At 35.5% G+C, this 57,671-nt stretch carries 57 protein-coding genes, 3 pseudogenes and 1 riboswitch (2 of these 61 cut by a window edge); of the genes and pseudogenes, 41 read left to right on the top strand and 19 right to left on the bottom strand.

Annotated elements, in window-relative coordinates; translation table 11 throughout:
• Positions 1-211: the 3' portion of an RDD family protein gene (locus SPD48_RS04815; protein ID WP_336256927.1), read on the top strand. 191 nt of this gene lie to the left of the window's left edge; the window shows 211 of its 402 coding nt (coding positions 192-402); the start codon falls outside the window, past its left edge; the stop codon is at positions 209-211.
• 81 nt (positions 212-292) lie between these two features.
• A complete protein-coding gene (locus tag SPD48_RS04810; protein ID WP_336256926.1) occupies positions 293-604 on the top strand; it encodes a hypothetical protein in 312 nt (103 codons plus the stop codon).
• Between the two features lie 196 nt (positions 605-800).
• On the opposite strand, the gene SPD48_RS04805 is transcribed toward SPD48_RS04810, so the two are convergent.
• The gene (locus SPD48_RS04805) at positions 801-1,322 is read right to left on the bottom strand and encodes a TetR/AcrR family transcriptional regulator (RefSeq protein ID WP_336256925.1); all 522 of its coding nucleotides are present in this window, start codon (positions 1,320-1,322) and stop codon (positions 801-803) included.
• Positions 1,323-1,648: 326 nt separating this feature from the next.
• On the opposite strand from SPD48_RS04805, the gene SPD48_RS04800 reads away from it, so the two are divergent.
• The 3 genes from SPD48_RS04800 to SPD48_RS04790 all read left to right on the top strand — a co-directional run bounded on the left by SPD48_RS04800 (position 1,649) and on the right by SPD48_RS04790 (position 6,095).
• Complete coding sequence (locus SPD48_RS04800) at positions 1,649-3,706, top strand: efflux RND transporter permease subunit (protein WP_336256924.1); 2,058 nt, start codon at positions 1,649-1,651, stop codon at positions 3,704-3,706.
• Between the two features lie 66 nt (positions 3,707-3,772).
• Positions 3,773-5,581, top strand: coding sequence for a YhgE/Pip domain-containing protein (locus SPD48_RS04795; RefSeq protein ID WP_336256923.1), 1,809 nt, complete (start codon positions 3,773-3,775; stop codon positions 5,579-5,581).
• 271 nt (positions 5,582-5,852) lie between these two features.
• Positions 5,853-6,095, top strand: coding sequence for a hexameric tyrosine-coordinated heme protein (locus SPD48_RS04790; protein WP_336256922.1), 243 nt, complete (start codon positions 5,853-5,855; stop codon positions 6,093-6,095).
• A 70-nt stretch (positions 6,096-6,165) separates the two neighbouring features.
• Here SPD48_RS04790 and SPD48_RS04785 read toward each other — a convergent pair whose 3' ends face one another.
• The gene (locus SPD48_RS04785; RefSeq protein WP_336256921.1) at positions 6,166-6,591 is read right to left on the bottom strand and encodes a MaoC family dehydratase; all 426 of its coding nucleotides are present in this window, start codon (positions 6,589-6,591) and stop codon (positions 6,166-6,168) included.
• Positions 6,592-6,851: 260 nt separating this feature from the next.
• Between SPD48_RS04785 and SPD48_RS04780 the strand changes: the two genes are divergently transcribed.
• Entirely contained in the window at positions 6,852-7,547 is a 696-nt protein-coding gene (locus SPD48_RS04780) for an AIM24 family protein (protein WP_336256920.1), read from the top strand.
• A gap of 229 nt (positions 7,548-7,776) precedes the next feature.
• Here the strand turns inward: SPD48_RS04780 and SPD48_RS04775 are convergent.
• Positions 7,777-8,235, bottom strand: a pseudogene (locus SPD48_RS04775) (DUF2262 domain-containing protein).
• Positions 8,236-8,452: 217 nt separating this feature from the next.
• Here SPD48_RS04775 and SPD48_RS04770 point away from each other — a divergent pair.
• The gene (locus SPD48_RS04770) at positions 8,453-9,637 is read left to right on the top strand and encodes a DUF4317 domain-containing protein (protein ID WP_336256919.1); all 1,185 of its coding nucleotides are present in this window, start codon (positions 8,453-8,455) and stop codon (positions 9,635-9,637) included.
• A 559-nt stretch (positions 9,638-10,196) separates the two neighbouring features.
• Here the strand turns inward: SPD48_RS04770 and SPD48_RS04765 are convergent.
• Entirely contained in the window at positions 10,197-10,607 is a 411-nt protein-coding gene (locus SPD48_RS04765; protein WP_336256918.1) for a hypothetical protein, read from the bottom strand.
• A 611-nt stretch (positions 10,608-11,218) separates the two neighbouring features.
• On the opposite strand from SPD48_RS04765, the gene SPD48_RS04760 reads away from it, so the two are divergent.
• From SPD48_RS04760 to SPD48_RS04675, 18 genes and pseudogenes are all read left to right on the top strand, one after another.
• Positions 11,219-13,516: a 5'-nucleotidase C-terminal domain-containing protein gene (locus SPD48_RS04760; protein WP_336256917.1), complete on the top strand. Its 2,298-nt coding sequence runs from the start codon at positions 11,219-11,221 to the stop codon at positions 13,514-13,516.
• Between the two features lie 250 nt (positions 13,517-13,766).
• Positions 13,767-14,456, top strand: a complete 690-nt coding sequence (locus SPD48_RS04755; RefSeq protein WP_336256916.1) for a DUF4176 domain-containing protein — start codon at positions 13,767-13,769, stop codon at positions 14,454-14,456.
• Entirely contained in the window at positions 14,456-14,683 is a 228-nt protein-coding gene (locus SPD48_RS04750; protein WP_336256915.1) for a hypothetical protein, read from the top strand. Before SPD48_RS04755 ends, SPD48_RS04750 begins: the two co-directional genes overlap by 1 nt.
• Before the next feature lie 23 nt (positions 14,684-14,706).
• On the top strand, positions 14,707-15,012 hold the full coding sequence (locus SPD48_RS04745; RefSeq protein ID WP_336256914.1) for a hypothetical protein: 306 nt from the start codon (positions 14,707-14,709) through the stop codon (positions 15,010-15,012).
• On the top strand, positions 15,012-16,709 hold the full coding sequence (locus SPD48_RS04740) for a hypothetical protein (RefSeq protein ID WP_336256913.1): 1,698 nt from the start codon (positions 15,012-15,014) through the stop codon (positions 16,707-16,709). The genes SPD48_RS04745 and SPD48_RS04740 overlap by 1 nt, the downstream gene beginning before the upstream one ends.
• Positions 16,710-16,724: 15 nt before the next feature.
• Positions 16,725-17,015, top strand: a complete 291-nt coding sequence (locus SPD48_RS04735; RefSeq protein ID WP_336256912.1) for a hypothetical protein — start codon at positions 16,725-16,727, stop codon at positions 17,013-17,015.
• Between the two features lie 319 nt (positions 17,016-17,334).
• Positions 17,335-18,027, top strand: a complete 693-nt coding sequence (locus tag SPD48_RS04730; RefSeq protein ID WP_336256911.1) for a hypothetical protein — start codon at positions 17,335-17,337, stop codon at positions 18,025-18,027.
• Positions 18,017-18,358, top strand: coding sequence for a hypothetical protein (locus SPD48_RS04725; protein WP_336256910.1), 342 nt, complete (start codon positions 18,017-18,019; stop codon positions 18,356-18,358). Before SPD48_RS04730 ends, SPD48_RS04725 begins: the two co-directional genes overlap by 11 nt.
• A 308-nt stretch (positions 18,359-18,666) precedes the next feature.
• Positions 18,667-19,008, top strand: a complete 342-nt coding sequence (locus tag SPD48_RS04720; protein ID WP_336256909.1) for a hypothetical protein — start codon at positions 18,667-18,669, stop codon at positions 19,006-19,008.
• A gap of 28 nt (positions 19,009-19,036) precedes the next feature.
• Positions 19,037-19,207 (top strand): annotated as a pseudogene (locus SPD48_RS04715) (HNH/ENDO VII family nuclease); the annotation flags it as partial.
• A 19-nt stretch (positions 19,208-19,226) separates the two neighbouring features.
• On the top strand, positions 19,227-19,649 hold the full coding sequence (locus tag SPD48_RS04710; RefSeq protein WP_336256908.1) for an SMI1/KNR4 family protein: 423 nt from the start codon (positions 19,227-19,229) through the stop codon (positions 19,647-19,649).
• Positions 19,650-20,143: 494 nt separating this feature from the next.
• A pseudogene (locus SPD48_RS04705) lies at positions 20,144-20,224 on the top strand (recombinase family protein); the annotation flags it as partial.
• Between the two features lie 11 nt (positions 20,225-20,235).
• Positions 20,236-20,682 (top strand): hypothetical protein, encoded by a 447-nt coding sequence (locus SPD48_RS04700; RefSeq protein WP_336256907.1) that lies wholly within the window; start codon positions 20,236-20,238, stop codon positions 20,680-20,682.
• A 99-nt stretch (positions 20,683-20,781) separates the two neighbouring features.
• A complete protein-coding gene (locus tag SPD48_RS04695; protein WP_336256906.1) occupies positions 20,782-21,231 on the top strand; it encodes a TNT domain-containing protein in 450 nt (149 codons plus the stop codon).
• A 3-nt stretch (positions 21,232-21,234) separates the two neighbouring features.
• A complete protein-coding gene (locus SPD48_RS04690; RefSeq protein ID WP_336256904.1) occupies positions 21,235-21,873 on the top strand; it encodes a hypothetical protein in 639 nt (212 codons plus the stop codon).
• A 462-nt stretch (positions 21,874-22,335) separates the two neighbouring features.
• On the top strand, positions 22,336-22,515 hold the full coding sequence (locus SPD48_RS04685) for a hypothetical protein (protein WP_336256903.1): 180 nt from the start codon (positions 22,336-22,338) through the stop codon (positions 22,513-22,515).
• Positions 22,516-22,535: 20 nt separating this feature from the next.
• Entirely contained in the window at positions 22,536-22,886 is a 351-nt protein-coding gene (locus SPD48_RS04680) for a hypothetical protein (protein ID WP_336256902.1), read from the top strand.
• A complete protein-coding gene (locus tag SPD48_RS04675) occupies positions 22,876-23,217 on the top strand; it encodes a hypothetical protein (protein WP_336256901.1) in 342 nt (113 codons plus the stop codon). Before SPD48_RS04680 ends, SPD48_RS04675 begins: the two co-directional genes overlap by 11 nt.
• Before the next feature lie 79 nt (positions 23,218-23,296).
• Here SPD48_RS04675 and SPD48_RS04670 read toward each other — a convergent pair whose 3' ends face one another.
• A complete protein-coding gene (locus tag SPD48_RS04670) occupies positions 23,297-23,740 on the bottom strand; it encodes a YrvL family regulatory protein (RefSeq protein WP_336256900.1) in 444 nt (147 codons plus the stop codon).
• A 321-nt stretch (positions 23,741-24,061) separates the two neighbouring features.
• On the opposite strand from SPD48_RS04670, the gene cax reads away from it, so the two are divergent.
• A complete protein-coding gene (cax, locus tag SPD48_RS04665; RefSeq protein ID WP_336256899.1) occupies positions 24,062-25,123 on the top strand; it encodes a calcium/proton exchanger in 1,062 nt (353 codons plus the stop codon).
• A gap of 170 nt (positions 25,124-25,293) precedes the next feature.
• Entirely contained in the window at positions 25,294-26,001 is a 708-nt protein-coding gene (locus tag SPD48_RS04660; RefSeq protein ID WP_336256898.1) for an EcsC family protein, read from the top strand.
• Between the two features lie 393 nt (positions 26,002-26,394).
• On the opposite strand, the gene SPD48_RS04655 is transcribed toward SPD48_RS04660, so the two are convergent.
• Positions 26,395-26,595 carry a cold-shock protein gene (locus SPD48_RS04655; RefSeq protein WP_336256897.1) on the bottom strand — a complete coding sequence of 67 codons (201 nt, stop codon included), beginning with the start codon at positions 26,593-26,595 and terminating at the stop codon, positions 26,395-26,397.
• Positions 26,596-26,975: 380 nt separating this feature from the next.
• On the opposite strand from SPD48_RS04655, the gene SPD48_RS04650 reads away from it, so the two are divergent.
• Positions 26,976-27,476, top strand: coding sequence for a sigma-70 family RNA polymerase sigma factor (locus tag SPD48_RS04650; RefSeq protein ID WP_336256896.1), 501 nt, complete (start codon positions 26,976-26,978; stop codon positions 27,474-27,476).
• A complete protein-coding gene (locus tag SPD48_RS04645) occupies positions 27,469-28,623 on the top strand; it encodes an anti-sigma factor (protein ID WP_336256895.1) in 1,155 nt (384 codons plus the stop codon). The genes SPD48_RS04650 and SPD48_RS04645 overlap by 8 nt, the downstream gene beginning before the upstream one ends.
• Before the next feature lie 84 nt (positions 28,624-28,707).
• On the opposite strand, the gene ahpF is transcribed toward SPD48_RS04645, so the two are convergent.
• Together ahpF and ahpC are read right to left on the bottom strand one after the other, a co-directional pair.
• Entirely contained in the window at positions 28,708-30,264 is a 1,557-nt protein-coding gene (ahpF, locus tag SPD48_RS04640; protein ID WP_336256894.1) for an alkyl hydroperoxide reductase subunit F, read from the bottom strand.
• Positions 30,265-30,277: 13 nt separating this feature from the next.
• The gene (gene ahpC, locus SPD48_RS04635) at positions 30,278-30,847 is read right to left on the bottom strand and encodes an alkyl hydroperoxide reductase subunit C (protein ID WP_336256892.1); all 570 of its coding nucleotides are present in this window, start codon (positions 30,845-30,847) and stop codon (positions 30,278-30,280) included.
• 571 nt (positions 30,848-31,418) lie between these two features.
• Here ahpC and SPD48_RS04630 point away from each other — a divergent pair.
• Positions 31,419-33,476 carry a catalase gene (locus tag SPD48_RS04630; protein ID WP_336256891.1) on the top strand — a complete coding sequence of 686 codons (2,058 nt, stop codon included), beginning with the start codon at positions 31,419-31,421 and terminating at the stop codon, positions 33,474-33,476.
• A 764-nt stretch (positions 33,477-34,240) separates the two neighbouring features.
• On the opposite strand, the gene SPD48_RS04625 is transcribed toward SPD48_RS04630, so the two are convergent.
• Positions 34,241-35,506, bottom strand: coding sequence for an erythromycin esterase family protein (locus SPD48_RS04625; protein WP_336256890.1), 1,266 nt, complete (start codon positions 35,504-35,506; stop codon positions 34,241-34,243).
• A gap of 387 nt (positions 35,507-35,893) precedes the next feature.
• Between SPD48_RS04625 and SPD48_RS04620 the strand changes: the two genes are divergently transcribed.
• Both SPD48_RS04620 and SPD48_RS04615 read left to right on the top strand, forming a co-directional pair.
• A complete protein-coding gene (locus tag SPD48_RS04620; protein WP_336257015.1) occupies positions 35,894-37,339 on the top strand; it encodes a protein adenylyltransferase SelO in 1,446 nt (481 codons plus the stop codon).
• Positions 37,340-37,534: 195 nt separating this feature from the next.
• Entirely contained in the window at positions 37,535-38,110 is a 576-nt protein-coding gene (locus SPD48_RS04615) for a histidine phosphatase family protein (protein ID WP_336256889.1), read from the top strand.
• Between the two features lie 74 nt (positions 38,111-38,184).
• Here SPD48_RS04615 and qoxD read toward each other — a convergent pair whose 3' ends face one another.
• The 4 genes from qoxD to qoxA form a co-directional block, all read right to left on the bottom strand.
• The gene (gene qoxD, locus SPD48_RS04610) at positions 38,185-38,466 is read right to left on the bottom strand and encodes a cytochrome aa3 quinol oxidase subunit IV (RefSeq protein ID WP_336256888.1); all 282 of its coding nucleotides are present in this window, start codon (positions 38,464-38,466) and stop codon (positions 38,185-38,187) included.
• Position 38,467: 1 nt separating this feature from the next.
• Positions 38,468-39,064: a cytochrome aa3 quinol oxidase subunit III gene (gene qoxC / locus SPD48_RS04605; protein ID WP_336256887.1), complete on the bottom strand. Its 597-nt coding sequence runs from the start codon at positions 39,062-39,064 to the stop codon at positions 38,468-38,470.
• Entirely contained in the window at positions 39,061-41,004 is a 1,944-nt protein-coding gene (gene qoxB, locus SPD48_RS04600) for a cytochrome aa3 quinol oxidase subunit I (RefSeq protein ID WP_336256886.1), read from the bottom strand. Before qoxB ends, qoxC begins: the two co-directional genes overlap by 4 nt.
• Before the next feature lie 72 nt (positions 41,005-41,076).
• Positions 41,077-42,027 (bottom strand): cytochrome aa3 quinol oxidase subunit II, encoded by a 951-nt coding sequence (gene qoxA, locus SPD48_RS04595; protein ID WP_336256885.1) that lies wholly within the window; start codon positions 42,025-42,027, stop codon positions 41,077-41,079.
• A gap of 428 nt (positions 42,028-42,455) precedes the next feature.
• On the opposite strand from qoxA, the gene SPD48_RS04590 reads away from it, so the two are divergent.
• Complete coding sequence (locus SPD48_RS04590) at positions 42,456-43,091, top strand: ABC transporter ATP-binding protein (protein WP_336256884.1); 636 nt, start codon at positions 42,456-42,458, stop codon at positions 43,089-43,091.
• A gap of 2 nt (positions 43,092-43,093) precedes the next feature.
• The gene (locus SPD48_RS04585; RefSeq protein WP_336256883.1) at positions 43,094-43,921 is read left to right on the top strand and encodes an ABC transporter permease; all 828 of its coding nucleotides are present in this window, start codon (positions 43,094-43,096) and stop codon (positions 43,919-43,921) included.
• Positions 43,922-44,106: 185 nt separating this feature from the next.
• On the opposite strand, the gene SPD48_RS04580 is transcribed toward SPD48_RS04585, so the two are convergent.
• Entirely contained in the window at positions 44,107-45,579 is a 1,473-nt protein-coding gene (locus SPD48_RS04580; RefSeq protein WP_336256882.1) for a BCCT family transporter, read from the bottom strand.
• Between the two features lie 198 nt (positions 45,580-45,777).
• Positions 45,778-47,217: a sodium/proline symporter gene (locus SPD48_RS04575; RefSeq protein ID WP_336256881.1), complete on the bottom strand. Its 1,440-nt coding sequence runs from the start codon at positions 47,215-47,217 to the stop codon at positions 45,778-45,780.
• A gap of 608 nt (positions 47,218-47,825) precedes the next feature.
• Between SPD48_RS04575 and SPD48_RS04570 the strand changes: the two genes are divergently transcribed.
• Positions 47,826-48,956: a membrane lipoprotein lipid attachment site-containing protein gene (locus tag SPD48_RS04570; protein WP_336256880.1), complete on the top strand. Its 1,131-nt coding sequence runs from the start codon at positions 47,826-47,828 to the stop codon at positions 48,954-48,956.
• Positions 48,957-49,139: 183 nt separating this feature from the next.
• Entirely contained in the window at positions 49,140-49,295 is a 156-nt protein-coding gene (locus SPD48_RS04565) for a hypothetical protein (RefSeq protein WP_336256879.1), read from the top strand.
• Positions 49,296-49,320: 25 nt separating this feature from the next.
• Here the strand turns inward: SPD48_RS04565 and SPD48_RS04560 are convergent, their stop codons facing one another.
• The 4 genes from SPD48_RS04560 to tenA all read right to left on the bottom strand — a co-directional run bounded on the left by SPD48_RS04560 (position 49,321) and on the right by tenA (position 52,660).
• Positions 49,321-50,070, bottom strand: coding sequence for an ABC transporter ATP-binding protein (locus SPD48_RS04560; protein WP_336256878.1), 750 nt, complete (start codon positions 50,068-50,070; stop codon positions 49,321-49,323).
• The gene (locus SPD48_RS04555) at positions 50,070-50,834 is read right to left on the bottom strand and encodes an ABC transporter permease (protein ID WP_336256877.1); all 765 of its coding nucleotides are present in this window, start codon (positions 50,832-50,834) and stop codon (positions 50,070-50,072) included. Before SPD48_RS04555 ends, SPD48_RS04560 begins: the two co-directional genes overlap by 1 nt.
• A gap of 50 nt (positions 50,835-50,884) precedes the next feature.
• Positions 50,885-51,892: an ABC transporter substrate-binding protein gene (locus tag SPD48_RS04550; RefSeq protein WP_336256876.1), complete on the bottom strand. Its 1,008-nt coding sequence runs from the start codon at positions 51,890-51,892 to the stop codon at positions 50,885-50,887.
• A gap of 84 nt (positions 51,893-51,976) precedes the next feature.
• Entirely contained in the window at positions 51,977-52,660 is a 684-nt protein-coding gene (gene tenA, locus SPD48_RS04545) for a thiaminase II (RefSeq protein WP_336256875.1), read from the bottom strand.
• An 84-nt stretch (positions 52,661-52,744) separates the two neighbouring features.
• A riboswitch (TPP riboswitch) is annotated at positions 52,745-52,847 on the bottom strand.
• Positions 52,848-53,199: 352 nt separating this feature from the next.
• Between tenA and SPD48_RS04540 the strand changes: the two genes are divergently transcribed.
• The 5 genes from SPD48_RS04540 to SPD48_RS04520 form a co-directional block, all read left to right on the top strand.
• Complete coding sequence (locus tag SPD48_RS04540) at positions 53,200-53,616, top strand: YwqH-like family protein (RefSeq protein WP_336256874.1); 417 nt, start codon at positions 53,200-53,202, stop codon at positions 53,614-53,616.
• 6 nt (positions 53,617-53,622) lie between these two features.
• On the top strand, positions 53,623-53,934 hold the full coding sequence (locus tag SPD48_RS04535) for a TIGR04197 family type VII secretion effector (RefSeq protein WP_336256873.1): 312 nt from the start codon (positions 53,623-53,625) through the stop codon (positions 53,932-53,934).
• 18 nt (positions 53,935-53,952) lie between these two features.
• The gene (locus tag SPD48_RS04530; protein WP_336256872.1) at positions 53,953-55,506 is read left to right on the top strand and encodes a T7SS effector LXG polymorphic toxin; all 1,554 of its coding nucleotides are present in this window, start codon (positions 53,953-53,955) and stop codon (positions 55,504-55,506) included.
• A gap of 17 nt (positions 55,507-55,523) precedes the next feature.
• Entirely contained in the window at positions 55,524-56,258 is a 735-nt protein-coding gene (locus SPD48_RS04525; protein WP_336256871.1) for a hypothetical protein, read from the top strand.
• A gap of 829 nt (positions 56,259-57,087) precedes the next feature.
• Positions 57,088-57,671: the 5' portion of a hypothetical protein gene (locus SPD48_RS04520; protein WP_336256870.1), read on the top strand. The gene runs 4 nt beyond the window's last position; 584 of the gene's 588 nt are visible here — the first part of the coding sequence; it begins with the start codon at positions 57,088-57,090; its stop codon lies off the right edge, out of view.

Genomic DNA, 57,671 nt, shown 5'->3' with positions numbered 1-57,671 from the left:
TGGATACAAAAATCAGAACTTAGTGCTAGAAAGTCAAAATGAACATGAATCTCTCCGCTCCGAACAAATTTTGAAGCGGATGGCTTACCGTGATTACGTTAGTACGTTTTCTTATCTCAAAAGTCCGAAGCGGTTTGAGGAAGGGGAAGGAGAAGTGTTAGCCCAAGATCGTTATGCTAACACCATAGTAAGAGAAATAGAAAAGGAATAATTTCTTTATTAAGTGTGTGAACTGGGAAGAACTTTCGCATCATAGATACCCTCATCCTCTTTTAAGAAAGGTGGTGGTTTTATGGCAAAAGAGTCTACTACCATAAAGAAGCACGGGATCCTTAGCTATATTTCATTGTTCATTGGAATTATTTGCTTCTTTATTGTTTTTATTACGCCGACAAGAATAGCAAATATAGGGAGTTCAGCAGGGGATAATATCACCTTTTTCCTAACGGGTGTAGGAATAATTTTATCGATTATCGGGTTAGGAAAGAAAACAGAAAAAAATATAATCCCAATTATTTCTTTAATTCTTTCGTCGTCTTTTTTCATCTATTGGATAATTATAATTATTTTATTATTTAATGGTCTAATTGATTTCGCACCTTAGTGAAAAATATAATTCCGATACAAATGAAGGTGAGTCTATTCTCTAAAAATCGGCTCATCTTCATCTTCCGCATGGCTTTAAGGTAGCCTAGAATCAATCCATCCATAAAAAGAGCATATACAACCTCATTTATTTTATGCTTCTTTCCTCTAATTTTAACTTCATTATGTAAACGAACTTCGATTTAATTGTCATTTTATCCGAAAATTCCTTTATTAATGATAGTGGTAATAATTTCAGCTATTTCTTGAGGTGACTTATCCATTCCGTTGTTCAACCAGACTTTCATTACTTGAATGCTGCCGCTAACGATAAATGCACTCAAGTATTCGGAGTTTTCATGATCAACAGGCTTAATTTCCATCCAATTTTTTATCATAAAACGCCGGGCGACTTGGCTTACTTTTTTTTCAAAAGAGGAGTCGCTATTTTCATTCAGTAAAGTCTGACATTCTTCTTGTTTTGAAGCGAAATATTCTATTAGTTTCACTGTCTTTTCTAATGTGTTGTCTTTTTTATCAAAGTTAAACGAGCTTAGATACATGCTCATATCCTCGATCAATTCCTCCTCGATTTGTTGAAGTAGGTCAAATTGATCAGTGTAATGAGAATAAAAAGTTGAGCGATTAATATCGGCAAATTCGCATATTTCTTTGACGGTAATCGCGGATATTTGTTTTTCTTTCAATAATTTCATTAGGCTATCTTTTAATACCATTCGAGTGTACTTTTTTCTTCTATCTAATTTCTCTGTAGTAATTGGAATTCCCCCTTAAAGTTTTACGTAATCCAACAGAATAAATGTCTTTGTTGGGAATTGTACGTTTTTCATAAAACTGTATGTTGTAAAAGCAACACGGTGTTTATATAATAGTAAAGTGAGATTTTAAATTTGTCTAGCTTTTTCTGAAACTGAATTGTTTGGAGAAGCTACTATCAATTTTCATAGAGACGGAAATTCGCGCTAAATCCGTCTTTCTGCCTTTGTGTTGAGCTTGGAGTTATAGTCTTACAGGGCGCTTTTTATTTTTGCAAGTGAGGTGAATGATAATAGATATTGCAGCACGAATTATTAAACATAAAAAATCAGTTACCATTATATTTCTTGTTATTGCATTACTTAGTTCCATCATTCAGTTTGGTGTATCTGTAAATTATAATATGGTAGATTACTTGCCAAAGGACGCTCCATCAACAATAGCAATGGATGTGATGGAAGAGGAGTTTAATGGATCAGTTCCAAATGTACGGGTGATGATTCATGATGTGTCCATTCAGGAAGCACTCGTTTTTAAAGAAAAGCTAACTGCAATCGATGGAGTAGAAGATGTAATGTGGTTAGACGATGCCATCGACATGAAAACACCAATTGAGATGGCTGATGAAGATATCGTGAAAGAATATTATAAAGATAAGAATGCCCTTTTTTCCTTCAGTGTCCGCTCTGGTGATGAAGTCGAAGTGACAGATGCTGTTTATGATTTGATCGGTGAGGAGAATGCAATGTCTGGAGAGGCACTTAATACTGCCATTCAGCAAAAGATGGCTTTCTCTGAGACGATGTTTGCAGCAGCATTGCTTGTGCCAATTATCATAATAATCCTCGTTATTTCGACGAGTTCGTGGATCGAGCCGGTATTTTTCCTGACAGCAATTGGTGTGTCGGTATTAATTAATTTAGGTACAAATATATTTCTTGGCGAAATTTCGTTTGTCACTCAATCAGTTGCGCCAATTTTGCAATTAGCTGTTTCACTAGATTATGCTATTTTTCTGCTCCATAGTTTTTCTGATTACAGACAGGAAGTTGCTAATCCGAAAGAAGCAATGAGGCTTGCGATGAAACGGTCTTTTCCTGCTATTATTGCTAGTGCATCAACCACATTTTTTGGGTTCATTGCGTTATCGTTTATGAAATTTGAAATTGGTTCGGATTTAGGGATCAATCTGGTAAAAGGTATTGCGTTAAGCTTTATTAGTGTGATGGTATTTTTACCAGCCTTGACCCTCATGTTTTATAAATGGATCGATAAAACTCAGCATAAACCGATTGTGCCTAAATTTAAAAATGTTGGTAAACGGGTGTTGAAATATAGAATCCCAGTTTTAATTCTCGTAGTCCTCCTCATCGTACCAGCATTTTTAGCACAGGGAAAGAATAATTTTACTTATGGATTCGGTGAACAACCTGAATCTACTCGTGTAGGCAGTGATATTCAAACGATTGATAATGAATTTGGAAAAAATACGCAGACAGTATTACTTGTGCCAAAAGGTGATATCGCAAAAGAAGAAGAATTGGTTCAAGACTTGATACGTATGGATCATGTAACAAGCGTTCTTGCTTATGTAAATACAGTCAGTTCTGCCATTCCACCAGAATACTTGGATGAATCAATTACGGAACAATTTTATTCCGAGAATTACAGTCGAATTATATTGCATACAGATACAGATTTTGAAGGTGATGTAGCCTTTGGGTTAATAGAAGATATAAAACAGACAGCAAAAAATTATTATGGAGATAATGAATATGCACTTGGAGAGAGTGTGACATTGTATGACATGAAAAATGTTGTCCAAAAAGATAATAAGCTCGTTAATATACTTACCGTTGTAACGATCGCATTGGTCTTACTTATTTCATTTAAATCGATTTCGTTCCCAGTGATATTACTTTTGACGATCCAGTCATCGGTGTGGATTAATTTATCGGTCCCTTATTTTACCGATTCTTCGCTAGTATATATCGGATATTTGATTATCAGTACAGTCCAGCTAGCAGCAACAGTTGATTACGCAATCTTGCTGACAGAAGATTATAAAGAGAAGCGCAAAGAAATGCCGGCTTTTGAAGCAGTTAAGAAAACAATCGACGAAAAAACATTCTCGATTGCCGTCTCAGCTTCGATTTTATCCAGTGTTGGATTCATATTATGGATTACCTCTTCAAATCCTATTGTAGGTGCGATTGGACTATTACTTGGTCGAGGAGCATTGCTTGCATTTATTATGGTTCTGTTTCTGCTTCCGGCTTTGTTACTAGTGCTTGATAGAGTAATAGAAAAAACGACGTGGAAAGCGAACTTTTATCGAAAATAATAAAATGTTTTTACTGTGAAGGCGAATAAACAAAATATGCCAACTTTATTAAAGGAGAAATGATGAATGAAGAGATTGAAAAAAATAGTTCTTGTCTTAGTTGCTTTGCTTCTCGTTGCACCGTCATTTCTTAATATAGCATTTGCAAATGAGAGTAGTGCTGCAGCAACGGAGGGTAACGGAGAAATGTCAACAAAAGATGAAGTAGTGTATGCAACCTTAACTGCACATGGTGACAGTGCAAATGTGTACGTGGTAAACACATTCGATATTAAAAAAGCAGGTAAGATTATAGACTATGGATCTTATTCCGGCGTAAAAAATTTAACGGATGTATCGGAACTAGAACAAAAAGGTAATAGAATTGAATTTTCCGCTGATAAAGGCAAATTTTATTACCAGGGCAATATGGACACCGAATCGTTACCTTGGGATGTTTCAGTTGCCTATTATTTAGATGGAAAAGAGATAGAACCAGAAGAATTAGCCGGAAAAGACGGAACCGTACAAATTCAGATTAAAACAGCCGAAAATAAAGAAGTCGATCTAGGATTTTTCGAAAACTATTTACTGCAAATTTCACTTACGCTTGATGCGGAGCGTTTTAGCAATATAAAAGCGGAAGATGGAATGATTGCAAATGCGGGAAAAAACAAGCAAGTGACGTTTACGGTAATGCCTGAAAGTGAAGAGAAACTTGTTCTTGAGGCAAATGTCGTTGACTTTGAATTAGATGGTATTGATATTACTGGAGTCCCTTCCACAATGAATATTGATGAACCAGATGTGGACGATATGAAAAGTGAAATGAAAACATTGACAGGTGCAATCGCTGACATAAACGATGGTGTTGGAGAACTTAAAAATGGTGTTTCTGAATTAAATAACGGGGTAGTCGAACTTAAAGACGGTTCATTACAATATAAAAATGGAATCGCTGAACTGAACGAGTCATCTTCTGATCTTATCGATGGATCCAATGAAATCGATCAGGCACTAGAAACGATGAGTCAAGCTTTAGGAACTGCAGACGATATTGATTTAAGTGATCTTGGAGAACTCACTGAAGGTCTCTCACAACTTGCAAGTGGGCTGAGAGAAACAGGGGAAGGACTAACCACTTTAAAAGAAAATTATGCAAAAGCATATGACGCATTAGATGGTGCGATTGGAAAAATTCCTTCAGAACAAATAAAAGAGGCCGATATAACTGCTCTGTATCAAAGTGGAGCAGATAAAAAGGTAGTAGATAAATTAATTAACACATATGCTGCCGCGCAAGAAGTTAAAGGAACGTATGCTCAAGTGGAGGCGGGGTTTGATGCCGTCAACACAACGCTAGAAACGATAGCTGATTCACTTGATGAAATGGCCGGAAACGTTGATACAGTTGTAACTGGATTTTCGTCTCTGGATGACATGGATGGCTTACAACAATTAAAAGAAGGGTTAGAACTTTTATCCAGTAATTATAATACGTTTCACTCTGGCTTAGTTGAGTATACGAAAGGGGTAGGACAATTATCTACTTCCTATCAAGATTTACATCAGGGGATTGGTAAAATAGCCGAAGGAACTGGTGAGTTAGAAACCGGTGTTGATGAGCTGCATGATGGTACGACTAAATTACAAGATTCTACGAAAGATTTACCAAAACAAATGACAGAAGAAATTGATGAAATGATTGCTGAATATGATAAATCGGACTTCGAAGCTGAATCTTTTGTTTCACCTGAAAACGGCAAAGTTAATTCTGTCCAATTTGTGATAAAAACGGAGAGTATTAAAAAAGAAGAGCCGGAAACAACTGAAGCACCCAAAGAGCAAGAAAAAGGATTTTGGGAGAAATTTAAAGATTTATTTATAAAAGAATAATATAAACCTTTTCATTATGAAGATCCGAACAATGATTCATTACGTTGAATCAGTTCGGATTTTTTGTTTGAAAGAATTGGCTGTGAAAGTCTACTAAGTCGAGATGTTATATCCATACAAAGTGAATTTCCGTTTTGTGAAGTGTTGCACGTTTTTATGCCAAATGAGTTTCTGTCATGCGAAGTGTACTGAAAATAGACTTCTGTTTGGATAATGAACCTCCCTTTTCGTTGGGCATATATTATGATTAAACGAATTGGAGGTGACTAGTATGGAGAAATGGCTAAGAAGTCTCACAACCAATACACCTCAAGAAGGGTTTGAATTAGCCATCACTCTTTCACAAAAAGGGGTAGAATATACGCAGCCAAATGAACAAATAAGAAAAAAGCTCCGACCAAAATATTCCAGAGATGCAGATAGTTTAATATCTGTTTCAGAAGTGATTGCGATCAATTTTCAAACAGTTGCTGCTGCAAATAATTATTGGCAAGAGAAAAAGAAAATTTATTAATTGTATAAAGGTTCCGTAAAAATCTGTCCTTTACACGAAAATAGAAATATGGACCTTCTGCGCTAATTCTCTATCGTCTAATTAGTGCCGAAAGGTCTCCCTTAAATACTTTTTCATTTCTATCATTATATGTGGTCAATAACACGGTGACGATTCCAGTGTCTTTTTTTAATTCTTTCTTACCGATCACTTTAGCGGTGACATGTAATTTATCGCTGGGATATACCGGTTTTGTAAATCTAATGTTATTCATTCCAGTCCCAGCGATAATATCATCCCCATAGATGCCTAGTTCAACCCAAAGTTTAAAGGAAATGCTTAATGTATGGATTCCAGAAGCAATAATTCCATTAAAACTACTTTCGTTTGCTTTTACTTCATTTACATGCATATACTGTGGATCAAATTGTTCAGCAAACCCTATAATATCTTCTTTCGTCAATTTGCACATGTCCGATTTATAAATTTGCCCAATTATAAACTCATCGAATTTCATATATACACCTCTTATACTTTAATACTACATTTAAATGTATCGTTTATAAGTAAGTTAAACAAATGAAATAATTCATGATTCTTAGCCAAGTTATTTTCGATACTTAGTCTCCTTTGATATTTTAAAGCGTAATGAATTTTAATTGTGCTTATTTTGTGTACTAATATAAAAAGAATGACCAACAAAAAAATTTACATTATAATTTCAGTCAGTATATTGTATACTTATTCAAAACAATATAAAATCAGAGGAGCAATGAAATGAGTAAATATTCTATTAATGAATTTATTGAGCAGACGAAACAAGCTGAAGAGCAAAATGAGTTTTTTGAATTGGAAACATCAAGAATTCTGGAAGTGAATTTAACGGATCTTGTTTGGGCGAAAATGGGTTCTATGGTTTCGTATACAGGCGAGATCAAGTTTGAAAGGGAAAGAATGCTTGAACATGGCCTAGGAAAGATGTTTAAAAAAGCACTGACGGGAGAAGGTACTTCCCTTATGAAAGCGACTGGTAAAGGTCAGTTGTATTTGGCAGATCAAGGGAAAAAGATTATTATCTTCGATTTAAACAATGAATCGATTACTGTAAACGGGAACGATCTTTTAGCATTCGAACCTAGTATCAAATGGGATATTCAATTTATGAGAAAAGTTGCCGGGATGATGTCTGGAGGCTTATTTAACGTTTCATTGCAAGGAACGGGAAAAGTTGCAATTACAACTCATTTTGAACCGTTAACACTTGTTGTTCGTCCTGGGGAACCTGTTATTACTGATCCAAATGCTACCGTTGCTTGGTCCGGAAACTTAACACCTGAGTTCAAGACGGATATTAATATGCGTACATTTATTGGGCGCGGGAGTGGAGAATCGATTCAGATGAAGTTTTCTGGCGATGGTTTTGTTATTATTCAACCATTCGAAGAAGTATACTTATCGAATAATAATTCTTAAATAGAACTTTTAAGTTAAATTATAAATTAAGAAGATGGGGTTTTTAAGTTACACGACAAATACTTAAAAACCCCTTTAATCTTGTAATCAACTATAGATTAAAGAAAACAATTGGTGCATAAATAGTATATGCCCTAACAGATTTCGACCTTGATCAAAGAATGATAGATTTCCAATTAAATACTCTATTACCGCTTTCACTCTCCAATTACTCAAAGGATTCTTTTAGCTATACATTGACTTTCACTAATTCGTAATCATTATTAAAATACGCATGAATCAGATGTCCGCCAAATAAATCGCCGTCCCCATATTCACAATATATTTCTTTTGTTCTAATTCGAATGTGATATAGCGTGATTCGATTGGCAAATTCATTTTTTGTTACATCATATTTACCAGATTCTACATCATCTCAGTTAAGGTTGATATCGTTCTCATCATATTCAGGCCAAAAATCATTTTTATACGTAATTAAATTCTCAGAAATAGCGATTCGTGCCTTTTGATCAAATTCTTCTAAAGAATTAAAGAGCTTCTCTGCCTCCTTGACCATTTCATGCACATCAATTGAATCACTACTTACTTCTAATTGCCAATTTATTTTCTCTTTATATATTTCAAATGATTTACTGGTCTCGTTATAAGAGAATACTCCCATTCGTTCACTTTTGATAGTTGTTTCCATCTATTTAATACCTCTATATTCTTAATAAAACTTTAATAATTACTAAAAACAGAACATAAAAATGGTTTATCCAAATAACTCTATTGAACTATTATACTAGTTTCCATATGGATTAGGTATTTTTAACGAATTCCAATGGCGTCTTACAGTCTATCACTTTAATATATGTTAAAATGAAGGATGTGTTTTAATAGATTTTTAAATAGGAGTGGGACGGTTGAATAAAAAAGATATCGCACATTTTCGTAGACAACTTAAACTAAATAATGATTTATTAACGATAAAAGAAATTTTTAATGTTTATATAATGAAAGAATCAAGTGAGATTTATCATCAGGAAAGCATGCCATTTGATTTATTAGAAGAGGAACAGAAAGAGCTATTTATGGCCAATTTTAAAAAAGTGCTCTCTGGTCAACTAGATCAGAAACTATTTGAATTAAAGTTTAATAGAGAAATAGAAAATAGTAGCCAGCTCATTTTACATCAAGGTCTTTTAAGTTCAGATACCGAAGAATGGAAAGCGCAAATGCTGTTGCTCGTGGAAAAAATGCTGGAAGATAAGCAATACGAAATGGATATTGTCGTTACGTTTATTCGCGGTGAATATATGCGGCCAAAGAAACTACAAAGTGAGGAAACGGACGAACATGAACGAGATACTGTTTTTGCACATAACTTTATTTTATGCAGTATCAATAAGACACAAGATCCGAAAAATGAATTAATGTTTGATTATGTGGAAAAAGAATTTAAATACAATGTTGTCGTCGACCCGATTATTAATTTGAAAGCTCCAACGTCGGGGTTTTTATTCCCTTGCTTTACTGATAATACGTCTGATGTGAATCATGTCCTCTATTCAGCAGGAAAAGCATATGAATTGGACTACCATTTTATCGAAGAAGTATTAAATGCAGAAGATACGATGACAGCACAAGAAGATAAAATTGTATTTGAGGAAATCGTGAAAAAAGTAGCGGGAGACCAGATTAATACAGCAACTCTGTCAAATGTATATGAAGAAATTCATCGGGTAGTTGAGGAAAATGAAGAAGAGGAGCCCCCAACACTAGACTATCGAGATGTCGAAAATGTGTTAAAAATAAGTGGTGTTGAACATGTGGAGAGGGAAGAAGTCGAGTCTGCATTTGAGACGGTTATTGATGATAAGGCTTATGAGTTAAAAGCAAGTAATGTTTTACCAAAATACAACTCGAAGTCAATTAAAATCAAGACGAAAGTAGCAGAAATTAAAGTGAGCCCGCAAGATTTGAAGTATGTAAGACAAGTCCAGGTAGATGGTAAACTGTGTCTTATGATTGAGGTAGAAGAAAACACGGTCATTGAAGGATTCGAAATGATCCCGGAAGCAATGTATGTTAACGATCAGGAAGATTAGTCTAATTTTGAACGCTCCCCTTATTGTAAAAGTACTCCTTTTTTTTAGCTCAATCAAAAACAAAGTGTATTTTACGTATCAGGTTCGAGTGCTTGCACCATTTAAAAAGCCTTGCTACTTGATCTTGTTGCTTTAAAAACGATTACTAATTTATCCTTATTGATAGCGATATTGACATAATAAATGGTGGGAACAAAGCCGACAGTTCTTGTGGTTAGCCAAAGAGGGAAGGGACGTAATACTGGCAGAGCAAAAGTAGTCCCATCTAATTATTTCATAGTCGGAACAGCTGGATTGGTCCGTGGTTCCGTTTCAATTAGCGGTTCATAGAACAATATTGTTACCTTAAAGTGTTGTATTTGTCCATTCTTATATGAAAAGAGCCATAAGAACAATTTTTTTCTGAAGGTTTACCACCAACAAAGCATGTTTTGTTGGTGGTAAACTTATTCCGCTAATATTAGCCCCAGATACCCACTTATGATCCTTACAATCTAATCTGATTAAAGCCAACCATTATTATGCAATTGCACTCCGATTGGCGGTATATTATAAAAAATTATTTTATTTCCTCTTTCTTAAAAATGCCAACCAACAGCAAAATAACCCCCACAATAAATACCAGCGGAAATATATATAACATCAGCAATGTTCCCCAAGGACTTCTAACAATAAAAGAATATGTTATACCTAATGAATAAGATAGGGGTAGGGAGATTGGCAACATTATAGCAATTCCCCATATCCTGTATTTATTCTTTGTTGACTTATCCATACCCAATAAATAGGCGATAGGCGCGCTAGCAAAGGTGATTAAATAACCCAAATATAATGGGGAAATCAGAATGTCTTGTTTTGCAAATGAATTATCAGGACTGACTATAAATACTGCAAATCTTAGCCACATCACTACGAAAAAACCCAATAAAACAAAAAGGATACACAATATTACTTTCAACTCTTTATCCATTTTAACCTCCTATATTTTTGTGAAAATTGCACATTCACATTGTCGAGGTATTACTTGATTATATTATTCCCGAGCATATTTAGCACTACCTTTATCTGAAAAAAGTTCCATTTCAATATCGTATTTACCTTTTTCCTTTGGCAAGCTAAAGGTTAAATCATTAATTGGTAAATCAGTATTTTTTGCTGTCTTGATTCACGTAAACCTTTAACCTCTTGTTTTCAAAATTTTGATGATCAAAGTACCCCTAGAATAATAATGCTGTATTCTATCACCTTATAATACAGTATTTTCTAAATGGGTAAAACCCCCTTTTAATGTATGAAAATAATAACAATCGTACATTTTATTTGCTGATATGAGAGGGTTTGTATGTTTTTCTATTTGCAAAATGTCCGATTAGATAATTAATTATATTAAATCATATAAATTGATGCTTTTTGTAAAACATGCAGGAATTACGAGTGGACTTGTTGAAATAACAGTTAAAAGGAAGATTGGGAGAATTGTTTACATAATTATGTTGTTTCATATTTTCCAATACATAGGGAAATTCGACTAATCTGATCCTTAGCCTGTATATAGTATCGAAAAATAAGGAGGAAAAATTAGTGAAAAACAAGGTGTTTCAACGAACAATGGTAAAAATAATGTTATTCTTGTTACTATTGTTCTCAATTTCGCCGATTCAATCGGTGGCTGGGGAAGAATTTCACACAGATCAACTGACTAGCAATGAGCAAGAGGATGCCTTTTTAATAGAGGGTGAAGAAGAGGAGAAAGAAGAATCTACTGAACTAGAAGAAGGATTTGAACAAAATGAGGTTCCTAAATCCAATGAAGAAGTTCAGTATGAAGAATCGACTGATTCCGAACAAGAGGTAGGTACAATTGAAGAGGGAAAATCGGAAGATCCTTCTCAAAATGAACTAGATGTGAATCTAATTGAAGAAGAAAATATATTAGAGGATACAGACGAAGAAACAACTGATGGATTTGATGTAACAATCATGCATATGAATGACACGCATGCACATGTTGAAGCGATGCCGAAAATACTAGCAGCCATTAAAAATGTTCGTGCCGAAAAAGACAATACACTTTTATTTCATGCCGGGGATATTTTTTCTGGAACCTTATATTTTAACGAATATAGAGGAAAAGCAGACTTAGTTTTAATGAACCTAATGGGATTTGATGCGATGGTATATGGAAATCATGAATTTGACCTTGGTTCAAATGAAGGTGGACACAAATCTTTGTCCGAATTTGTACAAGGGGCTAATTTTCCAATCCTTGGATCAAATATTGACTTTTCTCAAGATCCATTCATGAAAGGCCTTGTTAATCCCGATACATTGGTCGAAAATGCAACAGGTGGACAAACCTATCATAGTATTGTAAAAGAAATTGATGGAGAAAAAGTTGGGATTTTTGGTTTAACGACAGAAGATACCATCAATATAGCTAGTCCAATGAGTGTAAAATTTAACAATTATTTAACAACAGCAAAAGAAGCAGTGCAAATGTTCGAAGATGCTGGCATTAATAAAGTAATCGCCGTAACTCATATAGGATATGATAGTAATCCAGCCGTCGGAAATGATCTGTTACTTGCAAAAGTGGATGGAATCGATGTCATTGTTGGTGGGCATTCGCATACAAAGTTACCAGAACCAACTGTTGTAACAACCGATGCCGAGGGCAATGAAAAGGATCCGACCATTGTCGTTCAAGCTGGACAATATGCGGAAAACCTTGGAAAACTCGATGTCACTTTTGACGAAGATGGTGTAGTTACAGAACATAATGGAAAACTAATCGAAGGTGCAGATTTTGATGAAGATTCCGAAGCGACGGAAGTATTGAAACCTTTTAAAGAAAAGGTTGATAGTGTCATAAATGAATCGAGTGGGGCGGTAGCGTTAAAAGATTTGCCAAACCCTCGTCTAACTGATGGTAATAATGATAGTGTTCGGGCAAACGAAACAGAACTTGGCAACCTTGTAACAGATGCAATGTTAGCAAAAGCGAAAGAGAAATTCCCGGAAACTGTTATTGCTCTCCAAAATGGAGGTGGAATCCGGGCTCCGATAGACAAAGGACCAATTACAGTCGGTGAAATTATTGCTGTACTCCCATTTGGAAATGATCCAGTTGTAGCCACAGTAACTGGGGCTGAGTTAAAAGAAATATTGGAACATGGTGTAAATCAAGCTCCAAATGAGAGTGGTGGATTTTTACATGTTTCTGGTATGAGGTTCACTTACGACAGCAATAAGGAACCAGGCAGTCGAATAATAAAGATGGAGATTAAAGATGGAGAAAAATATGTTGAAATTGAGAAAGAAAACGAGTATTTAATTACAACGAACCAGTTTACTGCACAAGGCGGGGACGGATTTGAAACATTTGCAAAAATTTATGCAGATGGTCGTGTAACAAACATCGGTGAAATTGATTGGGAACAACTACGTAATTATATGGTGGAAGAAAAATATTTAAATGGAATTGTTGACCCCGTTCGTGAAGGGCGGATAACCAATATCGCCGAGGATCCAATAGACCCAGATCCAAATCCAAATCCAAATCCAAATCCGAATCCAAACCCTGGTCCAGTAGAACCTGGTGCCCCAGATCCTGACAAGCCAGGAGGAGATCCAAAAGACCCACCAGGAGATCCGCAAAAACCGGATGAAGATCCAAATGGTGACCCAGGTGAAGACCCTAAAGAACCTGGAAAAGATTCAACAGACGGAGGGAATGGCCAGAAAGGAACGGATGAAGATAAGTCTGGTAAAAAATTACCGAGTACTGCTACTACTATTTATACTACGTTACTAATCGGGACGTTGTTGGTAGTATTTGGAACGGCAATATATCTAATTAGACGTCGTATCATAAACTAAATTATACTAACCTGCAGAAATGATGAAAAATCTATCTGCAGGTTTTTTATGCGCCAATACGGTAAATTATTCCTATATTTTCATGCTAACTCACTCGATTCCTGTTCCATTTTTGCCACGTCCTAATCCTCATGAAACAACAGTTTGATGGTGTTATAGTAAGGTATGTAATGAATTTCCATTTTTAATTATTATTAGCAAATTTTGTCTTAAAAGAAGCTTTTAGTTAGGAAGAAAAGAGGAGTAGGATATGAAACAAAAGGTAATAGATCTTGCTTTAAAAAAAGTAGAGCAAATTATTCAGACACGAAGTCAAGACTTAGATGCGGAATCCATTCCCATTATAAAAGAATTTTTTTCCAAATATGCAGAAGATAATCAGCTTTTTAACCATTTACACCAAGCGTATAAGCAAAAGCTTTCATCTATTGATTTGCACCATCAGCAAGATATCATTACTTATCATTATGACGGAACGACTCATTCTATAGCGTTTTCTACTAAACAGTTTGAACTACATGAAGATGTCTTCGTTGAACTTCTGTCCTTTGTTATTGAAATTACTAGAGAAGTTTTGCCTCTTGGAACTGTTGTGGAATTAAATCCAACTTATTTCAAACCGAGCGAGCAGTCTGAAGAACCAACCAAAGTAGTTATTACTGAAAGGTTTATTGCTCCAACCGGGTACAATAGTTATTTTCCTTATGGAGGAATTATTTACCCAATCGGTGAAATGACAAAGGAAGCGAAAGTTTATTTTACGAAACCATTGATTAAAAGGGTTGTTCATCGTGGATTTACGGACAACATAGAGGATGCCTTTGTTTATCTAATAAAAGAAGAATTTATCGTCGATAAAAATTTGAATTCAATTGAGTTTTCACAAGATGACATGAAGAGGGTTGACGAAGAGATGAAACAAAAAGTAGGTGAAGAGTAGTGGCTTTGTACGATTATAATTTCTGTCGTGGGTTGGTTAATGGTAAAGGATGGGAACGAGGGATTGTACAACAGTTACAAGAGGCACAACGTGTGATCAAGAAAAACTTTGCTGATATGGACTTAGAAAATGCATCGGTTGGGGAAGAGATGGAAACGGTTGTCAATGAAATGGTTAGTGAATTAGATAGATTAATCGCAGATGTTCAATCGGTACATTTTCGTTAGTTTGACAGGAGGTGCAATCAAAGATGCAAGAACAGCAAATTAAACTTGATTTAAACAGTTTAGAAAACACTCTTGATCAGTTACGAAACGGCATTGATGACTTTAAGAATTATTCAACCACATTTCGATCAAGCACACAAGACCGTTTAGCTGGATTCAATTCTGATTTTGTATCCAAGGTGGATGCAGTATTGAATAGTATGAACGATGATGTAAACGAAGACTTGATTAATCAGATGGAAATGATTTATCAAGAAGGTAAAACCATTTTTGATATTATGAAAAAACTTGATGAGGAGGTGGCAGAAGCGATAGGAGGTAATCCGTGATGAAACGGGATTTAAAGATAAATTATGGAATACTTGATGATATTATTGACGAACTTAACACGTATAAAAAAGCCCTACAAACCATGGAAAATGCTCTTGTAGATATATCTGCTTTAGTTAAAATAAATGAAGGAAAAAGTATTGAAGCATGGGATGAACATGTACGTACTTCAAAGGACGAAATAAAACGATATCAGGAACAAGTGGGTGATCTTCACTCTTTGTTCAAAAATTATGTTTCCGATACTACAGCTTATATTTCTCCTCTATCTAGAGACACCATGATGCGAGTGAGTCGGAATAATATTTGGGTTAATTTACAACAAATTAATATCGGATATACTGGTAATGTAACAAATGCTTTAATCACTAGCCATAAACCGCCCAATTCTTTCTTATTTGGCTTACTTGATAAACCGAGTGATGCTGAGGTAGAAGCGAGTAATTTCAATAGAAAGCAAATGGGGAACATCCAAGAGAATATCCAGCACACGCAGAGGAAGTTAGAGAACAAAATGGAGGTTCTTTGGGATCTGTATAACTCCAAAGTCAAACCATTTGAAAATACGGACGATGCATATAAAAAGTTGGCCTCTACTGTGAAGAAAAAATATACAGGTTTTTTCGAAGGGCTTGTAGAAAAAGACACTGCTTTCTATCAGGTTCAAGTTGATATTTTAAGAGGGTTTGCTGATAGCGTGATCGGTATGGTTACTGGATTAGTCACCATTGCAGGAGATGTCGGTATCGTCGGTTTATCCGCAATAATCCCCGATCCAATTGAACCTGAACTGATAAAGACAAAAGCCGATGAAACATTTGAAGGCTATAAAGAAATTGCGATACAATTGATTCAAAACCCTATGAGTATGTTAGAATTAGCCGCTCAATCTGTCAGTGATACAGTCGAAACGGAAGGAATCGCTTATTTAACAGGCAACGCATTAACGGTATTGATCCCTGCTTCCTTTGGCATAAAAGCGGTTAAAGGCGGAGCTGGAATAAAGGGTCCGGGAAAAGCGAAGGTTGATAAATCCCCTTACAGCAAGGAGTTTATTCAAGGAAAAATTGACACAGCATTAGCAGGCCTTGGTAATGTAAAAGTTCCCGTATTTTATAAAGAAAAACTTTCAACAGGTCCTTCAGATATCACTTCAGTTGGAGTGGAAATGAAATCACTTAGTGAAGTGCAACCACAAATGTTTAAGGGGAAGGGTGTTGGAGTAGAAGTTAAGGGTACTAAGGGTACGGTTAAAGGTGTACCGGAGATTAACCCTAAATATGCTACAGCAATTGATGACAAGGTAACTATTAAGGAACAAGTGGTACTACCATCATGGCTTAAAAATACATATACAGATGGCCAATATAGAACGGTTATCACGAATGAAAGTATTATGGTATACCGTACTTTCGGTGGTAGGGCAGGAGTGGATGGGGCTTTCGCTACTACGGTACCTGCCCCAAACAGAATAACAAGTAAAATAGATTCCGCTCTTTTGCCGGAGTGGAAGAATAGTAGACAGTATGAGGCAGTTATTGAAATACCCAAAGGTACAGAATTAAATATCGGTAAAGTAGAGCAACAAATGACTCAGACGGGTACGGTTTTTAAAGGAGGAGGCGATCAAATTTTGCTACCACAGAATTGGCCAAATGAATGGATAAAAGAAATTAGGGAAGTCCCAAGCAGATAAGGAAGGGGAAAAGGTATGTCAAAAGATGAAAAGCAGGATAGGTTACTTATACAGTTAAGAAAGGTACTAGCTCTTTTAAAGGAGCAGTATATTACACAACCTACACCCATGCTCGAAATGATTATTTCACGTTATCAACATGCTATTGATATCTTAGAGAGCAGTAATATTGAAGACCTAAAAAAGGACATGTTCAAGATCAGTGGTTCAGTAAGGGCATATTTAGAATCGTACAGTGATTATATGAATCCAGTGCTTGGTGAAATGGATAAGGCCGAGAATATGCTTAAAGATATTTTTACTTAAAAAATATGTTACCCAGTGCTGAATAAATTAATCATCCAACCAATAAAATAGTTAAACCAGATAATACTATAAAAAAATATTTACAATTCAATTGTACGCACAACAGTGATTGGAATCTTATAAACTAGGCAAAGCAAACACGTTAAATTAAACAGGTTAATTATGGTCACATCCTACAAGGATTGACCTGTTTTTTTCTCTTCTTTTTTTGCATATGTCCCCCTACAAATCTAATATGTAATCCGTATCAGCGGTATACATAGGAAAAATCATAGGTTTACAAGTATATGACAACCAAATTAAAGAAACATCGATACAATTGATTGAAAATCCTATAAGTATGTTAGAATTAGCCGCTCAATCAGTAAGTGATACAGTCGAAACGGAAGGAATCGCTTATTTAACAGGCAACGCATTAACGGTATTGATCCCTGCTTCCTTTGGCATAAAAGTGGTTAAAGGCGGAGCTGGATTAAAAGGACCGGGGAAGGCGAAGGTAAAGGAAGGGAAAGGTAGTGAAATATCTAAGGAAACTGCGCACGCGTTTGACCAGATAGACGGTATAAAAATTGTCAATGGGAAGGTCGATGACAAAGTACCTGTCGAGGATTTCAAAAAGATAAGAGCAGATTCAGTTCATAATGTAGATAGTGATTCATTAACACTTGGAAAATACACTCCTACAATAGAAGATGGTGTTCCCAATTGGGGACTAGCCGGACCTGATTCTTATATAGCGAAGGCAGGAAAGGATTCAACCTACTTTGATCTTGGAGATGATTGGAGTAAAATTCAAAAAAAATATAATTTAACAGATGATGATATGTTTGATCTATTTAATAAACCAGTGTTGGATGATGCAGTTGCAGGAGGGAAAGAGATTAGGTTTTCACATGATCCGAGAATAGATGAATATAAGACTAGTTATTTACGAAAAGAATGGGAGTATTTACAAGAGAAATATGGGTATAAAACACTAAAGAAAAAGGGAGAGGTATTAATTGCAAAATAAAAATAGTGATACTATATCTGATGAAATAATACAAAAGTTATCGAATTATTTTAATAACAAAATTGGGACTTACTCAGTTTATAATATGATGGATGAACCATATATAGCATTTAATATTATTTTTGATTTGTATAATTATTATATAATCAACTTTAGTTATGATCGAGGGAGCATTGGGTGTAGTATTATTCAAGGAAAATATGGAATTGATTTAGAAAACAGCCAACAGTGGTACGATACAGCAGATATGGATGTATTTTTGCAAGAGTTAGAACAACAAATTGAGCTACGAATTCCGGATAAATTTTTGGAGTTTCATGGCTGGAAATAAGAGAGAAATATCACTGCATCTTTGGGTTGAGAGGCTAAAGGTGCAGTTTTTTAATCATATTCAAGTAATCGTTACTTCTATAAAAGTATGGATAAGTATATTCATCTGAACAATTAATCCTCACCTCTTTTGACGGGGAGGATTAAGGGACCGGGAAAAGCAAAGGTTTATAAATCCTCTTACAGCAAGGAGTTTATTCAAGGAAAAATTGACACGGCGTTGGCAAGGCTTGTAATGTAAAATTCCCTGTGTTTTATAAAGAAAAATTTTCAACAGGACCTTCAGATATCACTTTAGTTGGAGTGGAAATGAAATCACTGAGTGAAATACGACCGCAGCTGTTTGCGGTAAAGGGTGATGGAGTAGGAAGTAAGGGTACGGGTACTATTGCACCTTCATTTACAAGGCTTAAATCTACGAAGGTATCTTCCGAAAAGGTAGATTTAGACTGGTTACCTGATAGATATAATGCTGTTGAAGTTAAGGGAACGGTTAAAGTATCAGGAAAAGATGTAGATGTATCTAGGAGAGTTTATCAAATTGACATAGATAAAAATTACGTTCCAAAAGACCCAAGCTCAAATGGTTTAACCAATCAACAACTAATGGCAAAAGGTAAAGGGACCGTATGTAGTAAAAGATGGTGTTGAAAGTAAAGTCGAATTACATCATCTTACACAAAAAGAACCCGGAGGTATGGTTGAAATTGCTGAAATAACTCATGATACATACTCAAGTACATTACATGGTTTAATTGATGATGGCCAGAGTTTCAGAAATAATCCAGAGTTACGCAAGCAATATGATAATTTCAGAAATAATTACTGGAAAATGCGTTCGCAAGAATAATAGGAAAAGGTGAAATAAAATGAATGAAAAGATAATTGAAATGATCGAAAAGTATGGGGATGATACGGATTTCTATGGAAAAGTATCAGAAGAAGATATTTCCAAAATAGAGGAAATGCTCGACCTACAATTTCCTCGAGGTTATCGTGAATTTGTTAAGAATTTTGGCTCTGGTGGAATTTGCGGAGTGGAAATAGTGGGAGTTGAAGGTGATCAGGGAGCTTCTGTTGTGAAGGCTACTGAACGATATAGAGAATTTGGATTAGAAAAGCACTGGGTAGTTATTAATGATAGTGGGGAATTTTTTATGTGTATGTCAACTTTTGACGTAAACGAAAGAGTGTTTTTGGGTGATAGAAGTGGCCAGGAACCTGTTGTTCATTATAATTCATTCGACGAATATTTAATTGATGTGTTTCAAGAAGCTATAGATAATCTATGATGTACCAAAAAATATGGATTACACTATTGAGATAAAATAGTAGTAAAAGATGTACGAGCTCAGGTGAGATGACATTTTTCAAGTTGATGAATATAAGCAAAATGAAATGTATATTAAACTAATTAACTTGTACAAACACGTAAGCATTATTAGTTGTCATAACATAAAAAAGTTATCATACTGTTGCTATAAGACTTACAAATTTCTGATACTTAAAAACACATGACTAAAGCACTCGATTGTCATCTAAAGGCAATGTGTGCTTTTTTGCGTTTATGAATAGAAGTAGGCAGGCACATTATTATTTAATAAGTGCTTTAATTGTTAATTTTTATAGATTTTAATGCTTGTGAACAGTGAAAAATAAAGGAGAAGCCATGAGTAAGTGACCAATGTTAAAAAACTTGTCGTAGATCAAATCGTTTACGTATAACCACTGATTTTCCGCATTTAATTTTAATACTTTTTGTCCTTTCTTTATTCTATAATAGGTTAAACGGCTAAATGTAGAGGGTTATAGTACATGGAAAGGAAAGCTGTTTACGAAAGTGCAAATGAAACGCATGTTAGACAAGTATGCTAAGAATTGGATGAAGCTTGGAATAAAGAATTATTACCTCATCAAAAAAAGACATCCGAAGAAAAAAGCAATGCTTTCCATCAGCTTCAAGTTGATATTTTAAGAGGGTTTGCCGATAGCTTGATCGGTATGGTTACTGGGTTAGTAACCATTGCAGGAGATGTCGGTATCGTCAGTTTATCCGCAATAATCCCCGATCCAATTGAACCTGAACTGATAAAGACAAAAGCCGATGAAACATTTGAAGGCTACAAACAAATTGCGATACAATTGATTGAAAACCCTATGAGTATGTTAGAATTAGCCGCTCAATCTGTCAGTGATACAGTCGAAACGGAAGGACCCGCTTATCTGGCAGGCAACGCATTAACGGTATTGATCCCTGCTTCCTTTGGCATAAAAGCGGTTAAAGGCGGGGCTGGATTAAAAGGACCGGGGAAGGCGAAAGTATAGGAAGGGAAAGGTGAAAAGGAAAGCTCTACGTCAAAAATAAGTGAGACCGACAGGGCGAAGTTAGAAAACTGGGAAAGACCTCCTAGTGAAGAACTTTATTTGGCCCATAAAAAGACATATGATAATTCATTATACTTTGATCAAGAAACAGGTAGAATTATTTATCCGGGTACAAAAGGCGAAAAAGGATCTCAACATATACGTGGTTTTTTAAATGGTAATTTTAAAGAAGAACCTCTGAAACCAGGAACAATTATTGATCGTTATGGGGATAATAATAATGGCCAATACTTTTCACCGGATGGGTCCTCATATGAAAGCAGGGCTCTACCTCCTTTTATGAAGGATAAACCATATGAGAGGTATAAGGTTGTTAAAGAATTTAAAGTGGATGCAGGGACAGTTGCTCCGTGGTTTGATGAGAAAGGATTAGGTACCCAATATTATACTGATTATAAGATTAGGGGCTTTGATGGAAATCTTTATGATGCAAATATTGAAAACTTAAAAAGGTTTAAATATATCAAGCTTTTAAAGGAGGGGGAATAAAAAATGAATATTAAACTAATACATGAACTATTGACTGATAAAAATATTAAAATGATAGCTACAAATACATCGATAGAAGAAGACCCGGGTGAATGGGATAATCATTATAAGCTACAATTGCAAAATGGTAAATGGGAGTTTATTTTTGTTCGATGGGAAAAAAGCGATGGAGAAGAAAAGGTCTTAAAATTTTTTGATGATGAAGAAACAGCGAGTAAGTTTTTTTATCTTCATCGATTAAATTCATATTATCTTTGGCAATACATCTTTCCCTTTGAAGAAAATAATGAAGATATTCATATAGGCACACCCAAGTTTAATTTTATTAATTTGAAAAGAGCTTTAAAGCGACTAGGGATTCCAGAGAAATATTATAGTATTCATGGAGAATTAAAGGAACACAGTCTTCTTTTAGAAAAAACAAATGAACATGAAAGTAAAGTAAAATTCATTGGTGATAACTATAAAGTGATTAGTGAATCATCAATTCTAGAAAATTGGCTGGCTTATGTTGCTATGTATCAACAAGCATACTTAGTCTTTTTATTGGACCAAGAGTGTCAAAAGTTAATAAAGGATAAAGTCATTGATCAAAGATTTAATGATGAGGAATATTCTATCTTTTTATCTCCGGGAGTATAGATGTATTCGATAATTTCATAAAAGGTATAGATTCCAAATAAAGAATTGTAATTAAAATCAAGAGGAAAATTCATTAAACAACAAACATATCTTTATTTTTATTGATCTAATGAAAAAAGAAGCACAAACTAAGGGTAATGATATGATAATGGAATTTATAAATTTGAGCACTTGGTTGTCTGGTTACAGGCATGAGTGCTTTTTATTATACATGACAGAGACTCAACTAAAAAAGATTATTTTTATCAATATATTCGTTTTTTACACAAAGAAATGAGGATATCAATGTTGGAACACGCCAATTTAATTTTAATGTGTAAATAAACATTAGTACTTCTGGAAAAAGTGAAAGGTTAGTTTCTTTAATTCAGTTGGGGTTATTATCCAAATAGGAAAAACAAATAATAAATATCGAAAAATCCGCGGGATATTTATTTAATCCCCTTACAGTAGTGACTAGAAATGTATGGTTTAAGTGAAGAAGTGACAGATATAATAAGGGAAGGTTTTGAATTAGAAAATATTCATAATTTAATGCCTGGAAAATTGTTACCAAATATTGTCGGGCTAAAAGAACAAATGCCAAGTAACTTTTCTATCATCAAAAGCCCTGAACTACTAACAAAGAAAATTATTAAATAGATGTAGAAAGTGAAACTTTAATGCTTGGAAAATATACCCCTACAATAGAAGATGGCGTTCCCAATTTCGATATACCTGGACCTGATTCTTATATAGTGAAGGCAGGAAAGGATTCAACCTACTTTGATCTGGGAAAACAGTGGGATAGCATTAAAGATAAGTATAATTTAACTGATAATGATATGTTTGAGTTATTTAATAAACCAGTGTTAGGTGATGCAGTTGCAGGAGGGAAGGAGATTAGGTTTTCACATGATCCAACCAAGAGAGAGTATAGAAGAAGCTATTTGTTTCAAGAATGGGTATATTTAAAAGAAAAGTATGGTTACAGAAGGATAGAGAAAGAAGGGACTATGTGGATTGCAAAATAATAGTTGTGAAACTATAATAGATGATTTAATAGAAAACTTGGAAAGTTACTTCGATGAGAAAGTAGAAGATTTTGTAATACTAGATAAGACAAATGTGCCTTATGTGATGTTTAACATTAGGTTTACAATGTATAAATATTTTAATGTTATTTTAAATTATGACAGAGGAGCTTATGGCTGTGCAATAATAAATGGAGATCTTGGTATCGATCTAGAAAATAGTCAACAATGGTATGATATAGCAGATATGGATGTTTTTTTGCAAGAGTTAGAACAACAGATTGAGCTACGAATTCCGGATAAATTTTTAGAGTATCACGGATGGAAATAAGATAATAAATTTAACTGCACCTAACAGGTTGAAAACTATAGGTGCAGTTTTTATTCGCAAAATAATACAATAAATTCCTTTATTCCTTTTTGTTATCAAAAATTGGATCGATCAAACCAAGTAGAAGTGCTATAATTAATTTTGTTCCGAATGAAAGTGTAATACCATTAATAAATTCATCAACTACAAAAAGAACGAACCAATTCGAGGCAAATCCAAATAGCATTTGAATAAGAAATACATTTACACTTCCAGTTACATTTTTAACGGTTATCTTCGCCATCGCGTCTACAATTAGGTCAACTATAAATCCTAATATAAAGAAACTGACAACAAATATAACTAACGACCAAATAGAATCATAATGTACTCCAAGTAATTGAAAGATTCCTGCAAAACCAAAAAAGAAAATGCTGAAAATAAATCCGATTACTATCACTAGTAATAGTGAAATTCCAATAACTGTTACCGTTTTTTCTTTTAGATTCATATCTTTAAACGAATCATTATTTTCTTCATCCATTAAAAAACTCCTTACGATCATTTTACCTTTTAAAAATAAATCTGCTCGATATTCTAATCTCTACTGCCATTTCTATTCCTTAATAATTTTTTAAAAATGTAACAATCCAAAATGGTTACAATATTTTCTCCTATACAAAAGTGTAACATAAAATTCTTAGTCGCTTCATCTTTAAATATAGGCAAATTTATGTTGACGATGGCCGACATACCCTGTTGACAATTAAAAATAAAAAAATCTGGTCAATACCTTTTATGATGAATTGCTTTCGGGTTAAAAGGGTAGTGTATATATTAACCAGTAGGAAGGTGAGGGAGCAGGTTGAATAAATTATTTACTATATTAGTCCTAGTTGGTTTGCCAATTTCGGTGGTCGGCTCGATTTTTGATTGGTCAGCAATTATGATGTTTATTATTTACTGTGTAACAATCGTTGCTCTTGCAGGGTTTATTGGCAGGGCTACTGAAAGTTTGGCGATTGTTATGGGACCTCGGATTGGTGGATTACTGAATGCGACGTTTGGAAATGCAGTGGAACTGATTATCTCTATTTTTTCTTTAAAAGCAGGATTGATCGGAATTGTATTGGCTTCCTTAACTGGTTCCGTTTTAGGAAATTTATTACTAGTTGGAGGTCTTTCGTTTTTCGTGGGTGGCTTAAAATATAAACGGCAATCTTTTAATGTTCATGAAGCGAGAAATAACTCGGGACTACTCATTTTTGCTGTAATTGTAGCATTTGTAATCCCAGAGGTTTTTACGCATTCAATGAATGAACAAGAAACCTTGTTTGTAAGTATTGGAATTTCGATTATTTTAATTGTACTTTATTTAGCAGCTTTATTATTTAAGTTGGTCACTCATCGTGGTGTTTATCAGATGAATGAGAGTGAAAATCGACCTACTCATGAAGAGGAAGAACCAGAATGGGGCAAGATGAAGGCTATTATTGTTTTAGCAGTTACAACGATCGCTGTTGCTTTTGTATCCGAACGTTTAGTCGGTACCTTTCATATAGTTGGTGAGAAATTTGGTTGGTCTGAATTATTTATTGGGGTTATTATTGTTGCCATTGTAGGAAATGCTGCAGAACATGCTTCAGCAATAATCATGGCATATAAAAATAAGATGGATGTAGCTGTAGAAATTGCTATTGGATCAACGCTTCAGGTTGCCATGTTTGTCCTGCCAATACTTGTTTTGCTATCACTTCTTTTTCCTACTACTATGCCACTTGTCTTTACATGGCCTGAATTAATCAGTATGGTTACTGCAGTATTATTAACTGTATCGCTGTCCAATGATGGGGACTCAAATTGGTTTGATGGATTAATTTTATTGGCAGCTTATTTCATTATGGGGATTGGTTTTTATTTCGTTTAGTATAGATGAAAAAGGAGGGAAAGTAATTGCTAATCAACTGTCGCATTTTACTCATTACTTTTTCTCTTGAACACATCGCATTTTCAAAGTAAACAACATATAATTGAAAGAGGGGCAAGTTGAGTATTAGGTGAGCTTATTTTTGCCAAAGTAATGAAAGGAAGATTCGCATGATAGAATACGAGAAAAAAGTATATGAAGAGATACAATTGTGGCGTAAAAAAGTATTAAGACCATCGAATCGATTGAATCAATTATCAAAAAAAGTTCAAATAAAAATAAATGAAATGATTCCTGAAAAAGCTCATCAAATTATAACAGACAGTATGAAAGGCATGGTAAAAGCTACGTTGATGGGATCGGATATGACAACCAAAACTCAGCCAATGATTAACTTGAGTCTATTTGAACAAGATGAGCTCGTTAAGGAAAAATTAACTTCGTATCGAAAAACGGCTGTAATCGAAGGGGCTGGTACCGGTGCAGGAGGTATTTTTCTAGGTCTTGTTGATTTCCCGCTCCTATTATCAATAAAAATGAAATTCTTATTTGAAACTGCGACAATATATGGATTTAACACAGAGAATTATGAGGAGCGCCTTTTTATTTTACATGTATTTCAACTCGCATTCTCAAGTGATAAACATAAGAAGGAAACGTTCTACATGATAGAAAATTGGGAAGAAGAAAAAAACAGATTGATCGATATGGATTGGCGCTTGTTTCAACAGGAGTATCGAGATTATATTGACTTAATTAAATTACTTCAGTTGATTCCTGGCTTTGGAGCAATTGTTGGTGCATACGCGAATCACAATCTCATGGATACATTAGGGGAAACAGCGATCAATGCTTACCGAATGCGGATTTTACGTTAAATCACCAAACCGTGTTCTTTTTGAATGATTAGACTCTATTCGAATCACATCTTTCATTTTTCGGATGAGAAGTGTAACGATAAGTTCTTATTCGTTCTACAACTTCCATTTTTCTGGTGAGAAGTGTAACGATAAGTTCTTATTCGTTCTACATCTTCCATTTTTCGGATGAGAAGCGCAACGATTAGTTCTTATTCGTATTACATCTTCCATTTTTGGGGTGAGAAGAGTAACGATTAATTCTTATTCGTTTTGCATTTGCCAGTAAATGGACGAGAAGTGCAACGAACACTACGGTCTCCTAAAAAAACATAAAACAGAAAAAATTCACATATAAAAACCCCGGATAAGGGTGAGCTTCAAGCTGCACCCAGCATCCGGGGAAATAATTACTTATATTTTTTGTACGTTTGTAGCTTGAGGTCCTCTTTGACCTTCTTCGATATCAAATGTTACTTGCTGACCTTCGTCTAAAGATTTAAAACCTTCACTTTGGATAGCAGAGAAATGTACGAATACGTCGTCTCCATCTTCACGCTCAATAAATCCAAAACCTTTGTCTGCATTAAACCATTTAACTGAACCTTGTTCCATAAATTGTTTCCTCCTAGTGCTTCATGCACAATATATTACTATCCCTGTCCAAAGTGGCCATTTAGGCAATAAGTGACCATTACTTTATACCGAACAAAAATAATTCTTATTAAGCATAACACATAATAAAATTAATAGCTAGCTTTATTTTTCAAATATTTTACAATTATTTTATATAAGGAAAAACTGGGATACAGTTATAGTATAGAAAAGGATTAAGGAAATTATACATAACTTACTCTAGAATGGTTAGAGAATCCCAACATATTGTTTAACTTAGAACCTTATATGTAACAAAAATTAAATTTCCTGACTATTAACCTAAAAATAATGTAACTTTTCTAGAGCTTAATCGTGTTATCTATAGAAGGGGGAGAGAGATGGGGCAATCCATAGATTCTATATATACTATTTATTTTAATGACATTTATCGCTTTCTTCTCTCTTTATGTAAGAATCATCATACAGCAGAAGATTTATTACAGGAGACGTTTCTTAGAGCTTATCTGCATGTGGAGCAAAATCATGCAGGTAGTATTAAGTCATGGTTATTTACAGTTGCTTATCATGCTTTTATTGACCATCAGCGAAAACAAAGAAGGATTGATTTGGATAAGGGTATTTTTTTGGATAAATTATTGGATCACAAGAAAACACCTGAGGAAAAACTTATGATGGATGAACAAGTACAAATAATAATTCAACAGTTAGATAGCATGCCGAAGAAACAAAAATTAGCAGTGCTTTTACACGATTTTCATGAATTATCCTATAAAGAAGCAGCGTACGTAATGGGAACCTCTTTAGCAAGTTTTAAAGTAAGTTTGTATCGAGCTCGGCAAGCTATTAGGGAAAAGAGAGGAAGAGAAACAAGTGAGTGACATATTTAAAGATAAATTAAAACGATATGAGAAAGGGCTATTAGAAGGAGAAGAATTAGTAGAGTTTGAGAAAGAATTGGAAAAGGTTGAATTATATCAAAAAGTATTAGAGGGAGAAGATGAACCAAGCCAATTGCAAGGATTGCCGACAAAGCAAAAGACAAAAAGAATCTTATTGTGGAGCAAATGGAAAGCTCGCTTTCAAACAGCGTTTACTGCTCTGGGAATAATGTTGATTTTTATCCTCGTTACAACGTTTTTATCTGGTTTGTATTATACATGGGGAGACCCTGATCGCACAGATGTTTTCGGTGATGTAATTGATTATACACTGACAATTTCAGATCCATATGGATATTTAGGAGGGACAAGTACAAGTGTTGATTTTTTCTTTCGCATGAATGCAACTCGAGATATAAGCAAGAAAATAGGGGATGAAAGAGTTAAAGTTGGAGAAATGCGCATTCCATTTTTATTTTCCTCCATGGGATTTCCCGAAAGAAATATGTATGGAATTGAAGGAGATTATCAAGCAACATTTATGTACCCAGGGATGGGTGACGGAGGCATGTCCGACTGGAACCGATTAAGCCATCTTCCAAAAGGTACTGTTGTGACAGCTTTTATATCTTTTAATAAACTTGTGGATACAGAAACTATTTTCGATCATTTTTCCAATAATAATTTTTCTATAGTATGGTTAGCCCTTAATACAGGTGTAGAAGGGAAAGATGGTGATTATGGTGGAATGGTGTTAGACCCAATTGGCTTTCCGCCTTTTCCAATTTGGCATGATGATGATATGATTCAAGATTTTTATGAGGAAGAAGGGACTTTTTTCAACAAAACAGTTTCAGAAAGTTATGCTTCTCCCGAATATGAAGAAGGGGACACGGAAGTACTACATGAACAGTTTATGAAGACGATGAAGTTCCTAAAAAAGCATGAAAAAATGGCTGGAAAGTTGTATACCGGAATGAATTTAGATGTTCAAGAGCGAATAGATTATCTTGAAGGAAATGGATTTAAACATTATGGAATGGTTGTAACAGGCCCAACGAAAGAAATTGAAAAACTAAAAAAAGAACCTCTTATTCAATCAATAGAAATAGATGAAGTCGGTTTTTGGAATTGGCATAATGAATAAAAGGAAATCCTGAGATAAAATACAATAAGTAGAGATAAAAAAGTCACTTTGCTGCATAAGAGCAAAAGTGACTTTTAAATCTGTTTATGCTTCTGTAGTTTGAAATTTGTCTGCATTACGAATGAGGTAATCGAACGCACTTAAGGATGCAGTAGCACCTGAACCCATTGAGATAATAATTTGCTTATATGGACTATTCGTACAGTCTCCCGCAGCAAACACGCCTGGGACGTTCGTTGCACCATAATTGTCTACAACAATCTCTCCAAACTTGTTACGATCAACTGTATCACCGAGCCAGTCTGTATTTGGTACAAGTCCAATCTGTACAAATACTCCTTCTAGTTCGATATGCTGTTCTTGTTTGGTATCAAGATCTAAGTATGTAATACCATTAACATTGTCTGAACCAGTAATCTCAGTTGTTTGTGCATTTTTAATTACAGTAACATTCTGCAAGCTGTTTAGTCGCTCTTGAAGAACAGCGTCTGCTTTCAATTCTGAAGAATACTCAAGTACTGTTACATGTTTTACGATTCCTGCAAGATCAATTGCAGCCTCAACTCCAGAGTTACCGCCACCGATCACAGCTACACGTTTTCCTTCAAACAATGGACCATCACAGTGTGGACAATATGCGACACCTTTATTTCTGAATTCCTTTTCCCCAGGAACACCTACATTTCGCCAGCGGGCACCAGTAGAAAGAACGACAGATTTGCTCTTCAGAACAGCACCATTCTCAAGTTCAACCTCAATAAGGTCTTTCTTTTCCAAACGTGTGGCACGTTGTAAATTCATTACGTCGATATTATAGTCTTTTACATGTTCTTCAAGACTAGCCGCAAGTTTTGGTCCCTCAGTGCGATTGACACTAATGAAGTTCTCAATTGCAGCTGTATCAAGAATTTGGCCACCAAATCGATCAGAAACAATCCCAGTTCGAATACCTTTACGTGCTGCATAAATTGCTGCACTTGCACCGCCAGGACCTCCCCCGACTACTAGTACATCAAATGTCTCTTTATCTGCAAATTCGGATGCATCTGGTCCGCTGCCTAACTTGGCTAAAATTTCTTCAACCGTCATCCGGCCATTTCCAAATGATTCACCGTTTAAGAAAACGGTAGGGACAGCTAAGATGTTCTTACTTTCTGCTTCTTCCTTATAAGCTGCTCCATCAATCATTGTATGAGAAATATTTGGATTTAATACGCTCATTACGTTTAATGCTTGTACAACTTCTGGACAGTTTTGACAGCTTAAACTGATATAAGATTCAAAATGATGTTTACCTTCAATAGCTTTTATTTGATCAATTACTTTTTGATCAATTTTTGGCGGTCTACCGCTAACTTGCAATAGAGCCAACACTAATGAAGTAAACTCATGACCAAGAGGTACACCCGCAAAAGTGATTCCAGTATCTTCATCTATTCGGTTAACACTAAAGCTCGGTGTTCTTTCAAGTACTGTATGCTCAATTTTAATTTTTGGAGACATGGCTGCCAGTTCATCAACTAATTCCACCATGTCGTGGGACACTTTATCGGAATCCACACTAACCTTGAGCAGTACATCGTCCTCCAGCATCTCAAGATACTGAGCTAATTGTGCTTTTAAATCTGCATCTAGTAACATTCAATCGCTCTCCTTAAATTTTACCTACTAGATCTAGGCTTGGCTTAAGTGTCTCAGATCCTTCTTCCCATTTAGCAGGGCAAACTTCACCTGGATTTTCACGAACATATTGTGCTGCTTTAATTTTTCCAACTAAAATACTAGCATCACGGCCAATACCGTCTGCGTTGATTTCAGCTGCCTGTACAACACCATCTGGATCAATGATGAATGTTCCACGCTGTGCAAGTCCTGCTTCTTCATCTAGTACGTCAAAATTACGTGAGATTTTTTGAGAAGGATCACCAATCATAATATATTCAAGTTTACTGATCGCATCAGAATGGTCATGCCAAGCTTTATGTGTAAAATGAGTATCAGTAGAAACAGAATAAACTTCTACGCCAAGTTCTTTTAATGTAGCATATTGATCTTGTAAGTCCTCTAACTCAGTAGGACAAACAAATGTGAAGTCTGCTGGGTAGAAACAAACAACACTCCACTTACCTTTTAAATTTTCGTCTGTAACTTCAACAAATTCTCCAGTTCCTGCATGATAAGCATCTGCTTTGAATGGTTCGATTTCTTTTCCGATTAAAGACATAGTATCAATTCCTCCAATATTTTTTCTAGATGAAATTAGTATACGACAATTCCCGATACATAAACAGGCAAGATCATCTCTAATTTCATCGTTAACTAAAATAATTCTAATCCAAAACTTATTATCGTATATGTGATTTATTCTGTCAAGAATAACACTCTTTTTTATGAAGGTTTCTTTATGACATTGTTGTGACAAGGATTAGGCTCATTAAAAAAGAGTGATTTAAAATTGGACAGAAGGGGAGAGTGTAATTGTTTTCATTCTCAATTGATTGATAGATTCGCAATGTAAATGGTTTAATTTTTACAACCTGCTTATTATATGGATGTCAAATAAAGTTAAAAATTGACGAAACAAGGAAAACAAAGAGTCATCATTATTTATGGAGAGTTATAAAATGTAATGATTATTCTAAGTTGGTTTAACTTTATTTAGTTTTGCTCTTATCATGAAAATACAGGGAGTCAAGTTAAAATTAATATCACTTTCTGAATAGTCAAGTACCTATTTACTGATGTATGCATATATATATTGTTGACTAAACATTAGTAGGATAGGTGATATGGGAATGGGGAATCAAGATAACGACAAACAAACGTCTAGGAACTTGAAGGATGAACAGTTGAATCAATTCAGAGTGAACAATTATGGTAAAAAAATGACAACAAACCAATCTGTCAAAATATCAAATGATGAAGACTCTTTGAAAGCTGGTGTACGTGGTCCCACTCTACTAGAAGATTTTCATTTAAGAGAAAAAATAACTCATTTTGATAATGAAAGAATTCCAGAAAGGGTTGTACATGCTAGAGGATTTGCTGCTCATGGGATGTTTAAATGCTATGAGCCGATGAGCGAATATACAAAAGCAGGATTCTTACAAGAATCAGGTCAAGAGACACCTGTTTTCGTACGGTTTTCAACAGTTGTTGGAAGTGTTGGATCAATGGAGACTGCGCGCGATGTTCGTGGATTTGCAGTAAAGTTTTATACAGAAGAAGGTAACTATGACTTAGTCTCTAATAATATACCTGTATTCTTTATTCAAGATGCGATGAAATTTCCAGATATTGTTCATGCGATTAAACCTGAACCCCATAACGAGATGCCACAAGCATCATCTGCTCATGATACATTCTGGGATTTTGTAGCGAATAATCAGGAGACAGCACATATGATTATGTGGCTAATGTCGGACAGGGCAATTCCAAGGAGTTTTCGAATGATGGAAGGATTCGGTGTCAATACATTTCGTTTCGTCAATCAAGAAGGAAGAGCTAGATTTGTTAAATTTCATTGGAAGCCAGTTTTAGGTGTTCATTCACTCGTTTGGGATGAAGCACAGAAAATTGGTGGGAAAGACCCTGACTTTCACCGACGTGATTTATGGGAAAGGATTGAACGAGGTGCTTATCCAGAGTTTGAGTTAGGTGTTCAGATGATTAATGAAGAAGATGAATTTATGTTTGACTTTGATATTTTAGATGCGACAAAATTATGGCCTGAAGAAATTGTTCCAGTTAGAAAAATAGGGATGCTTACATTAAATAAAAATGTCGATAATGTTTTTGCAGAAACAGAACAAGTGGCATTTCATCCAGGAAATATTGTACCTGGAATCGATTTTACGAATGACCCGCTACTCCAAGGACGGCTATTTTCCTATATTGATACACAATTAATTCGACTCGGTGGGCCGAACTTTACTGAAATTCCAATTAACAGATCCATTTGTCCGTTCCATAATAATCAGCGGAATGGTTATCATAGACAACGGATCGATGTCGGGCAAGTAAGCTATCATAAAAATTCATTGGCGAATAATACCCCGGCAACAACTCCTCCTGAACAGGGCGGATTTGAACATTATCAAGAAAAGGTTGAAGGGCATGTCATTCAAGCAAGAAGTGAGTCCTTTAAAGACTTTTTTTCTCAAGCAAGATTGTTTTGGAATAGTATGAGCCCTCCAGAGAAAAGACATATACGTAATGCATTTATTTTTGAAGTTGGGAAAGTGAAGAGCAGGTCCGTGAGGCAGCAAGTAGTAGATATGTTCGTTCGTGTTGATAAAGGGTTAGCTAATGCGATTGCTGATAAAGTTGGTGTGAGGCGACCGACTGGTGAACAATCAAACGTGACAGCATCTTCACCTGCACTGAGTCAGGAAAACACACCTCATTTACCTTATTATTTGACATTAGGTGTACTCATCGGTAATGGGTTTGATGACGAAGAGGTACTTGCAACAATTGAATATCTAAAAAGATATGGTGTTTTTGTAACAATTATCAGTGAAACTTTATCTCCTGTAGTTGGAAGAAACGGCACTAAATTGGCTGTAGATGAAACGATTATGACAACAGATGCGGTGCTATTTGACAGTTTATATATTGTCGGTGGTGAAGTGGAAAATCAACATGATTTTAACCAAAGCGTGATGAATTTTATTTCTGAAGCATTTCAGCATTATAAACCGATTGGATTTGCTCCTAGTGGGGAAAAGTATTTTCCAGTTGGCGATAAAGAATCGATTCCAGGATTCGTCTATCAAGACGATAATCCTAAGTTCAATGAACAATTCCTATACGCAATTGCCCAACAACGATTTTGGAATAGAGTAATCTAAATAAATAAAAGGACTGTACGAAGGCAAATATGGATTTGGCTTTTGTCTTCGTATAGTCCTTTTTATTATAAACTCAACTTTCGCATCAATAGAATTGGTGTGAAGGTTGAGTAGCTCTTGATTTAACGCATCTTTCATAGCCCACTTGAAAATGTAAGAAATGAACTGTTCATACTTACAGAAATTACTGCTTTGTAAAAGTAGAAGTGCAGTAACTTAAGATCGTTATTATCTTACCGCTACGGAAATATGTTTCGCTTTCACCACGGGCATAAGAGCGACATCTGTTCGAGCTGCGCTTACGCTTGCTTTCACAGTGTCTCCTTTACCATGGGCGGCTGCCCGGCCTTCTTGTGCTACGCACTGTGTAGTCTCATCTAGGCCTTTGCTCCCATAGGAGTCTCCACATATTTCCTCCGCTGGAATGATGCTGTTATTGCTTGAGGAAGTCTACACACGCCATTACGCGATAGTAGATTGTAGCAGAGGGCAAGGGCAGTCGACTCCTGCGGGAAAAGCAACAGCTGAAGATCCCGCAAGAAGCGATCTTTGCTTCTGAGGAAGCTGAAGCGTTGCCCGCGGAAAGCGTACTGCCCGGAGCGGAAATCAACGATGCTGAAACTAAGGATCATAGACTTCAGCTACTGCATAGTTTACGTTAACTACTCAAAGTCAACATAAGTAATGTACCTATATCTACCAAATAGTATCAAGGTTCATTCGACATTTTCTCACTGCGAAAGTTGAGTTATAAAGAAGGGCATTCAATGATTATTAATAACTACTGTCGGTGTTGCCTCTTTTACAATAATAATTCCATTGTATGATTCATTTGGAATCATTTTTATTGTATAGAAAAACGTTAAAGATTTGTACCATGGGCGGAAGTCATCTCCGATATTAGGCATTTTCTGCTCGGATGAAATAATGTCATGGAGTACCGATGATTCATTAGCACGTACAAAATCTACATAAAAGATATTTGGATCAACATTTTTGAATGCAGTGACTAATTTATTGTTGTTTTTAACGGTGTAATTTTTTCGTTCTTCTGCTGCGCTATTAAATGCTTGGAAGGAACTTGTCATAAAATCGGTGCCGATTGCAAAATAGCGATCTCCGTATTTTTCATCAATATAGTCTCCCATTGATTCATAGCCGAATGCTGCTGAAGTTTTTTCAATATGGCCATTATGTGCGGAGACAAATACTTTATCGCGTCCCTGTGTTGATTCAAATTCTACAATCCATTCTAGGTTTTCTGCTAAATATTGATCACGTATTCTTGCATAAGACCCTTCGTTCATCAAAAGATCAGTCCGTTGTTTCATAATTCTTGCATATTGTTGAGCTAGGGAAAAGGATTCTTGGGATGATTGTTTAATATAATCTGCTTCATTTGTATGTAAATCGGTTAAGATGGAATCAATTGTTTTGTTCAATTCTTCAAGTTCTTCTTGTGTTAAATCATGCATTGTATCATTTGTAACATGTTCCAATTGAGCGCCAAATTTTTTCGATGTATTTGGATCCACTGTAGAAAAATAATTAAGCAGACCAGCTTTACTATAGTCGTATCGCTGCATATCATTACCGTAAAAATAAATTTTTTCATCCTCATCTGCTGTTTTATTGTAATTATGCATCCATTCAATAAGATCGATCATTTGTTTTGTTCGGTAAATACCATAGTCGAGTGTCTCTATGACATCTTTTGCTGTTCCATTGCCGTTTAGAATATAATCATTAATTTGCTGGGCGCCACCGAAATCACCTTCTAAAATAAAAACACGGACATTTTCCTGTTCTAATAAGACTTGAAAAACGTCTTTTTTTAATTCTTGAAATTCAATGTTTCCATGTGTCGCTTCTCCGAGACCAATGATTTGTACATTTTCTGGAATAGTTATTTCATCGATTGGAGAAATAAAGTCATTTGCATCTTCTAGTACCGTTTTGCCACATGCCGATAATAAACTAAGAAGAGAAATAGCTAAGATAATAAAGGAAGTCTTTCTTATATAGATCATTTGGATTCCCCCTATAATTCATTTTAGCAGGTAGATTGACTAGTCGAAGTAAGTTTATTAATATTTTACAAAGTGTCGAGTAGAGAAATTATTCATTATTTGTGAGGGTAAAATATACGTAGCAAATCTTCTAAATGATATTCCGTATTTGTACTTGTATAAATGCGGGGGAATGGTATTGTTTTAATTTTAGTATGAGGAAAGGTATGATAGGGACATTGATTTTTAACAGCTTTAATATATAGTATTAGAAATATATATAAATTAAAAAAACGTAAAATAGACTTGATTGATTTGTTTATAAGGAATTGGGAAAAGTAAAGTTACTTGCATGAACTTTTTACTTTTTTCAATAAACGAGGTGAGCTAGTGACAAATAATAACCAGATGGGTTGGAAGCTAGAAAACACTTATACGAGGCTTCCGGACAATTTTTATACAAAAACAAAGCCGACACAAGTTACGGCGCCCCAATTGATCATTTATAATGAGGAACTTGCAGAATCATTAGGCCTTGATGGGACAACACTTCAAACAGACACAGGTATTGCTGTATTGGCAGGGAATGAGTTGCCAGAAGGCTCTATTCCAATCGCACAAGCGTATGCTGGTAATCAATTTGGAAATTTCACGATGCTTGGTGATGGTCGGGCTGTATTGATAGGTGAACAGATAACGCCTTCAGGGGAACGGTTTGATATTCAGTTAAAAGGTGCAGGAAGGACGAGTTATTCACGAGGTGGCGATGGCCGAGCTGCACTCGGACCAATGCTGCGGGAATATATTATTAGTGAGGCAATGCTTGCACTTGAAATTCCAACGACCCGGAGTCTTGCTGTAGTTACTACAGGAGAAGAAATATTCAGGGAAACAAAACTGCCTGGTGCGGTGCTTACTCGTGTCGCATCAAGTCATTTACGAGTCGGTACGTTTCAATTTGCTCATATATTCAGTGAGGAAGAAGACCTGAGAGCACTTGCAGATTATACAATTCAACGACATTTTTCATATCTTGCTCAGCATGAAAATCCATATCAGGAACTGCTCAAGGAAGTAATCCGTCGTCAAGCTTATCTGATTGCAAAATGGCAATTGGTCGGCTTCATTCACGGCGTTATGAATACAGATAATATGACGATAAGTGGAGAAACGATTGATTATGGTCCATGTGCGTTTATGAATACGTTTGACCCGGAAACCGTTTTTAGTTCCATAGATACAGGGGCTCGTTATAAGTACGGTAACCAACCTCCGATTGCACATTGGAATCTTACGCGGTTTGCCGAAAGTTTACTTCCTCTTTTAGATAAAGAAGAAGAGAAGGCCATCAAGCTAGCCGAAAATGCACTTGACACATTCCCTAAAATCTATACAACTTACTGGCTAGATGGAATGCGTGCAAAACTTGGGCTATTTAATGAAGAAAGTGGCGATCAGAAATTAATTACTGACCTGCTACAAGCAATGATAAAATATAAAGCAGATTATACAGATACGTTTATAGCATTAACTACGAAGAAGTTAGATGGTGCAGTACTTTTTCATTCGGAAGAATTTTTAGAATGGCGGAAACAGTGGAGCGAGAGATTAAAAAGACAAGAAGTTGATGAAGGACACATTTATGCAAAAATGAAAGAAAATAATCCAGCGTTGATTCCACGTAACCATCTGGTTGAAACAGCTTTAGATGCAGCAGTAGAAAATAATGACTTCACTGTGATGAAAGATCTTTTAGATGCACTCGCTCATCCGTTTGCTTATACAGAAAAACAAAAAGAGTATGCAGAAGTCCCTGTTCCAAAGACATTTTATCAAACATTTTGTGGAACGTGAATTTTATGGAGTAATCGTTTAGTCGGCGGTTACTTTATTTATTTATTGAACAGAAAGCAGAGGTATTTGCTTTGGGTTGAATTAAGATGAGTCCACCCTGAACCAGTTTATGTATAAAATGCTTCCTGTTTTATGGTAAAATAACGATTAGACTTAGAGTAGGGGATATTATACTCCGTGAAAGGAGCTTATACAGTGACTTCGATTTGTTTAATTAGACATGGAGAAACAGATTGGAATAAAGAAGGTAAAATTCAAGGGAAAACAGACATCCCATTAAACGAGACTGGTAGGTTACAAGCGGAAAAGAGTGCTGTTTTCTTAAGTCGATCAAAATGGGATATAATCATTACGAGCCCGTTGATCCGCGCTAAACATACGGCAGAGATTATTAATAAGAAATTACATTTACCTATAATTGAAATGGTTGATTTTGAGGAAAGAAATTATGGAGAAGCAGAAGGGTTGACGCCTGAAGAAAGAAAAAGAATGTTTCCAACTAGAGAATACCCAAATGAAGAAAAGCGAGAATTTGTCATCGAGCGTGTCATGAGAGGAATTCAGTCCATACTTGAAACATATCCAAATAAAAAAGTACTACTTGTGGCACATGGGGGAGTTATAAATCTAATTCTTGCAACGTTATCCAATGGAGAAATTGGTACAGGAAAGACAAAATTGACGAACGCCTGCATTAGTAATATTTATTATCATGAAAATTCATGGCAAATCAAAGATTATAATCAAATATCTCATTTATCTGATAGATAATTAAACATTTTCACGATCCGTAGAACATAAAAAGAACACTCTATTTCAGTAGGACTGAATAGAGTGCTCTTCTCTTAATACCCCCAAATCATCGCAAACAAAGTTCCAAAAATCGTCACTAAGCCAACGAATAGGGCATATCCAATATTTGTATAAACGGATTTACTAGATTCATTTTCTTTTACATGCATGAATAAAAATAACTGCAGGCTCGCCTGAATCGCAGCTGTAACACCTAAAATTATCATTCCTTGAGTAAAAGACAAATGAAAATAGATGACAACTAATGCGATGAATGAAAGGAGCAATGATGAAACAAATCCTATCACGTGTGGTAAAGGGAAAAGTTCTTTCATGTTACATCATTCCTTTCAAATAGACAAAGCTGAAAATAAATATCCAGACGACATCAAGAAAATGCCAGTATAACGAGAATATGAATGCTTTATTTGAAGTTTTAGAATTAAATCCGTCTTTTGCAACTTGGATTAGGATCGCAAGCCCCCAGAAAAGACCAAATGTGACGTGAGCTCCGTGGGTCCCAAGCAGTGTAAATAAACTCGATAAAAATCCACTCGTTTGGATAGTTGCACCCTCATGGACGTACATAACGAATTCAAAAATTTCTACGCTTAAAAATCCAAGACCTAATAGCAAAGTAATAATAAAAAACGTAAGCATTGCTTTTTTATTGCCTAGACGCATCGCGTGAATCCCGAGCCCAATAGTAAAACTGCTCGTAAGCAATACTATAGTTTCAATCATGACTGGGAATAGTTGAAAGATTTCTTGCCCGCTAGGTCCTGAGCCGATCCGATGTTCTAATGTAAAATAGACGGCAAATAATGTAGAGAATAAGGCGATTTCAGCACCTAGAAAAATCCAGAATCCGAGTATTTTTAAATTATTTTCCTCTGTACTATATTCCAGTGGCAATGTATGATCTATTTTCATTGTTGCTCACCTCGTAATCTGTTTTCCGTTTGTTCAATTTCTTCAACAGAAATATAATGTCCATCATCTTTTTCAAAGGATCGGTATGCCATTGTTCCAAAGATAAAGATCGCTAATATAATTGCTGGCACCCACATGCTGAATACCATAAAGAAGCCCCAGAAGAAAAAGGCAACACCCATAATGAATGGCAATCCACTGCTGTTTGGCATATGAATTGGCTCATAAGCTCCTTCTGTTAATGGTTTCCCTTCTTTTTTAGAAAACCATAAAGCATCTAATGAGTTTACTTGCGGGATAATGGCAAAATTATACTCAGGTACTGGACTATGTGTAGCCCATTCTAAGTTACGGGCATCCCACGGATCTCCTGTTTTATCCCGTGGACTATAGCGAACACTCCAATAAATATTGTAAACAAGAATGATAAAGCCAATCGTTAATCCTAAAGCTCCATTAGCAGAAAGCATATTTAATGGTCCAAAACCAGTATCTGCAGAATAAGTGTACATGCGCCGTGTCATTCCATTTAACCCTAATATAAAGAGAGGGAAGAATGTGACATTAAAGCTAATTGCGATAAACCAGAAAGCTAATTTACTTAATTTTTCATTTAAGCGGAAACCAAAGACTTTCGGGAACCAGAAATGGAAACCGGCAATTACGGCAAAGACCGTTCCCGGAATTAATACATAATGAAAATGCGCCACTAAAAACATCGTATTATGATATTGATAATCCGTACTTGCCATCGCTAGCATTACCCCGGTTACCCCACCAATTGTAAAAATAGGGATAAATGCTAATGCATATAACATCGGGGTCGTAAACGTAATTTTTCCTTTTCGTAATGTAAACAACCAGTTGAATATTTTAACCCCGGTCGGAACAGCGATTGCCATGGTCGTAATAGAGAAAATACTATTTACCATCACACCGTGCCCCATGGTATAAAAATGGTGCACCCAGACAAGGAACGAAAGTAGGGATATTGCAATCATACTTATGACCATTGATTTATACCCGTATAAGTTTTTCCGGGCAAAGGTGGAAATAATTTCACTATATATCCCAAATGCAGGAAGGATTACTATATAAACTTCCGGGTGGCCCCATACCCAGAACAGATTCGCCCAGAGCATGTCCATCCCGCCATTTGCCATTGTAAAAAATTGTGTACCAAATTGGCGGTCTAACATCATTAAGGCAAGTGCAACTGTCAATACAGGGAAGGCGAAGACAATAATGACATTGGTAATTAATACAGACCAAGTAAACATAGGCATTTTCATTAATGTCATACCAGGTGCTCTCATTTTTAATATCGTAACGAGGAAGTTAATCCCTGTCATTAACGTTCCTAGTCCAGCAATTTGCAGTGCAATGGCATAATAGTTATTCCCGACTGTCGGACTAAAATTGACGCTCGCTAACGGAAAATAAGCTGTCCAACCGGCATCTGGTGAGCCCCCGATCACGAAGGAAATATTTAATAGCATCGCACCGAAAAAGAAAAGCCAGAAACTAACGGCATTTAACCGTGGAAAAGCAACATCTCTTGCCCCAATCTGAAGCGGAATAACGACGTTCATTAATCCGATAATAAACGGCATCGCCATAAATAAAATCATAATAATTCCATGCGTAGTGAAAATTTCATTATAATGTTGCGCATCAAGTAACCCATTTTCAGGAATAGCTGTTTGTGCACGCATTAAGACCGCATCGACTCCGCCACGGAAAAGCATTAAAAGGGCAGAAATAATATACATCACACCGATTCGTTTATGATCGACCGTTGTTAGCCATTCTTCCCATAGATAACTCCATTTTTTTAAGTAGGTTAAACCAGCGACAATTGCAATGGATACAACGACAATACTTATCATCGCGGCATAAATCATCGGTTCTCCTGTTACTAAAAACTGATCCCATTTCATTCGCGTTAAACTCCTTTCAATCTATCAAAGCTAGGCAGCCATTTTCTTTAGTAGCCTAAATATAAAACGATGTTACTCGTTCTTATGAGTTGTATCTGTAGTCATGTTCATTTCTGTATTGCTACCATGTTCATGGCCTGTACGATGAGGGGATTCCTCTTTTTCCTGTTCATCCCCATGATGATGTCCTGCATGTTCTCCTTCAGGAGCAGGAGCAAAGCTTAAATGGGTAGAAGAGTAGGATTTTCGTCCAACATGCTCCATTTCTAATAATTTATTAAACTCTGATTCTGTTAACTCTTGTTCATTATTTTTCACATCATTTACCCATGAATCAAAATCCTTGTCAGACATTGCTTCTGCTTCAAATTCCATATGCGCAAAGCCTTTTCCGCTGAAGTTGGAGTTTTTCCCCATATAAGAGCCAGGTGTGCTTGCGGCGAGATTGATTTTTGTAACCATATCGCTCATAGCATATTTTTGACCAGAAAGCTGTGGTATCCAAAAACTTGTTATTGGTCCATATGAATAAAGACGAAATTCAATTGGACGATCGACCGGAATATTTACATAATTTACTGTTTCAATATTTTGTTCTGGGTATGAAAAATGCCATTTCCAGTTCGATGATGCAGCATAGATAACAAGCGGTTCCTCGTTTTGATATGCATCAGGTTTATTTTCTACTGTTGTGGTCGTTTGAACGGTAACTATCGAAAGAATAATAACAATGATAATCGGCATAGCCGTCCAAAAAATTTCTAACGCTTTACTGCCTTCTTCATGAGGCGGTTCATAATCTTTGTCCAATTTAGATGCACGATATTTAACTAACATGATCGTAAATAAAACATAAACAACGAGTAAAATACAAGCCATCATAATAATAGAAAAAATAATTGTATTTGATAGAGTTTCCGCTTGTGGTCCTCTCGGATCAAGTACTTTAAGTGAATACTCACAACCGGATAACATTGCTGAAACAGCCAGAATAAATGATACCCACAGCCATTTTTTACTCATTTTCTACTCCTCCTCCATATATAAACATGTCGTAAACCTTTTACAGAAAATGTATAAAAAATATCTGTTACAAATATTATTCCTATTTTTTTGGTATGACAATTAGTTGATTCGAAATATCGAAAAAAATAATTAAAATCTGAACATTAATTGAACTTTTTTAACTGGTAATCAATGGTAGATGTCTGCAAATACTGTTATAGATAAGATCACACAAATTTTGTAAATAATATCTATATAAACCAGTATTTATATAAGTTGATCGTTACTAGAAACTCTAGAACGACTTGCATTGTGTATCCACGAGACACCTATACAGATATACTTAGCAAACAACTCATTAGTTGGGCATTGGTAATACGTGTAAATGTCTTGAAAGAGGGTAAAGCTAACTAAATACAAGTCAACTATTGGGGGAAATTTAGAAGATGTTTCAACTTGATAATGTACAGGTTAAAAATGTGTTCACTATTAAAAGCTTATTATTAAAAGAACCAGTAATTAGTATTGAAGGACAGAGTGGCAGTGGCAAATCTACTCTATTACGTTTGTTAAATAATCTCGATGATCCCGCAGCCGGTATAATCAAATTAAATAGTCGGAATATTACGGAACTACCTGCTTGTGAATTGCGAAGGAAAGTTGTGATGGCGCCGCAAAATCCAGTAATGTTTGATGGATCTATCCGTGAAAATTTATATATGGGATTGAGATTATCTGGTCAGCAAGCTGCTTCTGATGAGGCTTTAAAAGAGATGTTAGATCGCTTAAGGCTTGAAAAAAGTTTAGATATCAATATCAATGATCTGTCAGGTGGGGAAAAACAACGAATTGCTTTAGGACGTGTATTGTTGATGAAGCAGGCAAATGTTTTGTTATTAGACGAACCAACTTCAGAATTAGATAATAAAACGACAGATCATGTATTAAGCCAATTTTTAACGATTGCACGGAAGCACGAACAGCAGGTTATTATGGTTACGCATGATAAGCATGTATCGGAAAAATTTGCCGATAATGTAATAAACATGGATACATACAGCGGCCAGCATGGAGGTGAATGAGAGTGAATGAAGATGTGATGGATTTTACAATGTGGCAAGTTGCATATGCCTATATCTTTATCATTATTATATTAGTCATCTTTCGTTTTAAAAAAATTCCCCGGGAAAAATTACTTATTATATCTGTATTACGAATGACCATCCAACTTATTATAGTCGGATATATTTTAGTCTATGTATTGAAGAACCCTCATCCTCTTATAACCGTTTCTATCGTGTTCATTATGTTAGGTTTTGCCGTTTTCAACGTGTATCAGAGAACAAAAGCAACTATAAAAATTGACATTAAAAAAATCATTGCACTCGCAATGTTCGTCGGAATAAGTATAAATCTTATCTTTTTCATGCTTGTTGTATTGCAGCTTGATCCATGGTATGAACCACAATATTTTATTCCTCTAAGCGGAATGATTATCGGAAAAACAATGACAGGGGTTTCTCTCGGAGTAAATAATTTATTAAACGGAATGAAGGGGCAAAAGGAAAAGATAGAAGGAGCGCTCATGCTTGGGGCTTCACCAAAAGTAGCATCGAAGTCAATAATAAATGAAGCTTATGATCAAGCAATGCTCCCGACGATAAATGCGATGGTCGGAATGGGAATTATCTTCTTGCCGGGAATGATGACTGGGCAAATTATCGCTGGTCAATCTCCAATTACAGCAGTGAAATATCAATTATCAGTTATGCTAGGGGTGGCAGGAACAGTTTCCATCACGGTCCTCATTTTTCTACATTTAGCCTATAAAGTATTTTTTAATGAACGACAACAGTTTATATTAACGAAAAGAGACATTAGTAAAGATAATCTACCAGTAAAATATGAATGATTAATTGAAGTTTCGTCACCTATAATAGTGGTGCTTTTGGAATGGAAATGTGCACGAAGCATTGTCTCATCCCTTGAATGAGGGCAATGCATCGTGCACGTTTTTTTCGTCCAATAGAATTTTTACCAAGTATCGTTCATTCTACACCAAGTAAAATCACACAATACTGAGACGATTCTCTTACCTTATTCTTTTTTAACGACTTTTAAGAAGGAGACAGACATTAAAATAATAATGACTGAAAATGGCAAGGCCGCGATGATCAGCATATTTTGAAAACCTTGAATCCCTCCAGAATACATTACGATTGCAGCCATCGATGAGAGTAAGATTCCCCAAATTATTTTTACCGAGTTTGCAGGGTTTAATCGTCCAGTTGTACTGAACATGCCGAGAACAAATGTAGCTGAATCAGCTGATGTTATAAAAAATACTGCAATCACAATAATTGTTAAAAAAGACAAAATAGTCCCTAACGGATAATGCTGAAACATGCCAAAAGTTGCCGTTTCAGTAGCTAATTCAGATATTTTAGCAATCCCATTTTGCTCCAAATTTAGTGCAGATACTCCAAACACAGCAAAGAAAATCATCGTTACAAATGTAGGGGCAAGTAAAACACCGGCAATAAATTCTCTAATTGTTCTTCCTTTAGAGACGCGCGCGATAAACATGCCGACAAACGGTGCCCATGAAATCCACCAAGCCCAATAAAAAATTGTCCAATCATTAATCCATTGCCGTTTCTCCGGATCAACAGGTTTTAGTTCAAAACTCATCTCAATAAAATTTCCTGCATATTTTCCAATTGTTGTTGTAAACATATTGATTATGTACATCGAAGGACCAACGAAAAATAATAGCGTTACGACTAATGCAGCGAGCCACATATTGATGGTACTTAAATATTTAATCCCATACCCAATTCCCGACCAGGCAGAAGCGATAAATAAGACTGTTGCAATTACTAAAATTATGAGTTGGAACCAAAACGTTTTAGGTGCATTAAATAAAAATGTCAAACCACTATTAATTTGTGCTGAACCTAATCCAAGGGTCGAAGCTACTCCAACAACGGTTGCAATGATTGCTAATGTATCGACGATGACACCAGTTTTTCCACGCATTACCTTTTCTCCAAACAAAGGTTCAAGTGTCGCACTGATTAAACCAGGGGCTCCTCGATAAAACTTAAAATAGGCAAGAATCAAGCCGACAATTGCATATAGCCCCCAACCATGAAATCCCCAATGAAAAGAAGTGTATTGTAAAGATTCTACGATTGCCTGTTTTGTACCTGGATCGGCATTTGGAGAGCTGATAAACGCATGAGAAATTGTTTCTGCTGTCGTAAAAAACATCAATCCAATTCCCATTCCTGCACTAAACAACATTGCAAACCAAGCTGGATAGCTAAAATCTGGTTCATCATCTTCTTTACCAAGTTTGATTTTTCCAAAGCGAGAAAACATTAGGTAGATACATAATATTATCATCACCATAATGACAAACATATAGTACCAGCCGAACCGGTCGTAAATAAAAGCGGTAGTTGCAGCTGTTATTGTATTTAAATGACTTGGAAAAAATGTCCCCCATAATACAATTGCGATACAAGTGGAGACGGCGTACCAAAAAACATTTGATACCTTTTTCATACAAACACCTCCGAGTAGTGTTAGTATGAGTTATTTCCGAAAAAGTGATACAAAAAACTATTATTTATATATTTAGGGTTAACTAAGTAGAAAGCACAATAATTAGTTCTTAATTAAATCTTGTTATTAAGGTATTTTTCTATAATCAGATTAGAAAAAAGAGTTCTGTTTCTGTTTAAAAACATAACTCTTGACTGACTATCCCGTTTGTTCTTTTTTATCAGGTAACAGGAAACTGAATAAAATTCCAAAAATAGCTGCTATGAAAAAAGTAGAAAATCTCGATGTTATAATGCCATCCAGTGGGGTGCTAATCCATAAAACAGTAAAGACAAAACCGGAAACAACAGTAGCTATTAACCCAGAACTTGAATATTTTTTCCAAAAAAACGTCATCAATATAGCAGGGGATAAAGTACCTCCGACACCTGCCCATGCCCAACTTACGACAAGATAGAGTAAGGATTCTGAGGTCAATGCTATGATCATACCAACGATTCCAACGGCTAAAATAATAATTCGAGAAAGGGTAACCATTTGTCTGTCCGTTAATTTCATACCAAGTGTCTTATGAATAATATCCTCACTAACAGAACTGGTGACGACCATAAGTTGAGAGTTAGCAGTAGTAATAATAGCAGCCATAATTCCAGCAAGTAAAATACCAGCAATCCACGGTGGCATCAGATCAAGAATCATATGAGGAAGGACTGTTTCCACATCCGAAAAACTCCCTTGCTGGTACATAGCAATCGCGGCAAGTCCAATTATAAATGCACCTGCATATGCGAGTAGGGTCCATATGATAGCAACGGTAATGCCTTGCTTCGCTTCCCGATCATTTTTTAATGCCATGAAACGTGCACTCAGCTGTGGCTGCCCGCCTAAATAACCAAAGAACCAAGAGAAATTATTAAAAAATAACACACCAATGGCAAATCCAGTGACACCACCCATCCACGAATCGAAACCTTCTCCTGCAGTGACAAGAGAGGTCGAAATGGATAGATCATTTGAACCAATATAAATAAGCGCAACGATTGGTAGAAAGACTAATGTAAGCAGCATCATAATACTCTGAATCATATCTGTCCAGACAACAGATAAAAACCCTCCAAAATATGCAGTTGCCATGATGACGGCAGTAGCAATGATAATCCCGGTCGTTTCGTTCATGTGAAACGTAGTTAGAAAAAGTTTTCCCGCTCCTGCAAGTTGAGCTCCGACATAAAACATGAAGAAACTTGCGATTAATATACTTATTAGCCAACGAATAATATTTGCTTTCGCTTGAAACTTAATGGCTAAATAGTCTGGTAAGGTAAGGACATTATATTTATCTGCTTCTTCTCGAAATCTTCTTGTCAATACTAACCATGCGAAAATTATTCCCGTAGCTATACCGATTGCTACCCATATTCCAGATAACCCTGTAACAAAAACAAATCCAGTAAAACCGAGCAGTAACCAAGCTGACTCTCCAGTTGCCCGTTCTGAAAAAGCAAGCGCCCAACCAGGAAGTTGTTTTCCACCTAAAAGAAATACTGAATGACTCATTTTTGTTCTGCTTGCCATATACGCTATGGCAATGATGACGATAAAATATAAAATAAATTCCACTATAATAATATTATTCATTTATCCACCTCCATTAAAATATGTGGAATTCTTTACTATTAAATTATGAAAACAAGGGTAAAAATATTAGTCTTGTATAAGGAGAAGGCAGTTAGAATAGTGAAAAGAAGTTATTAGGTTGTGACTACTGATATCTCGAATGAATGGAAAAAAATATATAGAAAATTGAGTAGATAGTTCAGATGCCTTGACAAGAGTTTCACCAATAAAGAGTTTGAGGTAAGTTGGAATGTTTGCACGGACATGGACATCTCGTCTCATGGCTAAGAGCGAAATGTAATTTTGCTAGGTTGTCGCATGGCCTCCGACAAAAACATTTAAAATAGCAGAGCAGTAATTTTATTTAAGGAAAATTAGGCATGTAATAAAAAGATGGCTTAAATTTCCTATGAATAGCTTGATAAGACCAAGTTTAATCTACTAATCATCCTTTTATCTAAGAAATAATATGCATATCATTCTCATCTTATAAAATAATAAGTTCTATTCTCCTATTTCTTTAGACTCTTGAGGGTTCTAACATATTTTGATAATGTTTACTCTGTTATGATACTGATCTTACGCAAAATTTCAGTAACATTTTAAAACTATGGGGGAGTAGAGGATAGATGAGAAAGATATTTACATTAATTTTTGCAACAGTGCTTCTAGCAGGTTGTAGTAATATGATGGACGCAGTATTAAATGAGTTAACTGATGAAACTCCTAAAAACAAAACGGTGGAAGAGGATAAAGAAATTAAAACCGTATCAGATGCAGAGGTTGAAAATGAACTGATTGATTTAGAAAATCCTCTTAATGAACGAGAAATCATTGAAAAAATGATGACAAAACAGCGAGAATTAAAAAAACCTGGCTTTATTAAAAGTGAAAAGGATATAGGGGACATCATTATTCGTTATTTTACATATAATGATACGTTCCAATACTCCTCATATTACGATTTGGACTTGGGGTTGCCACTCATTTCATATGAAGGTGGTACCAGATATGACAAGGAAGCGATGAAAGAGTTTAAAGGTGAATTTGTCGAAGAGAAAAAGCTCGACCATGATTCAATTAATGGAGTGTATGGGTTATATGGAGATTCCTATAAAAGATATGAAATGTGGGGAGAAAGTGATGGGAATATCTATAACATTACTTTGTCCGAAGAGGAAGATCCAGATAACGAAAAAGCTATCGAATTAATAAGTAAATCTTTAAAAACAGAGGAAGAGGGAGCGTACGATCCGCTATATAAAGCATTGAATTTAGATACGGAAAACATTAAATTTCCAAAGCTCCATGAGGAATATGTTGAATTAGATGGAGCAGCATTTATGTACATGGGATATAATGAAAAGACTGTTCAGTTGGATGTTCAATATAGAATAGGAGGGTCTGATACCATTACATATTCGGTCTCAGATCAAGAACTGGAAGTGTATGAAGATATATTTAAGGAAGACGAAGTAGTTAAAACACCTGGCGGTATAGAAGTAACAATTTATCAACATAATGAGCGTAAAGACCGTATTTATCAATGGACTGACGGAACACATTTTTATCAAATAGAAATGTGGATTATGGATAAAAGTCTCCTCAAAGCAAACGACGTCTATGCTGTAATTGACTCAGCGATGCAGGATGACCGGAAATTTGAAAACAAGGACATCTTTAAAGCGATAAATACAGAACCCGCTTTAGGAAAAAATGAAAAAGCACTCGAAAAATTATTTATAAAAATGAAAAAATAATATCATCTTGCTAAAAATGAAACTACTGGGCTTAACGAAAATGGACACTCTATAAGGCGACATCGACGAGAGTTATGCTTCTTTTTTGTAGTTATAGTAGCGTTTCTTTGCACAGATAAAACTATTTTGAATAAATAGTTTCAACACTAACAGGATATAGTAAATATGATAGGAGGATTTACTATGTCTGAAGAAAATAAAAATCGAAATAGAGATACTGGAAAACAAAGAAATATTGCGAGAAAGTATGATACGAGTCCGAAGCACGATGTAGAGGTCGCAAGGGAAAGCGAATTCGTTAACCTGGATGGCAAGAAAAATAAACGGAAACGAAAATAAAAATAAGCTGGCACTTTATACCAGCTTATTTTTTTAGCTCATTATTACCCATTTCCATTTTTTCTGTTACTTCTCGTTTCCAATCCAAAAAAGAATAACTTAACAACAACTCTTCTTTTCTAGGTCGTTCAAATGGCACATGAATAATTTCTTTAATTTCAGCGGGATTCGAGGATAAAATAACAATTTTGTCCGATAAAAAGAGTGCTTCTTCTATATCATGGGTAATAAAGAAAATCGACTGTTCCACTTCTTCCCAAGTTTCAAGTAGCCACTTCTGCATATCCAAGCGAGTAAAAGCATCAAGCGCTGAAAAGGGTTCGTCTAAACACATGATCTCCTGTGGGCTTAATAAAGCACGAATAAAAGCAACTCTTTGTTTCATTCCACCAGATAATTGATGAGGATACGCATCAAGCATATCACCTAAGCCTGCTTTTGTTAGTAGTTTTTTTGCATATTCAGCATCTGTTTTTTTGGCTAACTCTTGACCTAATAGAGCATTTTCCAAAACGGTACGCCATGGAAAAAGCGACGGCTGCTGAGGCATATAACTAATATGTCCCGATCGATTAGTAATCTTTCTTTCTTCTAAAAAAACATCCCCTTCATCAGGACTGAATAACCCTCCGATTATATTAAATAACGTACTTTTTCCACTACCTGAAGGACCAAGTAAAGAAACGAACTCTCCCTTTTCAATCTGAAGAGAAATATTTTGTAAAACTTTTTTGTTGCCAAACGATTTGTTTATATTATGAAGGGAAAGTGCCATTACTCGACTTCCTCTCTGTTCCATTTTATGAAAAAACGCTCAAGAAACGAAATGAATGCAAAAAATAGTAAACTTAAAATCATCGCAATAATAATGGCTACAAATACACGTGGTGTCCGATAAGAAGAAGCGGCAAGAGTCATAAATACACCGATTCCTTTTTGAGCCCCAAGCCATTCGGCTACAACTCCGGTCATGACACTGTACGTAGCGGATATTTTAATTCCAGAGAAAATGGAAGGTAGGGCGTGTGGAAACTCCAACTTCGTAAATAATTGCTTTCGTGTTGCTCCCATCATTTTCATATAATGAATGAGCTCTCGATTTGTTTGCTGAAATCCACCGAGTGTGGCAACAGTGATCGGAAAAAATGCAGTCATTGAAATAATAATGATTTTAGGCGTATCACCAAGACCAAACCAAATGAGTAACAATGGTGCCAACACAATGGTAGGAATATTTTGCGAAATGATTAAGAAAGGATAAATAGTTTCCCGAATCCGATCAAAATGATGTAATAACGTAGCTGTGCCCAGCCCAATTGTCGTGCCGATTGAAAATCCGATAATAACTAGCTTAATCGTAGACATCATATGTGGGATAAAGACGGGTAAGACTTCCCGCATTTCCATGAAAATTACAGAAGGTGCGGGTAGTACCCAAACTTCAATGGAAAAGAGACGTGTGCTAATTTCCCAAAAGGCGACAAATAAAATGATTGCTAGCGCCGGTCGCCAACTGACTTTAACTAATTTATTGTTCATCATATCTTCTCCATGACATATTATCTGAAATTTTTATTTAAGAACGAGTTTTATTCAATAAATTCGTTTGTAAAAGCCTCGGATGCATCGATATCTTTATCGATAATGTCGTTTTCGTAGAGGAACTTTGTAAATGTTTCCCAACGATCTAGGTCTTGGATGCCCCATATTTCAGCGTCATCCTGATAACGAGGGGATAACCATTCCTGGCTTCGTTTCACTAGCTCGGGATCTAAGTCAGGCTCTGCTGCGATTAAAATTTCGGCGGCTTCTTCTGGATTTTCAATCGCAAATTCATATCCTTTTAAAGTAGCTTCTACAAATGCTTGTACTGTTTCCGGATCTTCCTTAATTAAGTTATCGTTTGTAATGATGACAGGCGAATATGTATCTAATTCTTCTGCATATTCCGTGTCTTCAATAAAGTTCAGTTCTACATCGCGGATTTCTGCTTCGATTCCAGTCCACCCATAAAAAATGCTTACAAAATCAATATCTTTTTGAGTTGCTACGAAAAAGTCAGAATTACCTAACTGAACAATGTCTACATCTTCGACACTTGCTCCATCTCGTTCCATGACGAGATTAATCATTAATTCTTCCATTTCCGAACCATAAGCACCATATACTTTTCCAACAAAATCTTTCGGAGTTTCGATTCCTTTTTCTACAGGAGAAGCGTACCCGCTTGTACTGTGCTGAATAATTGCCGCAACAGAAATAACCGGTAAATCTTCTGCTCGTGCTTGTGTTACTTGTTTTTGAAAACTGATTCCAAACTCGCCTTTATTTGTTGCAACAAGTTGTTCTGCACTCACTTCACCTGGAAGTAGAACCTCTAAATCTAATCCTACTTCTTCATAAAAACCTTTTTCTTTGGCAACGTAAATACCTGTGTGATTCGTATTAGGGGTCCAATCTAAGAAGAGGGAAACCTTTTTCGCTTCTGAATCTGATTTTACTTGTTCTTCTTGTTTTTCTGATTTCTCCCCGCCACCGCAAGCAACAAGTATAAGACTAAGTAAGATAATTAAACTAATGGATAAATATCGTTTCATAAATATAGTTCCTCCTGGGAAAACACATAATTATTAGTAAGTATGGAGCGCCAGTTATTTTAAACAGGCGCTTTTTTATAAAGTTTAAGATAACGAGTGTTTCTTATTCGATAACCACGTTTCTTTTGTATACGACATTTCCCAAAAATGGAGTTCGTATTCTTTAGCAATAATAAATTGCTCTTTAACCTTCTCTTTTTCCTGATCATTCATATCTTCAACAAGTGTATTTAAAATGTCGATCATTTCGTTTGTCGACTCTTGGAACCATTCACTTGCATACATTTTAATCCAGTTGCGATAAATTACCGGTTCAGGAGTTGCTCCTTCATTTTTCTTGCCAATATCTGCATACAGCCAGTAACAAGGAAGCATTGCTGCAACAGAATGTGCTAAATTCCCAGACATCGTCGCACGGTACAAATGCGATGTATATGCATATGCTGTTGGTGCAGGCTTAAAGTTTTCCATGTCTTCTTTAGTAATGTTTAAAATTTCTGCATGCTCGTTATGTACTGTTAACTCAGCCTGAGCAGTCTTCTGCGCTTTTTGAGCTAACAAAGCAGTAAGTTGAAAATCCTCTGCTTGGCTTGCAGCAATCGCGTGAACTTTACCGTAATGTTTTAGATAATAAATATCTTGCAAAATATAGTATTTAAAATTATCTAATGGTAAATCTCCTTTCACGATTCCTTGTACAAATGGATGGTTTAAACTTTGTTCCCAGCTATCCTTGGCAGCTGCTTTCAATTGATCAGTAAACTTCATAAAAAAATCCTCCTCTAATCTTTTTTTCTAAAGACTAGTAGAAGGAAGCATTGCAAAATAAGACGCACAAAAAGAGCGCATATACTTTCGCGAATTCTACTTCCCTCCGCTGGTCTTAACCAGTTCAGGTTCTAAGGGTGCTAAATTTACATTTATCTCAGCCATTCCGGCGCCCCTAGTAGAAAATAATTATTTGATTCGACTCTTATGCTAACAGAGATTTATGATAAGTCAAGTTTGTATTTTAAAAATGTAAGGAATTCACGTTGTTTTAGTAATATTTTCCCATACCTTAATCCTCATGTATTTATTTTCCAAAAATGATACTCTAAAAGATAATTAGAATGGGAGAACTATACCTTTATAACTATGTAGTTCCACCTATCGAAGGAAAAATAAAGGAAACGTTTATTAAAAAATATTTAGGGTAGGAGTTTGTCAGTCAGCAATCTTCCACCTGTTAAACTTACTATTTTGGTTGGTGGATTCCGCCAAAAGTTAACTATACATATACGAAAAAAGTAGAAGGAGGCCAACAAGTGGGAGTTAGTTTGCAAACATTAATAAATAGGAGATCTGTTACTCTTCAGGGCATGAGTAATGCCAGGATGAGGATAACAGATTTAGAAGGCAAATTAAACAGATTGAAGACTGCATCTAATACGTTAAATGGACAAATAAGTGAATTAAACACGATTAAGTCTACAATTGATAAAGTACAAATCGATGGAAACATGTGGAAAGGGAAAGAAAAGTCAGAGTTTGATACTCATTATGGCCAGTATAAAACAAATACACAAAACTATATTACAAAAACAAAATCAGCTAAAAGTGACATTGACGCAGAAATAAGTCGAGTTCAAGCCGACTTAACTAATGCAAGAGCCAGTTTAGATAATTTAACAAGCACGCTTGAAAGTTTAAATAGACAAATTAGTCAAGCTGAGAAGGAGTGATAAGATATGGGAAAAATCAGTATAAATATGGCTGAATTTAATTCAAATGTGTCAAGCTTGAATTCCTCAATTGCTGAGGTTGATACAGGGATCAGCACAGGCGAAACGTTTGATACAACAAATTTAAAGCCTTTTACCGAAAATTTAGAAGTGCTCATCCAGCTGATCAATCAATTAGACGCATATAAAGCACATTTCAAAAATGACATTGATGTGTTAGAAAGTGTTGGTGAATCCCTACAGGAACAAGATAATAAACTGGCATCGAATAAATCAGCAGCTGCAAACTCCGGCGGTTATGAGCCGATACATGTCTAGAGGAAGGGAAGATGCAAATTGAGTCTTAAAGTTGATTTGCCAGAAGTGGTTGCTTTATCCAATAAGATTTCACAAGGGCAAGCACAAGCTGAAGCAAGTCTTAGTACAGTTAAGAAGGAAATCGGAAGTTTGGATGCAATGGAGTCGTTTAAAGGGAAGTCTGCTGAGAAGGCGAAGTATTATTTTGCAGAGTTCCATCAATCAATCATTGAAGCTTTTCAGCAACTTCTCATTGAAATAGATGCAGACTCCGATCAAAATATAAACGACTTTTTAGGAAAAGTGGATTCAAGTGAAGGGGCGAAAGTATATCAATCATATATAGAGGAACAAAAAGAAACCATTGAATCGACGTACTCAGATTTTGAATCTCTTTCGCAAGAAATTAATCAGACGATTAACAGCGTTTCTGATCTCGTCAGTGTGATCAAACCAAATTTTCACGAGATAACAACGAAAAAAAATATTCTTACCCGTATTATTAAAGATCTCGTTCAGAATATGGGCGATTTTTCTAATCAGGCTGACACTGCCAAAATGAAGGAGATGTTGAAGCATATTCAATTGTTAATGAGTAATGCTCAAGCAAAAAAGGGTGAAGAAAGATTTACAGAGTTTTATAAGGGAGATTCTAAAGAAGCGAAAGAAAAACTTGATAAATGGGTGTATAGCCGAAGCGATAAAACTTCTCTAGATAAAGTGAGTGATTGGGGAGATATTGCAAAGAAATATTTTAAATACTCGAGTTACACCGGAATGGCAGCACAAGCTGGGTCCATGGCAATTATTTTAAAAACGATGACACAGGGTGAAAGAAGTAAGTTTTTGAAAACAGGCTTACACTCTTTATTTCGAGATTCTTACATCCGTTATAATAATCTTTTGACCAATACAAACATATTTAAAGTTACCAATAGGCAATTTATGGATATTGCAAAGAAAATCGTAAAAGGAAAGATGAATCCATTAAAAGCGTTGCAATCAGCCCCGTTTACTAATGTTCGTGGAAAAAATGCCATGAAAAAGGAATTTGCTAGGCTCCTTGATTTACAAAAATATCAAGATTTTAAAAAATTGTCACCTGGAAAGAAAGTATGGAGTATGGCGAAAACGTTCGGTAATGAATTGTTAGGGAATAAATATAAAACTACGAAAAAAATAATTACCCAAACGAACTGGAATAAGCCACAAACACTTATGACCGGTGTTGTTGATGAGGTTAAAGGAAAAACGAAAGGACTAAATGTATTAGGGAAAATCGGTAAATTGGCTGGACCTTTGGGTGCTGGACTTCATATCGCAGATAACTTTAACCAACATAAAGGCAATACACAAAAAGCAATTGTTGGTTCGGCTGTAGACATTGCGGGAAGCAGTGTTGCCGCAGCAACGGGAGCAGCTGTTGGTTCGGCTTTCTTACCTCCAATTGGAACGGTAGTTGGTGCGGGAGTGGGAATTCTAGTAAGTACTGGGCTGAATAAAAAGTGGGGAGAACCACCAAAAAGTGCTTTAGATCATATCAAAGGAGGTACAAATAAAGCAATCAATAAGATAAAAGGTTGGTTTAAATAGAAAGGAATGAAAGTATTTTGGCGCAATTAACTGAACAAGATTTTCTAGATGTTAAGGATGAAATTAAAGACGGTCGACTTTCTCCCGATAGTATTCGTTTTTATCTAGGGGTTTTTATGTTCTTCTCGGCACTAATGGTTGGAATTGCTTTTGCGGTTGCTGCTTCAAGCAGCAGCGTAATTGGTTGGGAAAACTTATCGGTTTTTTGGCAATCAGTCTTCTGGTTACAAGCGATTCTGTTTATTTTCCAAATTGTTTTAATCTTTTTAGTACGCGGAAAAAGTAATTGGGAACAGATATTGTTGAATATAAGTTTTGTTCTTTATACATATAAGATGGCACTAGATCCATTTGTTTTGTTAATGATGTTTGCAAAAAATGATGGGGTTTATGAAAAGCTTTATCCCCTTGCTTTGGGCTTAGCTATTATTGGGTTTATCATACACTTTTATTTTTTAAGAAGAGCTTTTAGGGGGTTAAAAGCAAATAGAGATAAACATAATGAAAGGAAATCAGCCTCTTCACTATATATGTCTATTCCTATCATTTTTTTACTGGTGTCTGTGACAGGATATATTATTAAAAACGATTTACTTGGAAGTAACGACAATTTGTTTTTTCTCATAGTAGCATTCATTTTATTAGTTGCTTTATTACTCGGTGCTATAGATTTTGTAAAGGGTGCCTATTGTGTTATTCGTTTTCCATCATTTCGGGTAAATCCACCTTCGACTAAGAATGAAAATGTTTAAAGTGGGCAAAAGGAATGAATCGATTAAATGACTCAGTTAACTGAAAAAGACTTTCAAGACATAAAGGAAGAACTCAAAACTGGAAGAATTTCCTCAGCAGGTATTGTGCCGGTTTAGGTGCCTTTATGTTTTTTCATTAATTATGGTTGGCATTGCCTATATGGGGGTAGCTGCTAGTAACAGTGTAATTGGTTGGGAAAACTTATCAATATTTTGGAAAACCTTATTCAAATTAGAAGCAATTTTGTTTGTATTTCAGCTTGTATTAATTTTCCTTGTACGTGTAAAAAGTAATTGGTCGCAAATATTGTTAACTATTAGCTACGTTTTTTACACATACTAGATGGTTCTAGATCCATTCGTTATGATACTTATATATACTAAGGATCAAGGAGTTTATGAAATATATGCCCCTCTTGTAATAATAATTATTATATTAGGATTTTTATTTCATATCTATTTTGTTAAAAGTTACTTTAAGGATTTAAAAAAAGGAAATAAGAATAAAGGAGCGAGAGAACATAAAAGTAATTCCAAGCTCATTGCTTTTACTCCTTTTCTTTTTTTGCTTGTAGGGATAATAGGTTACATTATTAGAAACGACTTATTAGGTGCGATATATTATCTCTCCTCGGAATTGGTACATTCCTATTAGATGATTGGAGCAGTCGAATTTGTGAAAAATGCCTATTGTGTCATTCGTTTTCCTTGTTTAGAGTGAATTCGCCATCAACGAAGAAGAAAAATGCTTGAAAAGAATAAGGGGAGAGCCTGTGAATGTCCAAATTAACTGAAAAAAATTTCATAGATATTAGGGATGAAATCAAAAATGGACGACTTTCTCCGGCAAGTATCCGAGGTGGACTGGGAGTCTTTATGTTTTTTTTCGTTGCTTGCGATGGGGATTGCTTATATGGCTGCAAACGCAAGCAATTCAGTAATAGGGTGGGAGAATTTATCTGGGTTTTGGAAAAGCGTCTTTATCTTAGAAGCTATTCTGTTCATTATCCAACTTGCAATCATCATTTTAATTCATGGGAAAAATAATTGGACACAGATTGTATTGACTATTAGTTATGTGTTTTATACATATAAGATGGCTTTAGATCCATTTGTCGCCATGTCTATGTTTGCTAAAGATAGGGGAGTCTATGAGATTTTTGCTCCGTTAATAATATTCATTATAATACTTGGCTTTTTACTTCACTTATTTCTTGTTTGGCGTTCTTTTAAGGGAATAAAAAAAGAAAGGGATAAAGCGAATGAGAAAAGAGGGAATCAACTTTATGTATTTATACCTGTTCTTTTTCTCCTTGTTTCTGTAACAGGTTATATTATCAAGAATGATTTACTAGGAGAAAACGATGTATTAGCAGGAATGGGAATTTTTACCTTTTTTTATTTATCGCTTTA

The sequence above is a fragment of the Pseudogracilibacillus sp. SE30717A genome (assembly GCF_037071985.1).
GTDB lineage: Bacteria > Bacillota > Bacilli > Bacillales > Amphibacillaceae > Pseudogracilibacillus.
Note: the sequence above shows the minus strand (reverse complement) of the source record. Positions and strands in the feature narration are given on the sequence as shown.

What these genes read in the sequence shown, in the direction of transcription:
- SPD48_RS04655 (WP_336256897.1), bottom strand. Translation starts at nt 26,595, where the DNA reads ATGGAACAAGGTTCAGTTAAATGGTTTAATGCAGACAAAGGTTTTGGA.
- SPD48_RS04570 (WP_336256880.1), top strand. Translation starts at nt 47,826, where the DNA reads ATGAGAAAGATATTTACATTAATTTTTGCAACAGTGCTTCTAGCAGGT.
- tenA (WP_336256875.1), bottom strand. Translation starts at nt 52,660, where the DNA reads ATGAAGTTTACTGATCAATTGAAAGCAGCTGCCAAGGATAGCTGGGAA.
- SPD48_RS04590 (WP_336256884.1), top strand. Translation starts at nt 42,456, where the DNA reads ATGTTTCAACTTGATAATGTACAGGTTAAAAATGTGTTCACTATTAAA.
- SPD48_RS04620 (WP_336257015.1), top strand. Translation starts at nt 35,894, where the DNA reads ATGGGTTGGAAGCTAGAAAACACTTATACGAGGCTTCCGGACAATTTT.
- SPD48_RS04795 (WP_336256923.1), top strand. Translation starts at nt 3,773, where the DNA reads ATGAAGAGATTGAAAAAAATAGTTCTTGTCTTAGTTGCTTTGCTTCTC.
- SPD48_RS04745 (WP_336256914.1), top strand. Translation starts at nt 14,707, where the DNA reads ATGCAAGAACAGCAAATTAAACTTGATTTAAACAGTTTAGAAAACACT.
- SPD48_RS04780 (WP_336256920.1), top strand. Translation starts at nt 6,852, where the DNA reads ATGAGTAAATATTCTATTAATGAATTTATTGAGCAGACGAAACAAGCT.
- SPD48_RS04560 (WP_336256878.1), bottom strand. Translation starts at nt 50,070, where the DNA reads ATGGCACTTTCCCTTCATAATATAAACAAATCGTTTGGCAACAAAAAA.
- SPD48_RS04690 (WP_336256904.1), top strand. Translation starts at nt 21,235, where the DNA reads ATGAATATTAAACTAATACATGAACTATTGACTGATAAAAATATTAAA.
- SPD48_RS04765 (WP_336256918.1), bottom strand. Translation starts at nt 10,607, where the DNA reads ATGGATAAAGAGTTGAAAGTAATATTGTGTATCCTTTTTGTTTTATTG.
- SPD48_RS04755 (WP_336256916.1), top strand. Translation starts at nt 13,767, where the DNA reads ATGAAACAAAAGGTAATAGATCTTGCTTTAAAAAAAGTAGAGCAAATT.
- SPD48_RS04720 (WP_336256909.1), top strand. Translation starts at nt 18,667, where the DNA reads ATGAAATCACTGAGTGAAATACGACCGCAGCTGTTTGCGGTAAAGGGT.
- SPD48_RS04680 (WP_336256902.1), top strand. Translation starts at nt 22,536, where the DNA reads ATGCTTGGAAAATATACCCCTACAATAGAAGATGGCGTTCCCAATTTC.
- SPD48_RS04575 (WP_336256881.1), bottom strand. Translation starts at nt 47,217, where the DNA reads ATGAATAATATTATTATAGTGGAATTTATTTTATATTTTATCGTCATC.
- SPD48_RS04555 (WP_336256877.1), bottom strand. Translation starts at nt 50,834, where the DNA reads ATGAACAATAAATTAGTTAAAGTCAGTTGGCGACCGGCGCTAGCAATC.
- SPD48_RS04735 (WP_336256912.1), top strand. Translation starts at nt 16,725, where the DNA reads ATGTCAAAAGATGAAAAGCAGGATAGGTTACTTATACAGTTAAGAAAG.
- ahpF (WP_336256894.1), bottom strand. Translation starts at nt 30,264, where the DNA reads ATGTTACTAGATGCAGATTTAAAAGCACAATTAGCTCAGTATCTTGAG.
- SPD48_RS04740 (WP_336256913.1), top strand. Translation starts at nt 15,012, where the DNA reads ATGAAACGGGATTTAAAGATAAATTATGGAATACTTGATGATATTATT.
- SPD48_RS04670 (WP_336256900.1), bottom strand. Translation starts at nt 23,740, where the DNA reads ATGGATGAAGAAAATAATGATTCGTTTAAAGATATGAATCTAAAAGAA.
- qoxB (WP_336256886.1), bottom strand. Translation starts at nt 41,004, where the DNA reads ATGAAATGGGATCAGTTTTTAGTAACAGGAGAACCGATGATTTATGCC.
- SPD48_RS04805 (WP_336256925.1), bottom strand. Translation starts at nt 1,322, where the DNA reads ATGGTATTAAAAGATAGCCTAATGAAATTATTGAAAGAAAAACAAATA.
- SPD48_RS04565 (WP_336256879.1), top strand. Translation starts at nt 49,140, where the DNA reads ATGTCTGAAGAAAATAAAAATCGAAATAGAGATACTGGAAAACAAAGA.
- SPD48_RS04660 (WP_336256898.1), top strand. Translation starts at nt 25,294, where the DNA reads ATGATAGAATACGAGAAAAAAGTATATGAAGAGATACAATTGTGGCGT.
- SPD48_RS04630 (WP_336256891.1), top strand. Translation starts at nt 31,419, where the DNA reads ATGGGGAATCAAGATAACGACAAACAAACGTCTAGGAACTTGAAGGAT.
- SPD48_RS04685 (WP_336256903.1), top strand. Translation starts at nt 22,336, where the DNA reads ATGTATGGTTTAAGTGAAGAAGTGACAGATATAATAAGGGAAGGTTTT.
- SPD48_RS04785 (WP_336256921.1), bottom strand. Translation starts at nt 6,591, where the DNA reads ATGAAATTCGATGAGTTTATAATTGGGCAAATTTATAAATCGGACATG.
- SPD48_RS04650 (WP_336256896.1), top strand. Translation starts at nt 26,976, where the DNA reads ATGGGGCAATCCATAGATTCTATATATACTATTTATTTTAATGACATT.
- SPD48_RS04790 (WP_336256922.1), top strand. Translation starts at nt 5,853, where the DNA reads ATGGAGAAATGGCTAAGAAGTCTCACAACCAATACACCTCAAGAAGGG.
- SPD48_RS04580 (WP_336256882.1), bottom strand. Translation starts at nt 45,579, where the DNA reads ATGAAAAAGGTATCAAATGTTTTTTGGTACGCCGTCTCCACTTGTATC.
- SPD48_RS04800 (WP_336256924.1), top strand. Translation starts at nt 1,649, where the DNA reads ATGATAATAGATATTGCAGCACGAATTATTAAACATAAAAAATCAGTT.
- qoxD (WP_336256888.1), bottom strand. Translation starts at nt 38,466, where the DNA reads ATGAAAGAACTTTTCCCTTTACCACACGTGATAGGATTTGTTTCATCA.
- SPD48_RS04550 (WP_336256876.1), bottom strand. Translation starts at nt 51,892, where the DNA reads ATGAAACGATATTTATCCATTAGTTTAATTATCTTACTTAGTCTTATA.
- SPD48_RS04625 (WP_336256890.1), bottom strand. Translation starts at nt 35,506, where the DNA reads ATGATCTATATAAGAAAGACTTCCTTTATTATCTTAGCTATTTCTCTT.
- qoxA (WP_336256885.1), bottom strand. Translation starts at nt 42,027, where the DNA reads ATGAGTAAAAAATGGCTGTGGGTATCATTTATTCTGGCTGTTTCAGCA.
- ahpC (WP_336256892.1), bottom strand. Translation starts at nt 30,847, where the DNA reads ATGTCTTTAATCGGAAAAGAAATCGAACCATTCAAAGCAGATGCTTAT.
- SPD48_RS04535 (WP_336256873.1), top strand. Translation starts at nt 53,623, where the DNA reads ATGGGAAAAATCAGTATAAATATGGCTGAATTTAATTCAAATGTGTCA.
- SPD48_RS04710 (WP_336256908.1), top strand. Translation starts at nt 19,227, where the DNA reads ATGAATGAAAAGATAATTGAAATGATCGAAAAGTATGGGGATGATACG.
- qoxC (WP_336256887.1), bottom strand. Translation starts at nt 39,064, where the DNA reads ATGAAAATAGATCATACATTGCCACTGGAATATAGTACAGAGGAAAAT.
- SPD48_RS04810 (WP_336256926.1), top strand. Translation starts at nt 293, where the DNA reads ATGGCAAAAGAGTCTACTACCATAAAGAAGCACGGGATCCTTAGCTAT.